Consider the following 57671-nt stretch of genomic DNA (forward strand, 5'->3'; position numbering starts at 1 on the left):
CCTCTGGGGTTATAAAGTCCAGCGTGCTTAGCGAACAGCCTAATGCCTCAGCGACAATACGTGCCGTTTGTTGCGCACGGGCGTAGGGGCTTGCATAGAGAACCGGTACGAAAAGCTCCCCTTTTGCCAAGCGTGCAGCCAGCCATTGCACCATCATGGCGGCTTCGCGCTCCCCCTGCGGGGTGAGCAGCCGTTTGCTATCCGGAAAGCCGGGCGCGGCTTCTCCGTGGCGCATAATGAATAAGCTACTCATGCCAGCCTCGATTATCCAAATGAGCCTGCTGAACTGCCTCGCGGGGCAGAATAAATTCTACATCACTGCTCTGCTCGCCCATCATCAGCGTACGCGCCATCTCCTGGGCAGGCACACCGCCGAAGAGAACATGGGAGAGGCCTTCGGCAAGCGGCATATATACGCCCATTTCCTGCGCCTTGGCACACACCAGCTTAACCGTATTGACACCTTCAGCCACTTGGCCAAGCGCGGAAACAGCCTCTTCAAGGCTGCGCCCCTCGCCCATGGCATACCCCACGCGATAATTACGCGACAGGTTCGACGAGCAGGTCACAATCAAGTCGCCCACCCCGGCAAGGCCAAGGAATGTCATGGGGTTAGCCCCCTGGGCCACGGCAAAGCGGCTCATTTCAGCCAGCGCCCGAGTCATTAGCATGCTGCGGGTATTTTCCCCCATACCCAACGCAGCGGCCATGCCCGCCGCAATGGCGTAAATATTCTTAAGTGCACCGCCCAACTCCACCCCGTGGCGATCATTGCTGGCATAAACACGAAAGTAGCGACAGCCCAATGCTTGCTGTACACGGGTGCGCGTTAGCGCATCGGCACTGGCAATCACTGTCGCCGTTAGCTGCTTATCGGCTATTTCTGAGGCAAGGTTGGGGCCTGCGATGACGCCAATATGGGAAAAGCCGGTTTCATCCGCTAACACCTGACTCATCAGCAGAAAGCTATCCGACTCAATACCTTTGGTGGTACTGACCAGAATTTGGCTGGCCTTTAGCCAAGGTTTCGCGGCCTGCACCACGCTTCGAAACGCCTTTGAGGGAATGGCGATAAGCACAAGCTCGGCATCGTCCAGCACCGTGTGCAGGTCCGTTGAGGCTTGAACGGCAGGATTCATCGCATAGTGAGGCAAGTAGCGACCGTTACGGTGCTCTTGATTAATTTGTGCGACCAGCGCTTCGTCTCGCATCCATTGACGCACATGGGCACCGTTATCCGCCGCGATGCTGGCAAGCGCCGTACCGAAACTGCCACCTCCCAGCACCGCGACCTTGATTTGCTGCTCAGCCATAAGGATGTCCTGAAAAAATCACGCGAAAAGTAACAGCTACTTTATCAAAACAAACGGCCCGCTTGGGAATCCAAACGGGCCGTGAAAGGTAGCAACGACGATTAAGCGGTCAGTACGCTGTTTAGACGCTTCACATAAGCGGCTGGGTCGTCCAGATGACCGCCCTCGGCGATAATCGCCTGGTCAAGCAGGATATGCGCTAGCTGTGTGAAGATCTCGCCTTCTGCTCCTTCCAGGCGTGTTACCAGTGGGTGCTCCGGATTGAGCTCTAAAATGGGCTTAACGTCCGGCATTTTTTGCCCGGCGGCTTCCATAATGCGGCGCATTTGAAAGCCCATCTCATGCTCAGGCAGCACGACGCAAGCCGGAGAGTCGGTCAAACGATGGGTAACCTTGACGTCCTGAACGCCATCGCTAAGCGCTTCTTTAACACGCTTCAACAGATCTTCTTTCGCCTTGGCTGTCTCTTCCTGAGCCTTTTTCTCGGCTTCGTCTTCGACATCACCAAGGTCCAGCTCGCCTTTGGCAACATCCGCAAAGGATTTACCGTCAAACTCGGTCAAATGGCTCATCAGCCACTCATCAATACGGTCAGACAGCAGCAGAACTTCGATACCTTTCTTGCGGAAGATCTCCAGGTGCGGGCTGTTTTTCGCCGCATTGAAGCTATCTGCTACCACGTAGTAGATCTTCTGCTGGCCTTCTTTCATGCGCTCGACGTAGTCGGCAAGCGATTGATCCTGGGTAGCTGTGTCGCTGTGCGTCGACGCAAAGCGTAAAAGACCGGCGACTTTCTCGCGGTTGGCGAAATCTTCGCCTGGACCTTCCTTCAGCACGCTGCCGAAGGTATTCCAGAAGGTTTGGTACTCTTCGCTGTCCTTGGAAAGCTTTTTAAGCATATCCAGCGCACGCTTGGTCAGCGCCCCTTTGATCTTGTCGACCTGCGGGTCCTGCTGCAAAAGCTCGCGGGAAACGTTGAGCGACAGATCGCGCGTATCCAATACGCCTTTGATAAAGCGCAGGTAGAGCGGCAGGAACTGTTCAGCGTCATCCATGATAAATACGCGCTGCACATAAAGCTTAACGCCGCGAGCGCCATCACGCTCATACATATCAAAAGGCGCCCGGCCCGGCACGTAGAGTAAACTAGTGTACTCAAGTTTGCCCTCTACCTTGTTGTGGCTCCAGGCAAGCGGGTCGCTAAAGTCATGGGCAACGTGCTTATAAAACGCCTTGTACTCGTCATCAGAAACATCGCTCTTGGGGCGCGCCCAGAGTGCAGTGGCTTCGTTAACGGTTTCCCACGTGGTGACTTCGCTGCCTTCGATGTCGTTGCCTTCATCATCCTTGGCCGTTTCGGTCTTGGGCATGCGCACGGGCACTTCAATATGATCAGAGTACTTGCGCACCAGGTTTTGAAGGCGGTAATCGTCAGCAAACTCTTTCGCGTCTTCTTTCAGATAAAGCGTAATTTCGGTGCCGTGAAGCTCGCGCTCAATATCAGCGACGGTAAACTCACCTTCGCCTTTAGAGCGCCACTCAACGCCTTCAGAGGCGGCCGTCCCGGCTTTGCGGGTACGCACTGCCACTTCATCAGCCACAATAAAGCCTGAGTAGAAACCTACACCGAACTGGCCGATCAACTTGGCATCTTTTTGCTGCTCGCCTGACATCTGCTTTAAAAACTCAGCGGTGCCTGAGCGGGCGATGGTGCCCAGATTAGCGATAACGTCTTCGCGGTTCATACCAATACCGTTGTCGCGCAACGTAATGGTATTGGCTTCTTTATCGTGCTCAATTTCTACCCGAAGCTCGCTGTCGCCTTCGTACAGCGCATCGTTATCTAGCGCCGCGTAGCGCAGTTTGTCACAGGCATCCGCGGCGTTAGAGATAAGCTCACGCAGGAAAATCTCCCGGTTGGAATACAGGGAGTGAATCATCAGGTTGAGAAGCTGCTTAACTTCTGTTTGAAAGCCTAACGTTTCTTCGTGGGTCGCTGTTGACATTCGCCTAGCCCTCATCAATCACGTTTGTTTAGAGTTCCTGCCTCCCAATGAGACAGGAACGAAAAAATGTGTGAGTTGGATATGGGGATAAGCAGAGCGATTTCAAGAAGGTGAGTGTTGAGAAGTAGCGATATCAATATCGCCGTACTTCCAGACGCGGTAATCTGCCAAGCGCTGGTCGATACGGTTGAGAAGCCAGCCAACGATAATGACATCGTCAATCAGACCTATGAAAACGAGAAAGTCCGGAATTAAATCGAACGGCATTGCAAGGTAGGCAAGCGCCAGTGCCATCATGCCAAAGGCAGCCCAGGGCACAGGTCGAAAGCGACCGCTCAGGACATCAGACGTCATGGGCACAAACAGTTTCAGTGCGCGTCCGATACGTTTTACAGCCCAGAGGCGGGATTTAAGTCGACGAAATAGCCACAACGTGGATAATCGAGCCATCGTAATTGAATCCTCCAAGTGTCACGATTGTCTGAACACTATTTGCCCATTTCGTTCACTATTAGCGGTTGCCAATCCGTTAGCGAGAAAGAGAGAAAATTATGCAGGCATCGCCATTCAGATCCCCTTTTCGCACTTTATGCGCGGCAATCCTGGTGGGCTTACCCACTGCCTCATGGGCCGCTTCTGATACCGCTATGCGCGATGCGTTAGAAGCCGCTCGTCAACAACAGTGGAACCACATCGACGAGCGCGCTATTGAAGGTCATGTGCTGAGCGGCTATGTCGATTACCACCGATTACGCAATCAACTACCCAACGTCTCGACGGCCCAAGTACAACGCTTTATTGACCAGCATAACGACTCTCCGCTTTCTGAGTGGCTACGCGGTCAGGCCATTGCCCAGTATGGCCACGCGGGGCGTTATAGCGATTTGCTGGCCGTTGCCGATGGCGAACCTGCAGGCACCGCTCGCCAGTGTTATTACTATACGGCCATACTGGATTCACAGCCCCAGCAGGCCGCCGAGGCAGGCCTTGCACTTTGGCTTGAAGGCAGCTCTCAGCCCGATGCGTGTGACCCCCTGTTTGACCGCCTGCGGGCTAACGGCACGATTGATGCAACGGCTATCTGGGAGCGAAGAATGCTCGCTTGGCAAGCCGGTGAGGATCGTCTCTCAGCCTATTTAGACGGGCTGCTCAGCGGCCAGTGGCACACCGCGATTGAAACCGCCGACCAAGTGAATACCAATACCCGCGCGGTCACCTCAGCGCCCGCTTGTCTTGGTCCTGAATGCGCGGCAACCGCCAGTTTCTACAAAGCTGCGATGCAACGGTTCACCCGTGAAGATACCCCGGCCGCATTGAGTAGCTGGCAAACCATCGCGCCCAACTTGAACCTTCTACCCAGTGATCAGCAAACCATTGAAGAAGAGCTGGCTTTCTATGCACTGGTACGCAATGTACCCGGCGCCTTAGGCTGGGTAGATGACGTTCTGCCCTCGCTGGATAGCGAGCGCGTGCTTGAGCTACGCGTACGCCGTGCATTGGCAGACCGGCAGTGGCAGGAGGTGATTCACTGGATTGCGGAAATGCCCACCAGCCAACAAGAAAACAGCCGCTGGCAGTACTGGCTGGGGCGTGCCAACGAACAGCTGGGCAGCCAGGAGGCAGCCACCGCTCGCTACCGTCAGGCGGCGACCGACCGCAGCTTTTATGGGTTTGCGGCCGCTGAACAACTTGGCCAGCCTTACCAACTCAATCTTGAGCGCAATCATTTTGATGAGGCTTCACGCGAACGCACTGCACGCCTCCCCGTTGTCCAGCGTACCGAAGCGCTGCTACGCATTGGCGAAGACGGCCTTGCCAATAGCGAATGGCTGTATGCGGTGAAAAATGGCACGCCCCAGCAGGCGCGCGCCCTGGCCGATTATGCAGCCCATCAACAGTGGCATGCACGCCTGGTACAGACCACGATTGCTGGCAGCATGTGGGATGCGCTTGATTGGCGTTTCCCCGAGGCTTACCGGGAGAGCTTTATGCACTGGGGCCACCAAACCGGTGTAGACCCGTATATGCTAATGGCGATTACCCGTCGTGAAAGTGCCTATAACCCAGTAGCACTCTCTCCAGCAGGCGCCCGCGGTTTGATGCAGTTAATGCCCGGCACGGCAAGCCTGGTAAGTCGCCAACTGGGTATTAGTGACCCAGGGCCTTACGGCATTCTTGACCCTGAACTTAATATTCGCCTGGGCAGCACTTATCTGCGCGACAAGCTTAACCGCTATCAGGGTAACCGACTTGCCGCCGCTGCGGCCTATAATGCTGGTCCTGGGCGTGTTGATCAGTGGCTGGGAAGCGGTATGGAGTCATTTGATCTGTTTGTGGAAAGCATTCCCTTTAAAGAAACACGCGATTATGTGCAGGCGGTGCTTAGCTATCGGGTAATTTTTGAAAGTTTGGCCAACGGTGGTAACAGCGAAGGTGTTTCACTGTTGAGTGATAGTGAACAACAGGTACGTTACGACCGCGCTTTGCTGGCTCGTCAATAAGCGTACAAAGGTAATCACGCTTACTGCCTGGTCAGTTTACTTACCAAGCGCCCAGTTATACTGGGCGCTGCTCCATCGCCAAACGAAGCCCAAACGCGACCAGCACCGCGCCTGTCGCGGCATTTAACACCTGCGCAAAGCGCACGCTGGCGAGCCACTTGCTGGCGCCTCCCACCATGAATACCACGCTGATTTGCCAGATATTGGCAATGATAAAGTGGACACCTGCTAGCCACAGGGACTTGACCAACGCCGGATCACCCGGCGCAATAAACTGAGGCAAAAAAGCCATATAAAAAATAATCGTTTTTGGATTCAATACATTGGACAGCAAGCCTTCCTTAATGGGCTGCCAAAGCGGAACAGGAGAAGCAGCACCGATCACCCCTTTGACCGGTAATGGCTGGCCACGCCTTGCGGCTAACAAACTGGTGCCCCCTAGCCATACCAGATACCCCGCCCCGACCAACTTTAATAGATGAAATGCCCAGGCCGACTGAAGCAGAATCAGTGAAATACCTAATGCCGAGATGGTCGCGTGTACAAACAGACCGCAGCAGATCGCTAAGCTGGTGGCAATGCCGTCCCGAGTCCCGCCTCGGGCAGTGTTACGGATAACCAGCAAGGTATCCACGCCAGGCGTAATCGACAACAGCGTAATAGCGACCAAAAAGGCCACAAACTGAGAATCTACAAGCTGTATTGACAACATATACGTGGCTCAACAAAAGTTAAGAAACATTAGATTGTTACTGGACGACCCATTTTTTTGCATCTACATTGATTTTGGCGGGCGAATCCTATGCAGGTTCGCTTGATCATTATAGGCACGTTAAGGAAACGACTAATGGCAACTGGCACCGTCAAGTGGTTCAACGATACGAAAGGTTACGGCTTCATCTCACCCGATGATGGCAGTGACGACCTGTTTGCGCACTTCTCCGAAATTCAAGCGGAAGGCTTCAAGACCCTGCAAGATGGTCAAAAAGTCAGCTTTGAGGTAACGCAGGGTAAAAAGGGCCTTCAGGCTTCTACCATTCGCCTTGCTTAATCATGGCCGAATGTAGCGAGGCCCGCCAAGGCGGGCCTTTTTATTGCCTGCTCAACGCGCCTTATTGATGAGTAGCGTTAGTATTATCGCTGCCTGCGTCTTCATTCAGAATAACCCCACGGCTACTACTGCCATTATGTTCACGCTCGATTTCCTGAAACTGCTCTTCAAGGCGCTTTTGGGCTTCCTCAAAGCGGCGTTCGGTATCCTCAATCAATGCATCAACATCGGTAGCTTCCCGGTTATCTTCCAAGCGAGGGCTTTCGGGTAGGCTGCTCTGTGTTTCCCACTCATTGGACAATGCTTCTTGCTCAATAGCATCGTACTCTTCGGCTTGTTGCTCTGCTTCTTCAAACTGCTCATTTAAGCGCCGTTGGGCTTCCTGAAAGCGCTGCTCAGTCTCTTCAATCATTTGATCGACGTCGGAGCGCGTTGCCTCTCCTGGCAATGCGCCACCCTCTTGCAGTATCTCATCAGGGTCCGCCGCCAGAGTGTCTTCGCCTGCCGTTACCTCTTGGGCCTCTTGGGCCTCGGACTCGTCAGCGTTGACCGCATCATCTTGCATGTCATCACGCAGCGCCTCGGCCTGCTCTAGCTCTTCAGCGGCCTGGCGCGCCTCAACGTCATCCTCTACCTCCGCAGGACTTGGCATATCCGCGGCATTTTCAGCGGCGGCCGGCGCTTCTTCCTCTTGCACAACGTCTTCATCAGAAACCGATGAAGGCTCATCCGGTGTCGCATCAGTCTCTTCTTGAGAGTCACCACATGCGCTTAGCAATAGTGCCAAGGTGGCAACAACCGGTATCCATAAACGGTTTACCATTAGATTCCCCTTCTTAAATAACGCTTTTAAAGACAGACTACGATCAGTGTCGGTCATTTGCTGACAGTAACGAGCAACCCTCAGGCAATAAAACGTGCAGCGCCAACGGCACCACTTCAACGCAAAAACGATCATACTGACACATTTCGCCGTCCAGCGTTAAGGGCCAAGCGGGATCATCTTTCTGAGTTGTGACCGTCAGCTCAGTCGCTGTGAAATAGCGTACATACTGCCCATCAGAGGGAAAGCTCTGAAGCTCGCTAATCAGCGTCGGCAGTTCCGTTACGGAGCTAAAATCCTTCACCAGAAGAACATCCAAGCGGCCATCATCAAGCTTGGCACGTGGGGCGAGCACCTGTCCGCCGCCTGATTGCCGGCCATTACCTAACGCCAATAACAGCAGCGAGACATCCTGCTCTTTATCGCCCCAGTGAAGCGTGCCACGATAGCTGCGATGCCGCCAGGCTTTAAGCGCTCCCATTAAGGAGTACGCACCTCCGCCTAACAAGCGTTTCAGCGTCTTCGGTGTTGAAGAGGTAATTTCCGCCCCAAATCCGCCCGTGGTCATGTTGACGTAGTACTGAACGACGGTTTTATTATTAGCCTCAGCCGTTACTCGTACGACATCAACAGGGTATGCGCTTAGTGTCCTTGCCTCTGCCAGCGCAGGGCTTGGCTCCAACGGTAACCCCGTGGAGGTAGCAAAGTCGTTGGCACTGCCCAGCGGCACAACGCCCAAAGCGGGACGCTTATCATGAGCGACACGCATTAGCCCGTTAACCACTTCGTTAACAGTGCCATCGCCGCCGCAGGCGATGACATGGGTGATGCCCATATCACATGCCTGCTCGGCAAAGAGAGCGGCGTCACCGCCCTCCCATGTTGAGCGCACGGTAATCGGCATCCCTGCCTCACGCTGCTCTTCAACGGCTTCACGCAGTGCCGGGTTCCCGGCTGATTTACCATTTATAATCAGTAAAAAATGCGGTTGTGAATCGTTCACCAATGGCTTCCCTTTCATGGTTGGAACGCTAGGAGTGCTTACGCCAGCGCTTTTTCAACTACTTCATATACGTTCGAAGATAGCGGCTCTTTTTTGATACGTTGCAACTGCGCATGCATTAAGGCCTGGCGCGCTTCGTCAAAACGCTGCCAGCGTGTTAGCGGGGTAACCAATCGCGCGGCAATTTCCGGGTTTAGCCGATTAAGCTCAATCACCACATCGGCAAGCAGCGCGTAACCCTTACCATCCAGGCGATGGAAATTAACCCGATTTTGCGTAAAAGCACCCACTAGCGCACGTACTTTGTTTGGGTTCTTGATTGAAAATGCCGGATGCTGCATCAAGAACTCGACACGCTCCAGCACATCAGACTGCGGCCGCGTCACTTGAATCGTAAACCACTGGTCCATAACCAGCGAATCATGCGCCCATTTTTCACCAAACGCTTTTAAAGCGGGTGACGACACGTCATCACGTTCGCTATGCACCAGCAGCGTTAGCGCATGGCGCACATCGGTCATATTGTGGTCAGCGGCAAACTGGGCCTGACAAAATGCAATCGCCTGCTCATCCTCAATCGACATCAAATAGCTAAGCGCTATGTTTTTGAGACTACGCTGGGCGATTTGCTCAGGCGTTGGCGCGTAAGCCTCCTCCGAGCGATTGGCTTCAAACGTGGCCACAAATTCAGCGCGAAGTGCTAACGCCAATGATTGGCGCACAAACTCACGCGCCGCGTGAATCGCATCGACATCGACAATAGGCTGCTGCTCGGCAATGTAGGCCTCAGAAGGTAGGGTTAGCATCTCGGCAAGCACCGCCTTGTCAGACGTCGAGCTTGTCAGCAGCGCTCTAAAGGCTTCCGTAACGCGGCCATCCATGACTTTTTCAACGCCATTACGATGCGCCGCGATCAGATCGTCCAACGCCAGCATGGCCAAGCGCTGACCGGCATCCCAGCGGTTAAAACCATCACTATCATGGGTGAGCAAAAATGCCAGTTCTTCACGTGAATAGGGGAAATGTAGCTTCACTGGCGCCGAGAAGTCACGCAGCAGTGACGGTACTGGCGCTTCGGCCACATCGGTAAAGACAAAGGTCTGCTCGTTATCGCGTAAATGGATCACCGCATCCTTGCCCAGTACTTCCCCGGCCATGGTCAGCGTTAAGTCCTGACCAGACTTGGTTCCCACCAGCCCCATCCGCACAGGGATATGCAGTGGCTGCTTCTCGGTTTGGCCGGGCGTGGCAGGCGTGCGTTGCCGAAGCGTTAGCCTGTATTCACTATGTACATAGTCGTATTCGCCGTGGACATCAATCTCTGGCGTACCTGCCTGCGCGTACCAGCGCATAAATTGATCAAGTGTTTGGCCCGACGCCTCTTCCATACAGCCAACAAAGTCTTCAATGGTGACCGCCTGACCATCAAAGCGCTCAAAGTAGGCATCGGCCCCTTGGCGGAAATTTTCCCACCCCACCAGGTTACACAGCATACGCACTACTTCTGCACCCTTTTCATAAATAGTCAGGGTATAGAAATTGGTGATTTCAATGTAGTGGTCGGGGCGCACAGGATGCGCAGTGGGCCCTGCATCTTCTGCAAACTGCGCCGTACGGAAAAAAGACACATCTTGAATACGCTTAACCGGCGCCGAGTTGGTATCAGCGGAAAAACACTGGTCCCTAAAAACGGTAAAGCCTTCTTTCAGCGATAGCTGGAACCAGTCACGACAGGTCACTCGATTGCCGGACCAGTTATGAAAATATTCGTGGGCCACAATGCCTTCCACGTTTTGAAACGTGGCATCGGTAGCGGTATTGGGATGCGTCAGTACAGCGGCAGAGTTGAAAATATTCAGCCCCTTGTTTTCCATCGCTCCCATATTGAAATCGTTAACGGCCACGATCATAAACAGATCAAGGTCATATTCGCGGCCATAGGTCTGTTCATCCCACGCCATGGAACGTTTGAGCGAAGCCATGGCGTGTTCGGTTTTATCCAGATTTTCCTCCTCTACCCAAATTTGCAGCGTGACATCACGGCCGCTCATGGTAGAAAAGTGGTCCTCAACCTTGTGTAAATCACCCGCTACCAACGCAAACAGGTAGCACGGTTTAGGATGCGGATCTTCCCATTTCACGAAATGGCGACCATTTTCCAATATACCGCTGTCCACGGGGTTGCCGTTGGCCAGCAAAACGGGTTCGTTGTTTTGATCACCAATGACCGTGACGGTAAAGGTGGCCATCACATCCGGGCGGTCTGGGTAGAACGTAATGCGCCGAAAACCTTCCGCTTCACACTGGGTACAGTACATACCACTCGACTGGTAAAGTCCCTCCAAAGCAGTGTTAGCACCAGGCGCAATTTCTACCTCACTTTCAAGGCTGAACGTTGCCGGCACCTGCATAATACGCAGGCTGCCCTCATCCAACTGGTAATCCGCTTCCGCTAGCGGTGTGCCATCAATGGCCAACGAGATTAGCGACAGCTGCTCGCCATTCAGCACCAGAGGCGTTTGGGCGTCTACGTTTTCGTTACGTTCAATCAACAATCGTGCTTTTACACGGGTGGCAGCAGGGTCAAGATCAAACGTCAGCTCGGTATGGGTGACCTGGTAGGCGGGCGGCTGATAGTCGCTTAAATAAACCGGCTGCGGATCAGACATAGTGCGTTAGCTCCTGTAATAAACGATGGTTGCGAGTAGACAAAAAGAGTGGCAAAAAATGGGGCAGCGCATAGACACCGCCCTACACGTGATAAGGCTTAATCGCGGAAATTATCAAACTGCAGAGGTAGTTCAGGCCCCTCTTCACCCCGTAAAAGCGCCATGACGCCTTGTAAGTCGTCACGTTTTTTCCCGGTCACGCGAACTTTTTCACCTTGAATTTGCGCTTGGACTTTAAGCTTACTCGCCTTGATACGCTTTACCACATCCTTGGCTTCTGCCGCATCAAGCCCCTGCTTCAAAACGACTTCCTGACGCGCCTTCACCCCGGAAAGCTCGGGGTCTTGAACATCCATGCAGCGCGCATCAATGCCTCTGGCAATTAACCGACCGCGCAGTACATCCAGCATCTGCTTGAGTTGAAAATCGACCTGGGCCTCTAACTGCACTTTTTCGCCTTCAAGGGCGAAGCTTGCGTCAACGCCTTTAAAATCAAAACGCGACTGCACTTCACGATTCGCCTGGTCAACGGCGTTAGACGCTTCGTGCTGATCAAATTCCGACACAATATCAAAAGAGGGCATGGCATTTTTCCTGACAAGTTATGAAGGGTTATTTTAGAGCAGTAAGCTGCCTATCGGCCAATTCTGATATTGATTAGCCACAAAAACCTCGATTCCTACGGAAAAGCTTAACAACTGTATAAATTTTATTCACATTTAAGCCATCATCACGGCATTGCAAGCTCTATATGGCGTAGGCTAGAAATCTTCATGCAGCCTTTTAAGAGGAAAGCGACGGTGAAAGACCGCGATACACGCCATAAAACGTCGATGGAAAAACTCAAAGCCCGCGTGGATGAAAAAGTAGCCAGCGCTACAGAACAGCGCGGACTGCTGCTGGTGAATACCGGGAATGGTAAAGGCAAGACCACGGCCGCCTGGGGCACCGTCACCCGTGCGTTGGGCTATGGCTATCACGTGGGGGTTATTCAGTTTATTAAAGGCTTATGGGAGTGTGGCGAACGCAACCGTTTGGAAGATGACCCTAATCTTGACGTCGCAATTATGGCAACGGGCTTTACCTGGGACACCCAAAACCGTGAAGCCGACACTCAAGCCTGCTTGGCCGTTTGGAAAGAGGCTGAGCGCATGCTGGCTGACCCAAACACTTACCTGGTCGTGCTGGATGAAATTACCTACATGCTCAAGTTTGGCTACCTGGATATCGCCACCGTTAAAGCGGCGCTTGAAAATCGCCCCAGCGAGCAGACGGTAATTATTACGGGGCGTAATGCGCACCGTGAACTGATAGCCATGGCGGATACCGTCACCGAAATGCAGGAAGTTCGCCACGCCTTTAATAATGGCCTACAGGCACGTCGCGGCATTGATTTTTAATCAATATTTACCAAAAAGGGGCGCCAAGGCACCCCTTCTCATACATCCGACGATATTCTCAGCGAGTGTTATTCGACGACAGCGGATTATTCGCCGTCAAACGGATTGCGCAGTACGATGGTTTCAACACGGTCTGGACCCGTTGAAATAATATCAATACTGGTGCCCACTTGCTCTTCCAGGAAACTGATGTAAGCGCGGGCATTGGCCGGCAAGTCGTCGACGTTTTTAGCACCCAGCGTCGACTCTTTCCAGCCTGGTAAATCCTGATAAAGCGGCTCTATGGCTTCGTAGCCTTCAGAATCAACCGGGTTGTCCAGCACGTCACCATCTTTACTGCGATAGCCCACGCACACCCGAATATTTTCCAGACCATCGAGCACGTCAAGCTTGGTCAGGCAGATGCCGGATATTGAGTTAATTTGTACCGCATGACGCAGGGCCACAGCATCAAACCAACCGCAACGGCGTGGACGACCCGTGGTGGCGCCAAATTCGTGGCCACGCTCAGCCAGGTGACGGCCATGGTCGTCGAACAGCTCAGTAGGGAACGGCCCCGAGCCCACGCGCGTGGTATACGCTTTGGTAATACCCAGCACGTAATCCAGGTAAAGCGGGCCGACACCAGACCCCGTGGCCGTGCCGCCAGCCGTGGTGTTGGAGCTGGTAACAAACGGGTACGTGCCGTGGTCGATATCCAGTAGCGAGCCTTGGGCGCCCTCAAACAGAATATTCTCACCCGCCTTGCGCAGGTCGTGAACCATGCTCACGGTATCGCATACCATCGGACGAAGCTCATCAGCCATTTGCATGGCGCTGTCCAGCACTTCCTGGAAGTCGACGGCGGGTTCACCGTGGTAGTTAACCAATACGAAGTTGTGGTAATCCAGCACTTCGCCCAGCTTGGAGGCAAACCGTTCCCGATGAAGCATATCGCCCAAGCGCAAGCCACGGCGTGCCACTTTATCTTCGTAAGCCGGACCAATGCCTCGACCCGTTGTGCCAATCTTGGCAACGCCACGGGCTTTTTCGCGGGCCTGATCAAGGCGCACGTGGTAAGGCAAAATCAGCGGGCAGGCGGGTGAAAGGCGCAGGCGCTCACGCACCGGTACACCTTTATCTTCAAGCTCGCGGATCTCTTTGATCAGCGCTTCAGGCGAAAGCACCACCCCGTTGCCGATTACGCAGGTTTTACCCGGACGCAGGACACCCGACGGAATGAGATGAAGCACCGTTTTTTCACCGTCGATTACCAGCGTGTGGCCCGCATTATGGCCACCCTGGAAACGCACTACCGCCGCCGCTGACTCGGTGAGCAGGTCAACAATCTTGCCTTTGCCTTCATCACCCCATTGGGTGCCCAGGACTACGACATTCTTACCCATTATGCACTCGTCTCTTGTGTCAGGGCCGTTGTCTGCCAACAGCCATCGATAAACTCAAGACGGCGGTCACACTTGTGCTCCGCCGGCCCAGTACGCTGCCCAGGCAGCGCTTGAATAACGCGTTCTCCCTGCTCTCGCAGTGCAACTATGGCAGCGTTGAGAGACTCTTCCTCTTGGGCAGGTGCCCAAATGGCGCCGTTGCCTGGCGATGCCAAGGCCAATGATGCCAGCTGCTTTAAATCCATCGAAAAGCCAGTAGCTGGACGTGCACGCCCAAAGGCGCGCCCCGTATCATCATAGCGACCACCCTTTGCAAGCGCATGGCCGTAACCTGGCACATAAGCGGCAAACATCATGCCTGTGTGGTATTGATACCCACGCAACTCGGCAAGATCAAAATAGAGCGACACGTCAAAGCGAGCCAACACGCCCTGATACAGCGCACTTAACTGATCAAGCGCGGCGGTTACAGAAGCCGGGGCACCTGCAAAGCGCTCGCGTGCTTGCTCAAGTATACTGGCGTCGCCGTGCAACTCACCTAGCGCCATAAACATATCGGCCAGTACCGGGTCGCTGACGCTTGCGTTAACTTGCTCCGCCAATTGTCCCGGCGACTTGAGTGCCAGTACCTCAAACAGCGTGCTCTCTTGCTCATTATTAAGCGCGGCAGCGTCTACCAAACTACGATAAATGCCGATGTGCCCAAGAGCCAGATGTATTTCACCTGCGCCTGCGGCTTTTAAACTGGCGAGCGCCAAATGAATGATTTCACTATCGGCCTCTAACCCAGCATGGCCAAACAGCTCGACGCCGACCTGAACAGGGCTGCGTCCGCCTTGATGCTGATCAGCTTTAGCGCGCAGTACGTTCGTGCAGTAGCACAACCGAACGGGCCCTTGGCGTTTGAGCGAGTGGGCATCCATACGCGCCACCTGCGGCGTAACATCTGCCGAGGCGCCCATCATACGGCCGGTTAATTGGTCTGTTAGCTTAAAGGTTTGCAGATCAAGGTCAGTACCGGTACCGGTCAACAAGGAGTCTAGAAACTCCACCGGTGGTGGCATGACCTGGTCATAGCCCCAGCAATGATAAAGATCAAGCAGCGCGCGGCGCAGCTCTTCCATGCGGCTTGCCTGAGGCGGTAGCACCTCATCCATGCCGTCGGGCAACAGCCAGCGGTCAGCGATGGTCATGTAAACAATCCTGCAAGACGATGAAGGCCCTGGAGTCGATGAATACGCGCTTGACGCATTAACGTTAAATGAGGGCCACAAAAAAACCGGGCGACGCCCGGTTCAATTAAGTCTACCACGTTTGCTCAAGGGATGAACCCCGCCATGCGTTCTGCTTCATGGCAAAATTCACCCCTATGCCAACTTACTCTTCTCCGCCTGCTTGCCCGTTAGGATTAGCACTGCGCAGGTAACGGAAAAAGTCGCTGCTGGGGTCTAATACCAGCATATCACCGTCGCCCGAGAAGCTGTCGCGGTAAGCATTCAAGCTACGCCAAAAGGAGAAAAACTCCTGATCCTGGCCATACGCTTCAGAAAAGATACTGGCCGCCTGTGCATCACCTTCACCGCGCAGCGTCTCTGCACGCTCATTTGCCTGAGCGATAAGTACGTGGCGACGACGGTCAGCATTAGCGCGAATACGCTCAGCTTCTTCCTGCCCCTGGGCACGCCATTCGCGGGCTTCGCGCTCACGCTCAGAGCGCATCCGCTCAAAGACTGCCGCTGATACGTCTTCAGGTAAATCAATACGCTTGATGCGAATATCGCGGATAGCGACACCCAGCTCATCACGCATCAGGCTATCCAGCTCTTCGGTAGGGCCAATCATCAGGTCATCACGGCGCTCGGCAATGATTTCCTGCAGATTAAGACGGCCAAACTCGTTACGTAAGCTCTCGTCAACACGTGGCTGAATAAGGCGGATCGCCATCATTTCATCGCCTGCCGTTGCCTCGTAGTAGCGGGTAGGATTAACCACCTGCCATTTAACGTAGGAGTCGACGATAACTGCTTTTTGCTCAAGCGTCAGATAACGACTGGTATCGGTATCCAGCGTCAGCAGGCGCGTATCAAACTTACGGATCGTTTGAGCAACCGGTATTTTGACATGCAGGCCAGGCTGAATATTCTCTTCAATAACCTCACCAAAGCGCAGTTTTACGGCACGCTGTGTCTCATCAACAACATACAGCGAATTACTTGCCAACCACGCGACAACAGCCAAGCCACCAACGATCAGCAGGGATCGATTATTAATCATTTACCGGCCCTCCCTGCGAATAGAGCTACTACTTGAAGATGAAGAATTCGTCGTTTGGCTTCCACGTAAACTTTCTACAACACGCGGATCCAACTCCTCACTGCCTGAGCCACTGTCATTAGCGCTTGATGCGCTATTGCTGCGCCCGCTATTGCCACGCATTTGATCAAGCGGCAGATACATTAGCGGTGCATTTTCGCTTACATCCATGAGCACCTTGGGCGTACCGCCGTAGACGCTTTCAAGCGTATCCAGGTACATCCGCTCACGCATTACCTCTGGCGCATTTTGGTACTCTGTTAACAAGGCATTGAAGCGATTCGCTTGACCCTGAGCTTCAGCCACGACCGACTCACGATACCCTTGGCCTTGCTCAACCACGCGTTGGGCTTGGCCCTGAGCGGCCGGGATAATGGCGTTAGCGTAAGCCATGCCTTCGTTAATGGTACGCTGGCGGTCTTCGCGAGCACGAATTACGTCATCGAATGCGTCGATAACCGGCGCAGGCGCGGAAGTCGACTCAATGTTAATGGTTTGTAAACGGATACCCGCTCCATACGCATCAAGATAGGACTGCAAGCGGCTAGCGACCGAGCTGCCCAGGATTTCACGCCCTGAGGTCAGGATATCGATCATGTCTGTGCCACCTACAACGTGACGCAAAGCAGAATCAAGCGCATTTTCCATGGACAGTGCAGGATCACGCACATTGAGAACAAAATCTTGCGGATTTGCGACCTGGTACTGCGCCGATATTTCCACTTCCACGATGTTCTCATCGCGCGTCAGCATCGCCTGGGTTTGTGACACAGAGCGAACACGCGTGACATTCACCATGCGGACATCGTCAATCAACGGCGGATTCCAGTGAAGGCCCGGCCCAACAACGCTCTGGTACTCACCAAAACGTAAAACAACGCCACGCTCAGACTGATCCACCAGATAGAAGCCGGAGGCTGCCCAAATCGCTAGCGCAACTACAACTAAAAGGCCCGGCAATGCAAGCGTATTACGTGGCTTACCACCACCGCTTCCACTGTTCCGCTTATTTCCGTTGCCTTTTTTACTGCCGCCGCCCAGCATGCCGTTCAGCTTGTCTTGAAACTTCTTGAGCGCTTCATCAAGGTCAGGAGGGCCTTGGTTATTACCCCCATTATTCCCGCCCCGATTACCGCCGTCGTTGCCACCACGGTTATCACCGTCGTTGCCACCCCGTCGACCACCACCACTCCATGGGTCGTGCTGGTTGCCACCACCAGGCTCATTCCAGGCCATACTTCGTCTCCACTAAGGTGCTCATCTGCGCATGGCATGCCTTCGGCAAGCTCCATGCGCTTTATTGAAATTATTGCTATATCAAACTGTTATTACCATCCCTTACACGAGTAGAAAAGCAAGGACCTACCACTCGTCAACTTCACGTAATGCTACAGGCAAATAGGTGTTAGCACGCTCACCCAGCTGCGCCATTAATTGGTTAAAGTCGCGACGCGGTAGTCGAACATCCAATACAGAGCGCCCCTGCTCATCAAATGCTTCCTGACGCACGGCGTTTAGCTCATGAAGTCCTGCCCGCAGCTTGCCCTGTTCTGGCGTCAGTGTCAGCGAAAATCCGATGACATCGCCAGCCAAGCGCTCAGTCAGCGCTTCATGAAGTAGCTCAAGACCTTGGCCTTGTTGAGCAGACAACCACACCACTTCAGGCACGCCATGCCCATCACGCTCAATACGCGGCGCGCTATCAAGCTTGTCGATTTTATTCATTACCTTGAGAACCGGCACACTATCGGCGCCAATCTCTTTCAATACGTGCTCTACCTGGTCAACGTTTAGCTCGCGATCAGGGTCGGCTGCATCAATCACATGCACAAGCAAGGTGGCTTCCGCTGCCTCCTGAAGCGTCGCCTGGAACGCCTCAACAAGCTTATGGGGCAAATGCCGGATAAACCCTACTGTATCCGCCATCACCACCGGGCCCACGTCTTCGATCTCAAGGCGCCTCAGTGTCGGGTCCAGTGTTGCAAACAATTGGTCAGCGGCATACACATCGGCATTGGTTAACGTATTAAACAACGTCGATTTGCCTGCGTTGGTATACCCGACCAGCGACACACTGTGGATTTCCGCACGTGCACGGGCGCGGCGGTTCTGCTCACGCTGGCTACGCACTTTATCCAATCGCTTATTGATTGACTTAATACGCCCTCTTAATAAACGGCGGTCGGTTTCCAGCTGCGTTTCGCCGGGCCCACGCAAGCCAATCCCGCCTTTTTGGCGCTCAAGGTGCGTCCACCCATGCACAAGGCGAGTAGACATATACTCTAGCTGAGCAAGCTCGACCTGCAGCTTACCCTCATGGGTTCGTGCCCGTTGCGCAAAAATATCGAGAATCAGACCCGTACGGTCAAGGACTCGGCACTTGAGTTCTTTCTCAAGGTTGCGCTGTTGGGAAGGACTTAAACTATGATTGAAGATCACCAGCTCCGCCTCATGAGCCGCGAGCATCGCTCGCAACTCTTCCAGCTTTCCCGAACCCACAAAGGTTCGTGAATCAGGGCGCTGACGACTAGCGGTGAGCAGCGTCGCGGGCTCTGCACCTGCAGAGCGCACGAGCTCTAAGAACTCACCCGGGTCTTCACGTGCTTGTTCGTCATGAAAATCAACGTGGACAAGAACTGCCGTTTCACCGGCTTCTGGGCGTTCAAAAAACAATCAATACCTCGAGGACTCTATTGCTCATCCAGCGGTGTTAAATATCCGCATCAGGCGCGGCCGGGTCTTGTGCCGGCAAACGCACATTACGCGAAGGCACCACCGTGGAAATAGCATGTTTATAAACCATCTGACTAACGGTGTTACGCAGCAGAATAACAAACTGGTCAAACGATTCGATCTGGCCTTGAAGCTTAATGCCATTTACCAAAAAGATGGAGACCGGAATGCGCTCTTTGCGCAAAATATTCAAGTAAGGATCTTGAAGGGACTGCCCTTTGGACATGTTGCTCTCCCTAAACTGTCGTTGGGGTTGGTTGTTAAATGGCGTGCCCTACTGGTGCTACGCCGCAATCTATTTGCCCGAAAGGCCCGTGTGGTTGAAAGCGCCCTTCGGCTACTCAAAAACACACGCTCACGAAACCACTATCTTACGCTAAGCACCGCTTTCACGCACGAATTTCAGCGTCTTATCCACCACGTCCAACTGCTGTGAATCAATCCAGGTAAGATTAGACCAGCTTCTTAACCAGGTTAGCTGACGCTTGGCGAGCTGGCGAGTAGCAATTACGCCGCGCTCCTTTAAGACAGCATAGTCGTACTCACCGTTCAGATACTCCCACACCTGACGATAACCCACGCTTTTCATGGCGGGCAGTTCCAGATGCAGGTCACTACGCTTTTTGAGGGCGGCTACCTCATCTATCAAGCCCTCTTCAAGCATAGCGGCAAAACGTTTTTCAATACGTGCGTGTAAAACACGTCTGTCGTCTGGCGCCAACGCAATGGATAGCACGCGCCAAGGGAAAGGCACTGGCTGCTGCTCACCCCACAGTTCACTCATTGAGCGCCCACTGGCGTAATAAACTTCGAGTGCGCGCATTAAGCGTTGAGGATCATTGGGATGGATGCGCTGCGCCGACACAGGATCCACATCCATCAGTTTTTTATGCAGCGACTCCAGGCCTTCACTTTCACGCTGTTTGGCTAGCTGCTCGCGAATAGCGGGGTCCGCCGCAGGCATATTTGCGACCCCTTCTACCAGGCGCTTGTAGTACAGCATGGTGCCGCCCACGAGCAGTGGCACCTTGCCCGCTGCGCTGATTTGCCGCATCTCACTAAGCGCATCTTCTCGAAAATCAGCGGCTGAATAGGGCTCTGCAGGATCACGCAGATCTATTAACCGATGGGGTGCACGGGCAAGCTCAGCAGCACTGGGCTTAGCACTACCAATATTCATACCGCGGTAGACCATTGCGGAATCAACACTGATTAGCTCATGCCCTAGCCGCTCGTGCAGCGCGATTGCCGTATCGGTTTTTCCGGCCGCTGTGGGACCCATTAAAAAAATCGCCCAAGGGCGTGTATCAGCCATACCGTGGCAAACTCCGCCAAAAAATAACAGGGATTAATTCAGCCAGCCGCCACTTGGCAACATCTGGCAGCACAGCTACTGTCCGCGCAAAAACAACCGATCAAGCGCTTTTAGGTTCATTTGTGTCCAGGTAGGCCGACCATGGTTGCACTGATCGCTACGCTCGGTGCGCTCCATGTCGCGCAGCAGTCCATTCATCTCTTCAATGGTTAGCCGTCGATTCGCGCGCACGCTACCGTGGCATGCCATAGTGGAAAGCAGCTCATGAATACGCGTTTCTACCTGATGGGAGCGCCCAAAACGGGCAAGCTCTTCAAGCATTTCACGCACCAGTGCTTCCGGGTCAGCCTGGGCCAAAAGCGCAGGCAACTGGCGCACCAGCAGCGTTTCCGGCCCTGCAACATCCAGCTCAATCCCCAATTGAGAAATGGCTTTCTGTTCGCTTTCTGCCGTTGCCACTTCCGTGCGGCTGGCAGCAAGCGACACGGGCACCAACAGCGGCTGTGTATCAATGCCACTAGCGGCTGCCAGCTGATTTTTCATCCGCTCGTAGACAATGCGCTCATGGGCGGCGTGCATATCCACCAGCACGAGCCCTTGGGCATTTTGCGCAAGAATATAAATCCCATGCAGTTGCCCCAAGGCAAAGCCTAGCGGCGGCGCACTGGTCGGGTCACTTTCAGGCATTACCGCAGGTGCTTCGCGCACCTCGCTAACAGACTCGTGACCGCCAGCCCATGCACCCGGCGGCTGCGGCGTAAGCAGCGTATCCTCATGATTAGGGTGCAAGGCTTGGTAGCCCTGCATAAAGCGGCGTACTTTTTCAGCCCCCGGGTGACGGTCAGGCGCTTGAGAAAGCGCCATGCCCTGCTGCTGCCACCGGGTAGAATCGGCCTGTTCAGGTTCGGCAGCGGCACCATTCACGCCTTCTGCTGAATGCTCCGAGACATCACTGGCATCGCCATCACTTTCTTGCGCTGGCTTAGACGTCGCCAGGCAGTGGTGTAGACTTGAGTAGAGAAAATCATGCACCATGCGCCCATCACGAAAGCGCACTTCATGCTTGGTGGGATGAACATTCACGTCGACCACATCAGGGTCCAGTGTCAGGTAGAGTACAAACACAGGATGGCGGCCGTTATAGAGCACGTCCCGGTAGGCTTGGCGCACGGCATGGGCCACCAGGCGGTCACGCACCACACGCCCGTTAACAAAAAAGTACTGCTGATCGGCCTGAGAGCGTGAATGTGTGGGCAAGCCCACCCAACCGCTTAGGCGCAGACCACCAGCTTCGCGCTCAATATAGCGTGCATGCTCAATAAAATTCTTACCCAGCAGCGAGGCGATACGCCGCTCCTGAGCCACCGCCGTATGCCCAGCAGGTAGCTGGTGGACTACCTTCTGGTTATGACGGAGCACCCACGTGATGTCGTAACGCGACAGTGCCTGACGCCGAAAGGCCTCTTCCACGTGGGCAAACTCGGTCTTTTCAGTACGTAAGAACTTGCGCCGCGCAGGCGTATTGAAGAACAAATCACGCACCGCAACGCTGGTGCCTCGTGGGTGTGGTGCAGGCGTTACTCGCGCCTCCATCCCTCGCCCTTCGGCCACCACTCGCCAGCCGGTTCGCGGGTCTTCTTCCGCATTGGAAACAAGCTCCAACCGAGAGACAGAGCTTATTGAGGCCAGCGCCTCGCCACGAAACCCCAGAGAACCGACGCCCTCCAGGTCCTCAAGGCTTCCGATTTTACTGGTGGCATGACGTGCAAGCGCCAGCGGCAAGTCCTGCTCACTAATACCGATGCCGTCATCGCGTACTTTAATTAATCGCGCACCGCCCTGTTCGATCTCAACCTCAATGCGCTGACTTCCCGCATCAATGGCATTTTCCACCAGCTCCTTGGTTACCGACGATGGACGTTCGACAACCTCCCCCGCGGCGATTTGGTTGGCCAAGCGGGGGTCGAGTACATGAATACGTGATGGCAAAGAACTCGACTCGGACACCAGACACCTCAAGAGTTGGGAATACGTAACACTTGGCCCACGCGAATAACGTCGCCATTCAAATCATTAGCTTGGCGCAGCTGGCCCACTGGCACACCGTGGCGCAGCGCAATCGAAGAGAGCGTATCGCCTGACTGAATACGGTACTCATTCCCCGTAGGCTGGCGATGATTATCGCGCTGCCAGGCAAGCAGGCTCGCCGGTGGCGGGTTACGTTCAAAATGCGCGTTTAACCCGGAAAAAATAGCATCCGCAAGCCCCTGCTGATGAACAGGATCACGCAGTCGACGCTCTTCACTGGGGTTGGAAATAAAGCCAACCTCAACCAATAGCGAAGGAATATCAGGCGATTTAAGTACCATAAAGCCGGCCTGCTCAACGCGGGATTTGTGCAACCGATTAATCCGCCCCAACTGCTCAAGCACCTGCCCGCCAATAGACAGCGAATCGTTCAGCGTGGCGGTCATGGTTAAATCAAGCAAAACGCCGCGGAGCACTTGATCCTTATCACGCAGCGAAAGGTTGCCATCCACCCCGCCAATCAGGTCAGCGCGGTTTTCGCTGTCGGCAAGCCACTGGGCTGTTTCTGACGTAGCGCCACGCTGCGAAAGCGCGTATACCGAGCTGCCCTCGGGGCGCGGACTGTTAAATGCATCGGCGTGAACCGACACAAAGAAATCGGCCTTTTGCTCACGGGCAAGCTGGGTACGTTGCCGCAAGCCTATGTAATAATCGCCATCACGAATAAGCACCGCTTTATAGCCCGGCGTGGCATTGATTTTGGCAGCCAACCGCCGCCCGATATCCAGCACGACGTCTTTTTCTCGCGTACCGCCAGGGCCAATAGCACCCGGATCTTCACCACCGTGGCCAGCATCAATGGCAATAATAACATCACGTTGGGGGTGCGGCTGGGCGGGCTGAACTTCGGCCGGCTCAGGGCTTTGCGTTCCAGGCGACGCCTGGTTATCCGGCAATTGAGCCTGAACATCGCCTCGCTGCGCCAGCATTTCCTGATCACGAATCATCGCTTCTATCGGATCAATCGGGTTTTCAACGGCACTCTCGCCGGGATACTCAAGGTCTACCACCAAGCGGTGACCATATTGGTCATTAGGCGGCAACACAAAGTGGCGCGGTTCCACTAAGCGATTGAGTTCCAGCACCACGCGCAAACCGCCCCCATCTCGCGGCCCGGTCCGTACAACCTCAATCGCGCTGCCATCTAGCGGCAATGTGGAGGCATCCGTTTTTAGCTGGCTCTCCTCCAAATCAATCACCAAGCGCTCGGGGTCCGACAGGGAAAAAACATTCGCCTGAGTGACGCCGGAAAGATCAAATACCAGTCGTGCGTGGTCGGGGGCGGCCCATAACCGCATGCTTTCAACATCAGCGGCCTGTACAGAAGAAACGCTCGCCATTAGCGCCATCAGCCCAGGCATGAGATACCGGGCCAGGCCGGTGAATTCGTTGCTAGTTACCATGAAGTGGCACCGTCTTCTGACTGCTTAAACGATTGTCTTGACTGCAGCCCATTAAGGACGCACTCACCATACTCACTGAGTGCGTTCAACGTCGCCTCGCGCTCTGCACCCGCTACCGTAAGTGATAAGAAAATATCGGGAGCTGGCAGCCATCCCTCGCCGCGACTTGGCCACTCAATAATACATAGAGCGTCGTCCGTCAGCACATCACGACCGCCGATAAACTCAAGCTCCTCAGGGTCAGATAAACGGTAGAGATCTAAATGATAAATGCGCTGTGTGCCCAGCTCATAAGGCTCCACGAGGGTATAGGTAGGGCTTTTGACTGCCCCCAGATGCCCATAGGCCCTTAAAACTCCACGTGTTAATGTCGTTTTACCGGCGCCCAGGTCACCTTCCAGGTAAACACGCCCACGCCCCTGCAATGCACTTCCCAGCGCTTCACCAAAAGCGACCTGCGCTTCTTCATTTTCCAATTGCACCTGCATGTGGGCTGCCTTCACGGGTTGATCAATACTCGCGCATAGGATGCCAGATCACTTGCCAGCAAGCCACGTTCTCCTTGTGCCTCTGCGGCGCGGTCGGCGGCTAGCGCATGCACCATAACGCCTAACCAGGCGCTACTCTCTATCTCTGCTCGCTGGGCGACCAAGGCGCCGAGCATACCGCTGAGCACGTCACCCATTCCACCACTGGCCATACCGGGGTTTCCGTAAGGACATACGACCAAGCCACCGGGCCCGGCAATCAAGCTCCCCGAGCCTTTTAGAACAACAACGCCTCCTCGTCTACGCTGTAGCTCACGCGCAGCGGCAGGCCGGTCAGCCTGCACATCGGTGACGCTACACTCAAGCAGCCGGGCAGCTTCGCCAGGGTGCGGCGTTAATATCCAGTTATCACGGCGCTCGCTCGGCCAGTGGCTGGCGAGTAAATTAAGCCCATCGGCATCGACGACCAGCGGAGAGCCCGATGCCAGCGCGTGCTGCAACACAGCCTGCCCCCAAGCGGCTTGCCCCATCCCCGGCCCCACCACCAGAACATCGGCTTTTTGCGGAAGCTCGTTTAAATCAGCGCCGCCGCGTACACCGTGCGCCATTACTTCCGGGCAACGCATCAAACTGGCGATGGTATGCTCTGGCGCGGTTGCCAGGCTTACTTTGCCAGCGCCTAAGCGTACCGCCGCTTGGGAAGCCAACAGCGCTGCACCACCAAACCCCGGAGCACCGCCCAAGACCAGCACATGCCCCATATCGCCTTTATGGCTGGTACGGGAGCGCGGCGCAAAGGCGTCTGTTAACCAGCCTTCGTCCAGCCGCCATGCACAAGGAGGAATATCAAAAAAGGCCTGCGCTTTAACGCCCAGGGGGCGAAAATCAATCTCCCCCGTATAGGCAGGCGCTTCGCCGGTATGTAGCCCTATTTTATCGCCAATAAACGTGACGGTAGTATTAGCGTGAACAGCATCACCAAGAACCGCGCCCGTATCCGCGGCTAACCCAGAGGGTATATCGATCGCCAGCACGGGACGTTTAGCGGCGTTGATTGCCTTAATCGCCTGTTGCGTTGCCCCTGTCACCTTGCCGGTAAGACCGATACCAACCAGAGCATCAACAATCACCTCGCCCGAGAACACACAATCGGCATGCCACGCTTCGCAGGAAACACCGGCTGAGGTTGCAAGTTCGGCAGCCCTGGCGACATCACCTTTCAGAGCATCCAACGGCTTTAGCGTAATACGTTGCACTTTAAGCCCTGACTGAATGGCAAGCGCTGCCAGCACATGACCATCGCCAGCGTTATTTCCCCCACCACATAGCACCGTTACGCTACGCGCATGGGGCCAGCGCGCGCGAAAGCTATGCCAGGCACTGGACGCTGCCCGCTGCATTAGGGCAAACCCTTCGATACCACCGGCAATGGTACGGCGGTCCAGTTCACGTACCTGCTCCGCTTTGAATAGCGGGCGCAGCGAGGAAGTACTTAAGGTGGACACGATATCTCCTTTCGCATGTTGTGATGGCGACCAATTGCGTTAGCATAGCGCGACTAATGCTCGACCGTAGACTGATAATGCCCTGTTCCACAGCTTCTTCACTTTCAAGCCATGCCATGACCACTGAACAACTGGCCCATCTTGCTGACCTCATCAAAACCTGGGGCCGCGAGCTGGGCTTTCAGCAGGTAGGTATTACCGATACGCAGCTCGATACGCACGAGCAGCATCTCAACGCATGGCTTGAAAAAGGTTATCACGGTGAGATGAGCTTTATGGACAAGCACGGCACCAAACGTACACGCCCGGCCGAGCTTGAACCGGGCACGCTGCGAATCATCAGCGTGCGTATGGATTATTTACCTCCCGAAGTTGAAACGACTCGGCTGCTGGGTCAGCCGCAAAAAGCCTATGTATCACGCTATGCATTGGGCCGTGACTACCACAAGCTAATACGTAAGCGCCTGGCTCAGCTGGGTAAAAAAATCGAACAGGAAGTAGGCCCTTTTGGCTACCGTGCCTTTGTCGATTCTGCCCCGGTAATGGAGCGCGCCCTGGCGCAAAAGGCAGGCCTTGGCTGGTTCGGTAAAAACGCCATGCTGCTCAACCCAAAAGCAGGCTCACTGTTCTTTTTGGGTGAGCTTTATACCGACCTGCCCCTCCCCGTTGACCCGCCCTACGAGCGTGAGCATTGCGGCAGCTGCGATGCTTGTCAGACCGCCTGTCCAACAGGGGCGATTGTTGACGACAAAGTGGTGGATTCGCGCAAGTGCATCTCCTATTTAACGATTGAGCTACACGGAGCGATCCCGGTTGAGTTTCGCCGCGCCATGGGCAACCGCGTATATGGCTGCGACGACTGCCAACTGGTATGCCCGTTCACACGCTTCACCCGCGTGAGTAACGAGCAAGATTTTGCCCCCCGCCACGACCTGGACCGCGCCTCCCTGCTCAGCCTGTTTGGCTGGAGCGAAGAGGCATTTTTGGACAAAACCGCCGGCAGCCCCATTCGACGTATCGGCTACGAACGCTGGCTACGCAATATTGCCATTGGCCTGGGCAACGCGCCGTGGAGTGAGGCGGTTGAAGCCGCGCTGTGGGCACGGCGCGCTTACCCCAGCGCTCTGGTACGTGAACACATTGCCTGGGCGCTTGATGAACAGCGCCTCAAGCGCGATGCACGCATTGCGACAAGCTAACGTTCAACCGAGGCTTACTCTTCTTCGTCCTGCCCGCCTGCCACGCGCAAAAAGGTATTGCGGTAGTGGGCAAGTTCAGCAATCGACTCTTTGATATCATCCATTGCCAAGTGCACGTTGCGCTTGCTAAAGCCTGCCAGTGCGCCCGGGTTCCAGCGCTTGGCAAGCTCCTTAACGCTTGAGACATCCAGGTTACGGTAGTGGAAGAAACGCCACAGCGCTGGCATCTCACGCTCCAAAAAGCGTCGGTCCTGATGGATGCTATTACCGCACATGGGCGACGAGCCTGCCACCACGTACTGACGCAAAAATTCCAGTGTCTGCTGCTCAGCACTGGCCGTATCGTTCTGGCTGGCTTTTACGCGCGCGACCAAGCCGGACTCGCCGTGGGTCTTCTGGTTCCAGTCATCCATTTGTGCCAACAGACTATCAGGCTGCTTAACAGCAATTACCGGGCCTTCCGCCACGACGTTTAAATCCGCATCGGTAACGAGCGTTGCCACTTCGATAATGCGCTCTTTATCAGGATCAAGGCCGGTCATTTCCAGGTCGATCCAGACCAGCAGATCACTGCGCGGTTCATTACTATTGCTCATGCTTTTCTCCAGGATAGCCAACGGGTCGAGTTACCCGGCGTCAGTTAACAGGTACACTATCCCCTATTGTACCGAGCATCGAGTGGTCATGAGCAAACGTAAATTAAGCCGCCAGCAGCAGTGGCGAGTCGACAAAGTCCAGGCAGAGCGTGCTAGCCGCGCTGAAAAGCGTGATGTGCGCGACGCAGAAAAGTTGGCGGCAGGCGAATACGGCGCCGAACAGCCCGGCCGGGTGATGGCGCATTTCGGGCGAACGCTGGAAGTACGTAATGCCGAGGGCACACCGGTACGCTGCCATCTACGTGCTAATCTGGACGGCATGGTGACCGGTGACCGAGTAATCTGGCGGGCAGGCCAGGAGGGCTCCGGCGTTGTTGTGGCCCGCGAAGAGCGCGACAGCGTGCTCAAGCGCCCTGATGCGCGTGGCCAACTTAAGCCGGTCGCCGCCAATATCGACCAGATTTTAATCGTTTTTGCCGTTGAGCCGGCGCCGCACCCTAATTTGATTGACCGCTATCTGGTCGCCGCTGAAGCCACCGCTATCGCGCCTGTTCTGGTACTCAACAAAATCGACCTGCTGCCAGACGATGGCGGCGAGCTTGGCAAGCTACTAGAACGCTACCGTGCGCTAGGCTACCCGGTGGTGCGCACCACTACAGCCAATGAAGAAGGGCTTGCCCCTTTACGCCAGCAACTTGAGGGTCGCACCTCGGTGTTTGTAGGCCAAAGCGGCGTGGGTAAATCATCGCTAATTGACCTGCTGCTGCCCGATGAGTCACTGCGTATCGGCGCGCTTTCCGAAGATTCACGCAAGGGCACGCACACTACGACTACCGCGCGGCTTTATACCATGAACCGCGATGAAGTCACCGATGGCGAGCTGATCGACTCTCCCGGCATTCGGGAATTTGGCCTAATTCATTTGACCGAACAGGACGTGACCGACGGCTTTATCGAGTTCCGCCCTTTCCTTGGCTACTGCCGTTTTCGTGATTGTCGTCATCGGGAGGAGCCAGGCTGCGCTTTACTTGAAGCGGTTGAGGAAGGCAAGATTCACCCGGAACGTTTTGCCAGCTATCGCCGGATTCTCGATAGTTTAGACGCTTGATTTTAAAGGAGCTAACCATGAGCACCGAGCACCCATCGTCAGAGTCAAATCTTCTACCGCTGATCGTTGAGCCAGAACAGTTACAGAGCCACCTGGATCAACCAGCGCTTTTGATCATTGATGTGCCGGTGAATCCGGATAACTACCGCCAGGGGCATGTGCCGGGCGCAGTATATCTGGATTTTCGCTACCTGATGCGCGGCGAAGGCCCGGTGCCCAATGACGTTCCCGATGTAGGCTTCTTATCGCAACTATTCAGCGCATTGGGGCTTACTCGCGACACCCACGTTGTAGCCTATGATGACGAAGGCGGCGGCTGGGCAGCACGCCTTTTATGGACGCTGGAGCTGATTGGCCACACCCGCTACTCCTATTTAAATGGCGGCATTCATGCCTGGCGTGATGCCGCTATGCCCGAAAGCACGGAGCAAACCCGTCCCTCACCTAGCGAATACCATGCACAAATTTTAAACCCGCAGGCGCTCATCACCTGTGATGAGATTAAAGCCAAGCTGGGTGACAAGCAGTTTGCAGTCTGGGATGCGCGCTCCAAGGGCGAATATGACGGCGAGAAAGGCAATAATAAGCATCTTGGCCACATTCCAGGTGCGGTCAATATGGATTGGCTAAACGCCATGGACCGGACCCGCGCCCTGCGTATTCGCGACTACGCCGAGCTTATAACCGAGCTTGGGGCCATGGGCCTAACGCCCGATATGGAAGTAGCCACCCACTGCCAGAGCCACCACCGCAGCAGCTTTACCTGGCTGGTGGGTAAAGCGCTAGGGTTTAATATACGCGGCTATGCGGGCTCCTGGGGCGAATGGGGCAACCGCGACGATACGCCGATCGAAAAGTAACGTAACCGGCTTGGCTGGCACGACGTTTAACCACTGCTAAAAGTAATTAATGTGACGCTACCTCAAAAAGCTTTCTCGTTACTCCAGTACCCGCTTCCTCATCATGCTATCTCGCGTCTGACCGGCACGTTTGCGCAGAGCGAGGCGCCTTGGCTGAAAAACATGCTGATCAAGGCCTTTATCAAGCGGTTTAACGTCGACATGAGCCAGGCACTTGAGCCGGACCCAACGGCATACGCCAATTTTAATGCGTTCTTTACCCGCGCTCTAAAAGCGGATGCTCGCCCATTGGGGCAAGGCATTTTAAGCCCGGCCGATGGCTCGCTTTCGCGCCATGGCCGCTTGCAGGCGGGCCAGCTGGTTCAAGCCAAGGGCCACACCTATTCGGCGCAGTCGTTACTGGGCGGGGATGCCGCGCTTGCAGAAGAGTTTATGGGCGGCAGTTTCGCGACCGTTTACCTCTCGCCACGTGACTATCACCGTGTACATATGCCCATGACCGGCACGCTGCGAGAAATGATTTATGTGCCTGGGCGAATTTTCTCGGTGAATAAAGCCACCGCGAGCTACGTGCCTAACCTGTTTGCACGCAACGAACGCTTGGTATGCATTTTTGATTCAGAGCTCGGCCCATTTGCCATGGTATTGGTCGGCGCGATGGTGGTTGCCGCCATTGAAACCGTGTGGTCTGGGCAAGTTACACCGCTGGCGGGCATGCCTCAACGCACACGTTTTGACAACACCATCACCCTTGAGCGCGGCGAGGAAATGGGGCTATTCAAGCTCGGCTCTACCGTTGTGATGTGTTTTGCCAAGCCGGTTACGTTTAGCAATCCAGCAACGCGTGAGGATTATCGGCCAGAAGCCATGGTGCAAATGGGCCAAACCCTCGGTGATTTTCCGCCAGCCCCGCCTATCGCTTAGCGTTAGCAATTAGGCGTCGAAAAGGTAAGCACGTCTTCAAGGCGTGCTTTACCCAATGCCAATTGAATTAAACGGTCAATTCCCAGCGCTACGCCCGCACATTCGGGCATGCCATGCTCAAGCGCTGCCAGCAAACGCTCATCAACATCGACCTCGGGTAGCCCCAGACGTCGCCGTTCAGCGTTGTCGTCGCTAAAGCGAGTGCGCTGCTCCGTGGCATCGGTTAGCTCGTGATACCCATTGGCCAGCTCAATACCGCTCAGGTAAAGCTCAAAACGTGATGCGACCCACTCTCCATCCACATCCTGGTGTCGGCGGGCAAGCGCTGCCTGGCTGGCGGGATAGTCCGTTACCACGCTTAATTCGTTCTGGCCCAACGTGGGCTCAATCACCATGCTCATCAAAAGGTCGAGGCAGGTATCCCGGCCCTCGTTCACCAACGCCCCGGTAGGCATCCGGCCTCGCTCAGCGGCCAGCGCGCGTAGCTTATCAAGTGACGTTGTGAAGGGGTCGACAGCCAAGCAAGTATGAAACAGCTCGCGATAACGATAGTGCACTACCGGCCCGGCAAAAGCAGGTAACAGCGTGGCCACCAGCGTGGCGGTCTCGTCGATCAGTTCGCCAAGCGAAAACCCTGGCCGGTACCATTCAAGCATCGTGAATTCGATGTTGTGGCGCGAACCCACTTCACCATCACGAAAACTTCGCGCCAGCTGAAAAATGGGCCCACTGCCTGCGGCCACTAAACGCTTCATATGAAATTCAGGTGAGGTTTGCAGCCATAACCGTCGCTGACCTTTATCAGTGCGCGCTTGAGTCGCAAGTGACACCAGGTGCACATCGGTACTTCCACCCTGTCCAAGCACAGGCGTTTCAACTTCCAGCACGTCACGTTGGGAAAAAAATGCTCGTACTTTTGAAAGCAGACGTGCTCGCTCGCGCAGCGTTTCAATTTGCGCATTTGGTCGCCACTCAATGGCCATCACCGCTCCTTGAATAAAATAAAGCCACGCAAATGCGTGGCTCTAAGGTAGAACAAATGCCGCCAAGTGCGTAATAAAGCCTACCGCTTTATCCACTTGGCTAAGCACTTAACTACTCACTTAATACTTGGCTTAAAAACGTACTTATCAAGCGCGAGAAACGTACTCGCCGGAGCGCGTATCGATTTTGAGCACTTCGCCCTGGTTGATAAACAGAGGTACACGAACAACAGCACCTGAAGAGAGCGTTGCGGGTTTAGAGCCGCCCTGCGCCGTATCGCCCTTCAGGCCTGGGTCAGTCTCGACCACTTCAAGCTCAATGAAGTTGGGCGGCGTCACCGAAATTGCCTTGTCGTTCCACAGTGTCAGCGTATATGGCACCTGCTCTTTGAGCCATTTGACAGTATCGCCCAACGCTTTTTTCTCTACGGCGTACTGCTCAAAAGAGCCGTCCGTTTTCATAAAGTGCCACATGTCACCGTCGGTGTAGAGGTACTCCATCTCCAGGTCCATGACATCGGCACCTTCCAGTGAATCACCCGATTTAAAGGTACGCTCACCTACACGGCCGGTCATCAGGTTACGCAGCTTAACGCGGTTAAACGCCTGGCCCTTGCCGGGCTTGACCAATTCGTTCTCAACGATTGAGCAAGGATCACCGTCGAGCATTACTTTTAAACCGCCTTTGAATTCATTGGTAGAATAGTTAGCCATGTTGCCTCTCTGTGATCTATTTCAGTTAGCTATTACAGTGAGCGATGCAAGATAGCCTACGTCGCCGCAGCGTGGATAGCATCGTCAAATAAGTGCGCGCATGATAACCCGAAGGAGGGCTTTTTGCAGGAGAACATTATGATCGTTGCCTCGGATAATCACGAGCGATTCAACGAAGCCTCAAGCCCCACGTGGCAACAGCAGCTTTCCAGCGCCATTCGTGACCCACAAGAGCTTTGCAAGCGGCTTGGACTAAAGAGTGAATGGCTCTCTGGCGCACATACCGGGCATAGGCTGTTTGAAACCTGTGTGCCCGAGGCCTATTTGTCACGCATTACTTACGGCGATACGTCCGACCCGCTGCTGCGCCAAGTGCTGCCCGTCAGCGACGAGGCGCTCACGCCTAGTGGTTACGTGCTTGACCCTCTTGAAGAGGCTGATCATCGCCCTGCCAAAGGGTTGATTCACAAATACGCCGGTCGGGTGCTATTAATCGCAAGCCCAAACTGCGCAATTAACTGCCGCTACTGTTTTCGTCGCCACTTTCCCTACAGCGATAATTCACCTTCCCGCGCCCAGTGGCAAGATGCGCTTGATTACCTGCGTAGTAGCCCCACCATTCATGAAGCCATTCTTTCCGGCGGCGACCCGCTGGCCGCCAACGACCGTCAGCTAGCCTGGCTAGTCGGCGAGCTGGAAAAAATCCCTTATCTTAAGCGGCTGCGCATTCACACACGCTTACCCGTGGTGATTCCTGATCGTATCGATGACACGCTACTTGCCTGGCTGGGCAATACCCGGCTGCAAAAAGTCGTGGTACTGCATATCAATCATGCCAACGAGCTAGACCAAGCCGTCGTTGGGGCCTGCACCCGATTAAAAGAAGCCGGTGCCACACTGCTTAATCAAAGCGTACTGCTGCGCGGCGTTAACGACGAGGTAGGCACACTCACCGTCCTTTCAGAGCGGCTTTTTGAGGCAGGCATCCTGCCCTACTACCTGCATGTATTAGACCCGGTGCAGGGCGCCGCTCATTTTGATGTACCGGATGATGAAGCACGTGCGCTCATCACCCAACTACGTGAGCACCTACCCGGTTTTCTGATGCCCCGACTAGTGCGCGAAGTACCCGGGGAGGCGAGTAAAACGCCGCTGTGAGGGGTATGCTTAAAGCGAGGCGCCCGCACAGACCGTCAGCGTCTGTCCAGTGATGGAGCATGCCGACTCACTGAGTAAAAACGCAACGCTTGCGGCGATTTCCTCGGGCTCGATAAAGCGGCCCATAGGAGGGAGCTTGGGCGCCACACCTACCCGACTGGGGTCTTCAAGCATGGGAGTACGCGTTGCTCCTGGGGCAACCAAGTTGACGGTGGTATTTTTGGCTACCAACTCCATTGCCCAAGAACGTATCAGCCCCTGCTGAGCTGCTTTCGATGCGGCATAAGCACTTTTGCCCAGAGCGCCCTGCTGGGTTCGGCTTCCAATCAGGATAATGCGTTTTAAAGGGGCATGTTCAGCAAGGAGCTTTTTAACCAATAACGCTGGCGCATCGACGTGAAGTCGCCACATTTCTTGTGCCTGCGTCTGCTCATACGCCTGAATATCTCCGATATGCATGACCCCAGCAGCGTGCACAAAAGCATCAAATACGGATAAATCAAGCTCAAGTGCACTGGTTGCAAGCGCGCCCAAGTCGGCGCTGACCCACCGAAACCGTCCACTTTCGATTGGCGGTGGACGCCTTGAAAGCCCTGTCACGTCCAACCCTTGATCAATCAAGCGCTGACAGATCGCCAGACCAATGCCCGAGCTGCACCCTGTCACTAATATATGCATTGAGTAACTTCCTGAATTTTGACTGTACGGCTAGACGTTGACCACTTCGAGAGTGACGGCACGACTACGCTTAAACACTTCAAGCTTGTCACTTCCGGCCTGATCATCGGTAATAAGCGTCCAGTGGCTTAGCATAGGCGTCCAGTGTTGTTGTCGTGCGTTACCCAACTTACTGGAGTCAGCGAGCACTACCACTTTCAGAGCGCGTCGGATCATCATCTCTTTTAAATAAGCCTGCTCAGCGCTGGCTTCACACAGCCCCAAGTCGGCCACTACACCATCAGCACTTACAAAAAGTTTATCTACCGATAAGCGTTCAAGAGCGGCCTGAGCCGTCACGCCGTAGGTCGTCATACTAGCCGCCCGCAGGTCTCCACCTAAAAGCGTCACTTTGCAGTCTTTGATAGCCGCCAGAGCGGGCAGAGCAGCAACATTATTGGTAAACACATGAAGCCTGCGCCGCTGCCCTAACACCTTAGCCAGCGCCGTAGTGGTGGACCCACCGTCAAGCAGCAGCGTATCACCGTCCTCAATATGACCAAGTGCTGCGAGCGCAAGATGCGCTTTGACATCGCCCCGCTCGTGCTGGCGCTGAACCAGCGAAAGCTCTGGCTCACGCTTGCCAACCACTGCGGCGGCACCACCATAGGTGCGCACGATGTACCCCTCGTCGGCCAGCGATGACAAGTCTCGCCGAACGGTGGCCTCGGAGATATTAAAACGCTCACAAAGCGTCTCCACATCGGTCATTCCATTGTGGACTGCTTCCAGCATGGCGCTGCGGCGCTTGGCGACTTTCATTGAGACTCCTTAAGGCAGAGCGCTTTTACGATGAGAAGGACACACCGTGTCGCTTAGCGACGATATCGGAAAGCTCAGGTACAAAGCTTTCTCCAGCACCTTCTTCCAGTGCGCTTGCGTATAAATCCTTAATGGCATGAGCGACTCCCGCTTGAACGTTCAAGGCATCCGCCAGGTTGGCTACGTAGCGGATATCCTTGCCAGCATTGGCCAGCGAAAAACGGTGGGCGTCGCGGTCGCGCTCCAGCACGTACTGGAAGAACGTCTGATAAAAACCACTATCCATTCGACTGCCGCGTATAACGCTGTCAAATACCGCAGGAGTTACGCCCGCTTTGGCGCCGATGGTAAGCGCCTCAGAATAAATCGCACCGTAGCCCATGGCCAAAAATTGATTGAGCAGTTTCATGGTATGGCCTGCGCCTGCTGGGCCTACGTGCAGGATTTTACCCGCCCAGCACTCCAGCACCGGGCGTATGGCTTCAAGCGTGGCATCATCAGTACCGACGATAGCCTGTAGCTCGCCTGATTCCGCTTGGGTCGGCGTACCGCCCAAGGCAGCATCCATGAAAGTGACGCCCTTAGCGGCGAGCGTTTCGTTTAAGCGGCGCGTCAGGGTCGGGTCGGACGTTGAACAGTCCACAATGACAAGCCCTTCGTGAGCACCCAACGCCAACCCCTGCTCACCTTCAACAATCGATTCGACCTGCGGAGCGCCGGGTACACAAATAAACACAATATCCGAGCACTCTGCCAGCGCCTTGGGAGAGTCCACCGACTGAGCCCCCTGTTTCAGTAGCGGCGCGATGCTGTCCTCTCGCGGATCAAAAACGGACATTGAGTAGCCACCTTGCATGATATTACGAGCAATGTTGGCACCCATCAGGCCCAAGCCGATAAAGCCGATACGTTTCATTATGCGTTCTCCTTTACGGTGGTTGATGTAGCGGGTTTTTCACGACGATTGGCGAGATCAACGGCTTGCTTAAGCGCCTCAAGCAGGCTGCGCTCGTCAGCCACGCCCTTCCCAGCGATATCAAATGCCGTGCCATGATCCACTGAGGTACGAATAACGGGCAATCCCACGGTCACATTAACGCCGGCCTCAAGCCCCATCACCTTAACGGGGCCATGCCCTTGGTCGTGATACATCGCTACCACTACGTCAAAGTCACCTCTGCCAGCGCGGAAGAACAGCGTATCGGCAGGAAGCGGGCCTTGAACATCCCACCCACGCGCGGTGAGCTCTTCAATCGCAGGGACAATTTTCTCTTCTTCTTCGCCATAACCAAACAAACCATTCTCACCAGCGTGAGGGTTAATACCACAAACACCGATGCGTGGGTTATCGATACCCGCGCGGGTAAGCGTTTCATGGGCACGCTCGATAGTACGTTTGACGAGTCCCGGCTCAATACGGTGAATAGCGTCTAGCAGGCCGATATGGGTGGTGACATGAATGACGCGAAGATTAGGCGCCACCAGCATCATCGAAACTTCGTCGATGCCGGTCAGGTGCGCCAGCATCTCCGTATGTCCTGGAAAGAGGTGCCCGCCAGCGTGTAGCGCCTCTTTATTTAGCGGTGCTGTACAAATGGCATCAAGATCGCCCCTATGCGTCAGCTCAACGGTATGCGCGATGAACTGATAAGCTGCATCACCGGCAACCGGGGATACCTGTCCGTACGGTAAATCTTCAGGAATCAGCCCAAGATCAATGCAGTCCAGCGTGCCTGGCACAAATTTCGCCGCACTGACGTCATCGATCACATTCAGGGTCAGCTGGCTGCCAACAATCTGTCCTGCTTTTTTCAAACGACCCGCGTCGCCGATAACGAGTGGTCGGCAGGTGGTGTATACGCTCTCATGGGCAAGAGCCTTCATGATGACTTCAGGGCCGACGCCTGCGGCATCCCCCATGGTGATACCTACAACAGGAAGGTAGCTCATTGGTAGTATTACTCCGAAGTAACTAGGTGCAGAACCTGGCAAGGCTCAACAACGACATGAACTGGAAGGACGTTTATCGACCAGCGTGCGCCAAGCCTCATAAAGCGTCGTCTCGCTACCAAAGGCGCCCGCCTTGGTCACTACCGGCATGCCTTGGCCGTTAACCGAGAGCGCAACACCCGGCTCAAGCTCATCAACGAGATGCAGATGATTGATACCGGCTGCGCTAAGCAAGGCTTTAGCTGTTTCGCCACCCGTCGCGACGAGCGCTCCAAGCAGGCTTATATGGTTGCCCAAGTGGCTAGCTAGACGCTGCGTCAGCGCATAACCGTCAATGGAAGGGTCCGGGGCTTGCTGAGTCAGACTTACAAGTACATCGTGCCCTGCTTCAAGCGCTTGTTGCGCTCTTTTTAGCGCAAAAGGCGCATCCTGGAGGGTCAGTAGATCGGCGATATCCACTTGGAAGTGTTCAAGCGCTTTGCCACGTTTCGTTAACAGGTAGTCAACCTGACGATGTGAAACGGACGACATGCTCCCCACCACCATCAAAACCGGCCCTTCTATCGTGATGGGCGGCATTAAAGCCGTACCTGCGTCACGACCAAGATAGGGGCAAAGCGCTGTTGAAAGCCCTGCCGAGCCTACCCAGAAGATGCGGTCAAGGGTATGCGTTGCTTCAGCGAGATGCTCAAGGTCTGCGTCACTTTCAGCGTCGCACACCACGGCCTCTATCTGATTTTGCTGATGTTTTAAAAGCCACTGACGTAGCACGTTCGTAGAGGACTCACGCAGCGTGGCAAGCGACAAGTGAGCGACGTTAATCTCCGCCTCGACCAGCATATCGCTCAATGAAGCCTTGCCGCTCCGCTCCTCATTGCCCCACACCGGTGTCTCTTCGACAGGCGTATGGTCAATGAACTGTCGTGCGTCTCGAGTAAAGCGCTTCATCGCAGGCATGGCCGGAGCTACCACCGCCATTCCCACCTCAGGAATCAGCGCGGCAACTTCCTGAGCCCAGTTGCCACGAAGTGTTGAATCGATTTTTTTATAAAGACGAAGACCTGGCTGGCGTACTGCGCGCCAGGCCTCAACATTCAGCTTAGCTGCCTCGGTTGCGTCCAAATGGCGAGAATCCGTATCGAAAACCAACACCTGCGCATCTACGTTGTTTTGTAGAGCAAGCTCAATAACCGTCGCTGAACCGCTCCTGGCGTAGCTCACCGCGCAGTCAGCAGCACCTGACAGATCATCCGCCAGAATAATAAGCCGCGCCGTGTCCGATAAAGACATTGATGGCCTCTCAAGCATTAGCGATAAACCTGCATCAACTCATCAAGCTGCTGGCGCTGTTGATCGCTTAGCGGGAGCGCGGGAGCGCGTGTAGGGCCTGCTGGCATGCCCATCAACTCGGCTGCTGCTTTCAATACCACCGGCATAGTCGCCATGCCGAAAGCCGTGCGCAGCACGCGAAGCTTTTCCTGTGCTTCACGGGCTGTTTCAATGTCGCCTGCCTGGAAGGCGTTATAGATGGTCATCACGACATCGGGTACTGCGTTGGTGGTAGCCGCTACCGCGCCATCGGCACCCGCCAGTAGGCCCCAAAGGATGAGTGAGTCGGTACCCGTGAAAACAGCAAAATCGTCGCGCTTCAAGCCAACCAGCTGCGTCAACCGGTCAAAATCGCCGCCGCTGTCTTTAATACCTTGCACCATGGGCAGGTGCGAAAGCTCGGCCACAGTATCAATGGTAATCGTGCCGCCAGTTTTAGCGGGAATGTTGTAAAGCATAAAGGGCAGCGGTGCTTGTTCGGCAATCGCCGAATAATGAACGACAAGCTCACGCTGGGAAACCGCGTTGAAGTAAGGAGTAATGATCGAACATGCATCAACCCCAATCTGCTCCATCCTGGCGTTCATGTCGATCACGCCTTGGGTGGTAAACGCACCAGTCCCCGCAATAACCGGCACTCGCCCTTGCGCTTGTTCAACGACTATCCTAGCGACGTTCAGTTTTTCGTCATCACTTAGCGCGAAGAACTCGCCGTTAGTGCCCAGCGCGAAAAGCCCATGGACGCCCTTATCAATCAAAGTATCCACCAATGTACGCAGTGCGGCTTCATCAACTGCCTGGCGATCGTTCATTGGAGTAATCAAGGCGGGGATAATGCCTTTAAATAGCGTCATGGCGTCAGTTTCCTCAGCTCGTTTGCGATCAAATCGATCATAAAAATGATTGATTCAAAAAAATATCGCAAGCAAACCAAGCAAATATAATTGACCAAAACGATCAAAAAACAATTAACCTATTGAATCTTAACAACTAATACACAACCTGACTTTGGTATATGCAACGAAAGTGTAAATGCATAAATTGATTGTTACGATCATTTTATAGCCATGGAAAGGTTCATAGCTGAAAAATAGCCAAGTTGGCCGCGTTGCTTATGACCCCTTAAACATAAATGCGCTGCACAATAAAAACACGGAGACTGATATGACGGTACGCAAAACACTCGGAGCACTTCTCGCCACTTCTTTTCTTTTTCCTATGGTGGCTCATGCCGAGTATCCCGAACGGTCGATCGAACTGATCATTCCGTTTGGGCAAGGAGGGGGTAACGACTTGGTTGGACGCGCCTTTTCTCAATCGCTGGCCGAATATTCAGGCGTAGATGTACTGCCGGTCAATCGTACAGGTGGTAGCGGTGCTGTAGGGTTCCACGCTGCCTCATCGGCACAGCCCAATGGCTACACCATTGCCATGATCAACAGTTCACTGGTTGGTAATCCACATATTATCAATGGCTTTCCAACCAGTGCGGAGGATTTTACGCCAATTTGCCTACTCTCAGCAGAGCCTGTCGGTATCGCCGTTAGCGCCAGCAGCGAGATTGAAACTCTTGAAGACTGGGTCTCTATTGCTCAGGAAGACCCTGACCGCCTTGCACTAGGGTATACCTCCATTGGTGAGCTGATTGCGCTTTCGGCTGGAAATGTCACCGACACTGACCCGACTCTCATCCCTTACTCAGGCTCAGGTGATTCTATTACTGCCGTTATTGGGGGACATGTGGACGGAGCTATCGTTTCAGATGCTGAGGCATATTCTCAAGTACAAGCCGACCAGCTCCGGATACTCGCCTTCTTCAGCGAAGAGCGCTCTAAAAGTCTACCTGATGTTCCCACTTCAGCCGAAGCAGGCTACCCACTGGATATCGGGTTATTCCGTGCTATTGGAGCACCCGCCGATATCCCAGAGGACGTAGAAAGTTATCTGATTAATGCATGTACCGAAATCGCCCAAGAGGAAGAGTTCATTGAGCGCATGAATCGTATTGGCTTTAACGTTCAACTGCGCACTGGCGCCGATTTCAAAGAGTGGTTAACACGCCAAAGCGAAGCTTTTGCAACCGCTGCCAGTCTGTTAAAGCAGTAAACCACTCCATATGAGCAAGAGCATTCAGGTGCTGTCATCTGGATGCTCCAACGTTTTTAGGGATAGCACCTTGATGACATATCAGACCCTTAAATACCGGCTAAAAACCATTGAGTTCTGGACACTACTCCTACTGCTGTTAGTGGGGGGCTATTTTTTTATCCAAGCATTCGATATGCCGTTCGAGATGCGTCGCACCATCGGCCCCGGTTTTATTCCCACCATTGTGCTGTTTGGCTTGATCAGTTGCACGCTCGTTGCACTTACCCAATTTTTAACTAATAAGAACTATAAAATTTTTACTAATTTTCCAGAGGGTTCCGAGGATGACACAACGTTCAAAGCCTTGACAGAGGCACTCAACACTCAAGCTGGCACCCATTTTGCGCTTTCGAGCCACACAGGGCTTGGCCGTTTTTCTGCATTAAGTGTCATCAAGCAAAGTCATCCAGACACCTCACTTCTCGCCGCTTCATCCCGGGCAACTCAGGTCAATGCTGAGTTGGCTGCGCAAGAACACTTAAGCGGCTTCACACCACTAAGCCTTCTCTATTTTGATGCTTTCATTTTGGCCGCACGCACGGGTACGAACACTTCGACCAATATGTTTGCCCAACTCAAAATTGGCTATGACAGCCTAATTGAAGACACCGTTTTTTTAGAAAAGCTACGTCAGCGTTCAGATATACAGGTACTGCCCAACGAACAATGGCAAGCAATGGATATCAAGGCGCTACGCGATGCGCTGTCTAAAGGAAAAATAGATATTATTCTCGCTGCCCGGTCCGAACTTTCAGAGTTATTGCAGAACGGTGAACTCACGATCCTGGAAGCCTTCGATGGCAAAACTCTTGGAAAAAGTGAGCTAATTTATGGCGAATGGGCTGCTCTCTTCGTACCTGACAACCAAGCAATTGACATCCGCCAACAAAATGCCGAGCGCTTAGAGGCTGCCATTTATGCACCACCTTTTACCGCCCAACTCCAACACGTTCAAGTACCTTGGCAATTCACAGCCGCAGACCAAGCGAAAGCTCTTCTGGGCGCACTGGCAACACAAGGTACTCAGGGTGTAGCAGTAAAGGCGCAACCAGCCCGTGGGCGCGCATATGCTATTCCCATCACCTTGTTAGCGATTGCCCTCTTTCCATTTCTTATGAACATTGTCGGCTTTATTGCTACCTCCATTCTGATCACTTCCCTGATCATGGCCTTGCTGCGCGCCGAGCTAAGCCTTGTAGGACTTGCCAAAATTGGTGTGATCAACGTTGGAATCGCCGTGAGCACCTACATGGTTTTTTACCACATATTTAGTATTCCTCTCCCATTAGGTTCAATCTGGTAAGGAGCCCGGTATGTTTGAGCTATTAATACAAGGGTTTGCATCCCTTTTGGACCCATTACTTTTACTGCTGCTAGTAGGTGCGGTGGCGATTGGTATTGTGGTCGGCGCCATGCCGGGAATATCTCCTTCGCTTGGAGTGGCGATTGCCAGCCCGCTGACGTTTGTATTCGACCCCTTCACCGGAATCAGCTGCCTGTTAGGTATCTATATCGGTGCCGTTTTTGGTGGCTCGATTCCTGCCACGGTGATCGGTATTCCCGGTTCAGCGATGGCAGTCACCACAGTATTTGACGGCTACCCGATGGGGCGCAAGGGGCAAGCGGGACTGGCGTTGGGGCTCAGTACCATATCGTCATTCATCGGCGGCGTGCTTGCTTCGCTGATACTGATCGTCCTCGCCTATCCGATCTCGCAGTTCGCACTTTCGTTGGGCCCGCGCGAGTATTGCGCCATTGCCGTGCTGGCATTGATGGCCGTCGCCTCACTCTCTGGCGGGTCGTTCCTGAAGGGAGCTATTGCCTGTCTGCTCGGGCTTTTTCTGGCCACTGTCGGGCTTGATGAAATCAACGGACAGCCCCGCTTTACGATGGGCATGCCCTACCTGATGGGTGGCATCCCGTTCATTGCGGTGATTATCGGTTTATTCGCGATCCCGGAAATCATGCAGCGCTTCGAGCGTATTTCTCATCGCACTCAGCCTATCGTACAGGTATCCAAAGTCTTGCCCTCTTGGCCGTTACTGAGACGGCTGATTCCCGCTCAGCTTCGTTCAACCGGCATCGGCACTATTGTAGGGGCAATACCCGGCGCTGGCGCTGATGTGGCCTCACTTATCTCCTATAGTCAGGGGCGTAACCTTTCCAAATACCGAGAACGTTTCGGCTCGGGTGAACCCGAGGGTATTGCCTGCTCTGAAACCGCCAACAGCGCTTCGGGCGTGGGTGCCCTGATCCCTCTCTTGACCCTTGGCCTGCCCGGAGGTGCCGTCACCGCAGTGATCATCGGCAGCTTCATGATTCACGGTCTACAACCTGGCCCGCTATTAATGCGAGACCATGCGCCACTGGTTTATCAGTTTTTTGCCACCACCGTCATCGTCAATTTTATCGTGCTGCTGATTGGCCTGCCCGGCGCCAAGCTTTTCTCGCGAGCGCTCCAGGTAAAAGAAAGCATTCTTCTGCCGATCATTTTATTGATATGCATCATCGGCTCCTATGCCTTACGTAATAACCCTTGGGATATTCTGGTCATGCTCGGCGTTGGAGTCTTTGGCTACTACATGGCAAAAGCAGGTATTCCTCGTGCCCCTATCGTGATTGGCATGACGCTTGGTCCAATCATCGAAAGCGAGATTGCGCGCGGGCTTTTGATCACCCGTGGTAACTACCTGGATTTCATTACACCAATCAGTGCCATTATCTGGGCTATTGCATTACTGCCCCTTTATTGGCCTTTGCTGCGCTTCACATTTCGCCGCATTAAGACCCACCCAACCTATCGCAACAAGCACTCCTGATACCGTAAAAAAGGACGACGTATGAGCGCGCTCACACAAGACACATTCACGGGTAGCTTGCATACCGCCACTATCGACGGTGGCCGCCTGGAGGCCTACCTTCCCACTCCCTGCCTACAAAACCATGCCTCGTTTCTCCACGAGCTGCCCAACGGCGATCTGCTCTGCGCTTGGTTTGGCGGTACCCAGGAGGGCGTTCCCGATATTTCTATTTACGTTTCGCGGCTTGCAAAAAGCAAAGATCAGTGGTTAGACCCGGTGAAGCTCTCCGACGATGAAACCCGTTCCGAGCAAAACCCAGTGCTGTTTACAGCACCTGGCGGCGCGCTATGGTTACTTTACACAGCGCAGCTCTCCGGGCACCAAAACACCGCCATCGTTCGCTACCGGATATCCCACGATAACGGCAATCAGTGGAGTGAACCCCGAGCCCTCTTCGAGACACCGGGTGTCTTCATTCGCCAACCGCCGGTTTTTACGCCCCAAGGCAGTTGGGTGCTGCCGGTCTTCTTGTGCCGTGTGGCCGAGGGCGAGCGCTGGACGGGCAACGACGACATCAGCGCCGTTATGGTTTCTGAAGACAGCGGCAAAACGTGGCATCAACATGACGTACCCGATAGCGTGGGCTGTGTGCATATGAACATTCAGCCTCTCAAAGATGGCACTTATCTGGCGCTCTATCGTAGCCGCTGGGCCGACGCTATCTATTCAAGCCGCTCCGACGACGCTATTACGTGGAGCGCCCCAAAGACGGTCGAGCTACCCAACAATAACTCTTCTATTCAGTTTACCTGCTTAGATAACGGCCACCTCGCGTTGGTTTACAACCACCGTCGAGCGGACCCCGAAGGAGAGCGCCGAACCTCGCTTTATGACGATATTGAAGATGCCGAAGACCATGGGGAGCTCGTCGAACAGACAAGCAACAATGGAAAAGCTGCATTCTGGGGCGCCCCGCGTGCGCCTATGACGCTTGCCATCTCCACCGATGGTGGACGCAGCTGGCCGATCAAACGCGATCTGGAAATCGGCGATGGCTACTGCATGACCAATAATTCAGCCGAAAAGAAAAACCGTGAATACTCCTACCCGACAATCATTCAAGGTCAGGATGGTGTGCTACATATTGCATTTACCTATTTCCGACAACGCATCAAGTATGTGCAGATAAGCGAAGCGTGGGCATCCGCCTAACCGCTTGGCATGCCAAGCTATTCACATTCAGCAATAAAAAGCCCACGACTCAGTTGTGGGCTTCAGGCTACTCTAAGCACACCGTCCTGGCTCCCCTGAGCTTGATACCAGTACGCTGTTCGGGATATGCCTACAAGGCGGCAGGAAGCTCACTGATCTGTTGGTAACCAACCAGATGCCTAGCAGTCGCTTTACGTGTTGTCGCCATTATCACTTTTTTGACAGTACATCCTTCATGGCCTCTTCCAAGAGCTTGTCAGCTAGAAGCTTTTCAGTTTACTGGTTTCCATTTCAAGCTCCCGCAAGCGCTTCGCTTCATCCACTTCCAAGCTCGTATACTTGCTGCGCCAGTTGTAGAAGGTACCACTGGAAATGCCCAACTTGCGGCACAGGTCGCCTATCTTGGCGCTTGCCTCATGTTCTTTAATAGCGCCGATGATCTGCTCTTAGGTATAGCGTGTCTTTTTCATAGCGAGATTTCCGTTAACCACAATTAGCTGGAAACCTTATCGAGTTCATAGTGTTAGTTTTGAGGGAAGGTGAAACCGCCTAGTTTTGCCTATATTTTTTGGTAATATGGTTATCAACCTAAAAACTCGCGATTGGCAGATTCTCTGAAAAATAGATTTCCATCGAGACAGCGCCGCTATCGGTTTTGTCACTACTTACCATGTCTATTGCCCGGGCATAGATAGCGCTGGGATTCTGGGTAATGACCATATCCATAATGCCCTCGATCAGCATGCTGCGCGTATCCGGGGTCAGACCATGTCCTATAAAACATATCTCTTTATCACGTTTTGATTCATGCAACGCTCGACCAATCCCATCAGACGAGCCGCCGACATTATAGATCCCTACAATATCGGGGTGCTGCTCCAGCAAGCGGCACGTATTATGGTAGTTTTCATCCCGGTTATCGTGCCCTTCCTGAGGCCCAATCACCGTTAAATGGGGAAAGCTTTCCTCAATCAGCGCCAAAAACCCCATCTCCCTTTCCATATGCGCGCGATAAGCGCGGCTCGCCGCCACAAGTGCAAGCTTACCTTGAAGTGCACGGCAAAAGCGTCCCATTACTTTGGCGGCAGTACGCCCTGCGGCAAAGTTATCAATTCCGATATAGGCATGCCGGTTCGAGGTGGGCAAGTCAGAGATGATGGTAACGACTCGTTTTCCGGCATTAACCAGTTCATCAATTACCTGGCGCACCTTTGGGTGTTCGATGGCCATGAAAATGATTACATCGGAGGTTTTGCCGTAACGCCGCAATGCCTGAACCAATGCCTCTGGATTGAAGCTTTCGATAAAGTGGCTGCGCACTTTAAGAGGCTCCATCGACTGTTCTGCCAGAGCTCTTACATAGGTATTTAGCCCAGTGAGATAGGGGTTGGTACCCTGGGGCAATAAAAACACCACCTTGGAAAAGGCGGGCCCAAGACGAGCTTTAACCTCCTCTTCGCCTAAATAGCCCACCTCAACCGCCGCTTGCAGCACGCGATGTAGCGTAACTCTGCGCACGCCGGGCCGTCTGTTCAGAACGCGATCTACGGTTGCCGTTGAGACCCCCGCAGCCATTGCAATGTCGGGTATCAAGGGGCGTTTTACATCAAAAACCATCATGAATTCCTCATTGCTTAGAAGAGCAGCCCTGCCCTAGCCTATTGGTTAGTAGCAGGTGGAAAACACTTGGCTACAAAACAATAAAAAACAATCATCGTCTGGAGAATAACAATGCTAGTTAAACTAGTTCGCAATAGCCATCTCGCTTTAATAGCCGGCGCCTTGGCGCTAAGTGCAACAAGTGTGGCCGCGCAGGAAGTCACCCTTCGCTACGGACATATGCATACGCCCAATTCGATTGCGGGCATGCAGGCCGAATGGCTGGCGGAAGCCATTGAGGAAAAAACGGCCGGCGATGTGGCCGTTGAGATCTACCCCAACTCCCAACTAGGCCGCCTACAGGAACTCGCCGAAGCCGTTTCTACCGGCTCCATTGCGCTTTCTCACAATACCGCGGGCGCTATTGGCTCTCTCTACGCCCCTTTCGCGGCCTTTGATACGCCCTACCTTTATCGCGACGTTGATCATCTTATGAAGGTGATGGATGTCGACTCCCCGGTTATGAGCACTCTGAACGAAGAACTAGCCGCCGCTTCAGGCGTACGTTTGCTGTATGCCTTCTACTTCGGCACCCGGCATCTTACGGCCAATCAGGAGATCCATACGCCTGACGATTTAGCCGGTGTAAAAATTCGCTCGATCCCCTTCCCCATATATATGGCGACCGTAGAAGGAATGGGTGCCATTCCTGTGCCGGTTGATTGGTCAGAAGTACCGACAGCACTCGCCACCGGCGTGGTTGAAGGCCAGGAAAACCCGGTCAACGTCGTGGTCAGCGCCAAACTGAATGAAGTGCAAAGCCACATGATGCTGACGGGGCATATTAGTGCCGCGCAGGTCATCGTCATTAACGACGATACCTGGCAGTCCTTGTCACCCGAGAATCAAGCGGCTATTGCTGAAGCGGCTCTGGAAGTACGCGAACGCGCTACGACCGCCATGTTGGAAGCAGAAGCCAGCGATCTTGCTCAACTTGCCGAGGCAGGCATGCAGATTATTAGCCCGGAAGAAGGCCTGGATGTAGATGCCTTCCGCACCCGTGTGCAAGCGCGAATTACAGAAGAGTTCGATAGCCAATACGGCGATTTCTATCAACTCATCAGCGAAACGCGTTAAGCCATGAACGGTCAAGCACCCCTATTAGAGCGAAGTCTTAGCCGGCTGTCCGAAATTCTTGTCGGTATTGCGATGCTACTGCTGGTGATCATCACCATGCTAGTCGTCGCTCAAGTACTCGCCAGAAATCTCTTCAATACTGGGCTGCCATGGGCGGATGAAGCCTCCCGGTTTGCGGGTATTTCCATGGTGTACCTGGCGACCCCTTATTTACTGTTCCATGGCCAGCATGTGGCAGTGACCATGCTGGCGGATGCGCTATCAGGCGTTAAGCGCACCCTGTGTTTAGCGATAGCAGAACTGGCAACGTTAGGCTTTTGCGCCCTGACTCTCTACGGTTTTTATCGCTTTCTGATGCGCGCAGGGCGCTTTTCCTCACCCGCTATGGGCATCCCCAATCTGTGGCTATACATGCCAGCGTTTATCAGCATCGGGTTGCTGGCGGTGATATCACTCTATCGTCTAGGGCGGATGATGCAGCGGAGGGTTTTAGTATGTCCCTAACGTTACTGCTCATTTTCGCGGGGAGCTTGCTGATTGGCGCGCCGGTCGCGGTCAGTTTGGGTTTGTCAGCGGGGCTGGTGATTTTTCTCTACGACCTGCCGTTCACGGTTATGGCGCAGCGCGCCATTAATACGCTGGACAGTACGCCACTATTGGCGGTACCACTTTTCATACTCGCAGCGTCATTATTGGGCGCCACCGGTGTCACCACGCATTTGTTTGAATTGATGCGCATGGTGGTTGGGCGTATTCGTGGCGGCATGGCGCATGTTAACGTGCTCACCAGCCTGATTTTTTCCGGCATGTCCGGCGCAGCATTAGCGGATATCGGGGCATTGGGTGGCATTCAAATTCGTCAGATGGAGCAACAGGGCTACACCAAGCGCTTTGCATCCGGCCTTACCATTGCCGCAGCGACTATTGGGCCTATTTTCCCTCCGTCTATTCCTCTTATCATCTTTGCCACGGCGGCTGAAGTTTCCACTATCCGTGCGCTGCTGGCAGGTGTCATTCCCGCACTCGTGGTGGCAGTGGCGCTAATGATACAAGTCGCGGTTATGGCAAGGCGCTCTCAACTGCCGCGTGATGATGTACAGCCAAGCTTTGCAGCCTTTCGTAAAAAAACCCTGATCTCGTTGCCCGCCCTGCTCGCCCCAGTGCTGTTAGTGGGCGGCATGATCAGCGGCTTTTTTGGGCCCACGGAGGCAGCGGGCATGACCGCTGCCTATGCCATTCTTATTGGCGTGATCATTTATCGCACCTTAACGGTACGCTCTTTCCTGACCTGCACCCGGGAAACCGTGTTATCGACCGCCAACGTGCTGTTTGTTGTCGCCTCTGCGGCCTTGTTTGCCTGGGTACTCACGATGGATCGTGTTCCAGCCCACGCAGGTGAGTGGTTGCTAAGCGTATCGGATAATCCGCTCGTTCTTCTGCTTCTGCTGAACCTGCTCTTATTGGTCGTGGGCATGTTTCTGGAAGCTATCGTCGCAATCCTCATTATTGCCCCGATTGTGGCACCTGCCTTGCTGCAAGCCGGCGTTCCCCCAGAACAGCTAGGTGTGGTTTTCGTGCTCAACCTGATGCTTGGGCTGCTGACCCCGCCTGTGGGCATGAGCCTTTACATGGTATCGATCATTACCAAGATGCCGCTTTCCTCGATTATTCGTGGTGTGGCCCCCTTCTATCTTTCCCTTTTTGCAGCCTTGGCGTTGGTCACATTGGTGCCCTCTTTGTCCACCTGGTTGCCTAACCTTGTTATGTAGGAAGTGTCATGAGCCAATATCTTGGAGCTATTCGTCAGTTAGGTTATGTGGTCAATGATATCGAAGCAGCCATGGAGTACTGGAACAAAGTGATGGGCGTGGGGCCTTTTTTCTACAACCCGCGCGTACCTATCGAGAACTATACGTATGACGGCAAGCAATATGACGTGCATAACTCGGTGGCCCTGGCCAACTCCGGCTTCATTCAGGTTGAGCTGATTCAAACGCGTAACGATGCCCCCTCCATGTACCGTGATTTCCTACAAGCGGGCAATACCGGGTTACAGCATGTCGCGTTTTGGACGGAAGACTATGACACCGACCTTGCCGCCATGCAGGCCCGCGGTTATCACGTCAAAATGAGTGGCGAAGTGGGTGCCAATGGGCGTTTCGCGTATTTTGATCGTGAGTACCACCCCGGTACCGTTATTGAGCTTTCCGAGGTGCTGGGTCCCAAAGGCAAAATGTTCCGCATGATCCGTGAAGCGTCGGAAAACTGGGACGGAAATGATCCCGTGCGGCCCTTCCCGAACCTGAAAGAGGCAGAAGCATGATCCGCGCTGCCTATCAGATCGAGACACCGCTTGATCCATCGCTCGTCGCAGAGATGATGGCCGGTGAGCAAAGCTCAGGCACCTTTGTAAAAGTAAAGGGCGAGACCGACGCCATCAGGGCACGCTTTGGTGCCAGGGTCACTCACTTAAACGTTCTGGAAGAACTGGGCTCCCCCAGTCTTCACAGCGCCTATCTTGAGCGCAAGGGTGTTAAAGGCCCATGGAAAAAAGTGGCGGTGGAGATTGACTATCCCGAAGACAACGTCGGGGTTAACTTACCAAACCTTGCCGCGACCGTTGCCGGTAATCTTTTCGACTTAGGCGAACTCACCGGTTTACGCTTAATGGCGCTGCAGCTGCGCCCGGAGTATCGCGACCGCTACTCGCTGCCGGCTCACGGCATTGCAGGTACGCGCAGCGCAACAGGCGTGGCAAATCGCCCTCTGTTTGGCACTATTTTAAAACCTAATATCGGCATGAGCCCTACCGAGACCGCCGACCTTGTCGAGCAGCTTTGTAAGGCGGGTGTCGATTTCATCAAAGATGACGAAATTGCAGGTAATCATCCGTATGCGCCGGTCGAAGAACGCGTCAGCGCGGTAATGCAGCGTGTCAGACAGTTTAGAGAGCGTACCGGCCGCGATGTCATGATCGCATTCAATATCACCGACGAACTGGATGCCATGCGTCGGCACGCCGATCATGTTCAGGCCGAAGGCGGCAGCTGCGTGATGGCGAGCCTTAACTGGTGTGGGCTTTCCGCGCTGCAAAGCCTGCGCGCCTCAACTCCACTGGCCATTCATGGCCACCGTAACGGGTTTGGCGCCTTCGCACGCCATCCTGCTTTAGGCATTGATTTTTCCGCCTATCAAACGCTCTACCGCCTGGCAGGAATTGACCATATGCACATCCATGGCATGGGCGGAAAGTTCGCCGACCAAACCGACGAAGTAGCCCACGCCGCCAAGCTTTCGCTCACCGCGCTAGGCGATACGGATGATCGCGTGATGCCGGTGTTTTCCTCTGGTCAGTGGGCAGGTACCCTGCCACTCACCTGCACTAAAATCCAAAGCGCTGACTTTATGTTTTTAGCCGGCGGCGGCATCCTGGCGCATCCTGACGGCGTGGCGGCCGGTATGGCAAGCCTTCAGGAGGCTTGGCAAAGTATTGAGTCGGGCACGCCGTTAGACTGCGCCGACCGCCCCGCGCTTGCTAGGGCGCTCGACTTCTTCGGCGGGCGCTAGACATGCGCTATATATTCGTCGCGGATGACTTTACTGGCGCCTCCGATACCCTGGCGACCCTGCGGCACGCCGGATTAAAGGCTCGGCTCTATCTGGCGGTGCCTTCTTGTGAAGAAGTGGCCGACCTTGATGCCTTTGGTATCGCAACGGCTTCGCGAAGTATGGGCCAACAGGCGTTAACTACGGAAATGCAGCGTATCGGCCATCAGCTTTTGCCACATCAGCCAGATACTCTGCACCTGAAGGTATGCTCCACCTTTGATAGCAGCCCAAGCACTGGCAATATCGCGACCGCCGTTACCGCGCTTTCTGAACAGCTAAAACCGGCCACCACCTTGATGGTGGGCGGCCAGCCAAGCCTTGGGCGTTACTGCGTGTTTGGCAATTTGTTTGCTAAAAGCACTGATGGACAGATATACCGCATCGACCGCCATCCGGTCATGCAGCAGCATCCGGTTACACCTATGCAGGAAGCTGACCTGCGCCGACACTTTAGCACCATGGGTCTTTCCAACATTACCCTTTTGGATAAGATCGCACTGCATACTAATGACGCCAGCCCCAGCTCCCCAGTGTTGTGTGATGTGTTTGATAACAACGATCTCAAGCGTATTGGCGAACGTTTTAGCCATACTTTGAAGCCCCAGCTGTGGATCGGCTCCAGCAGTGTGGTAGAAGCACTTTATCCCAGCCCTCAGGATATCGAACCACCCAGCAGCCTGCCCGGTCCGCTTCTCGTCTTTGCGGGCAGCCGTTCTTCCGTCACAGCCGCTCAAGTGGCGGCCACTAGCAACATGACAAAAGTGACGATTTCGGCTCGCCAGCTGGCAACCCACTCACACACCGAGTATGAGCAGATTTTGCGCCACCTGCGTGAAGAAACGGCAACCCTTGCCGTGTTAGATGAAGATACAACACATGGTCTTACAGCATTGGAAATTGCCCAGCATTCCGCGAAGCTAATCGCCTCACTTATTCACTCAAATAGTATTGGCACGTTGCTTATTGCGGGAGGCGACACCTCTAGTCTAGCCATCCATCACTTGCAGCCTCAAAGCATCGACTATATCGGCCCGCTCGAGGCGGGTGTGCCGGTTTGTGCGGCAAACTTTGCCGATAACCATCAGCTACCGGTGATTATGAAGGGAGGCCAAATGGGTTCAGTTACGCTTTTTGATAGAGTTTGCGCGCTAACCTGTCAAAAAGAAGAATAAGTACTCTGCTCAAAATGCCCAGAGATAAGAGATAGTAAAGGATGGGCATAGCGGCATCAATGCCAAACCAGACCCGCAACTTTTTAAGTAACATTAACAGGACACACTCAACCAACACTTCACAGGCACTATTATCATAGTGCATGTATGCCTATTTTAAGCGTCTGCTTGCAGGGCATTCAAAGAAGGTAAAACTTGCTGCCCTGCAAGGCGTACTAGCTCTGGACTCAAAGGATTCGTTAAAGGCCACACCTACTCGTCAACGCACCAGCCCTTACCAGCACCGTTAATCAGGCGCGCATTCCCTCTCTCGTCTCCTCGCAACCGCCTCGTACATAAACCTTCTGTCAGCGCCACCTCAATTACCGGCGTCTGCTACGCTTAAACGAACAATTAGGTAAACATTGGGGCCATCTATTCATCACAGGAGTGATAATGCAATGTCGCGATTACAAAGACGCCGTACGGGCGCAGGGGTACTGCTTTTAGCCGCTCTAGCGGGTGTTGTGATTTCTACTTACGCTTATATAACACCGTTGACCGGCGTAACCGGCACGCTTGGCGCATTGGTGGCTATTCTGGCCTGCGTTGTGCTCATTGCCGCGGCACTGGTGCTCTTCAAACTTAACGCCAGTGGCGGGCTCATCGCGCTTCGTACGCTTATTATTATTGGGCTGGCTGGGACATTTTTCGCCGCTATGCTTTTACACCAGTGGTGGCTGGGCGTCGCCATGGTCATAGGCCTGATCTGGCTGATGGTTGATATAGCAAGCTCCCCCTCTAAACCCACTCGGACCTGAGGCGCTCTATGCCTGCTCATTATGTAAATACCCAACGCCAATGTGGGCGTTCATCCTCTCGTTTCACTGGCAACCTGCTTTTAGCGCTACTGTTCACACCGTTACCGCTATTGGCGCAAGCGCTGCCTTCCGAGCAAAGCGAACCTTTAAACGAGACAAATAGCCGCCAGGCAATTCCGCTAGTCCCCGAAGGCGCCATTTGGGATAGCTTTCACGGGCAGCTTAATGCGCAAAAATATAGCCCACTGGATCAGATCAACGTAGACAACGTAAGTCATTTAGAAAAAGCGTGGGAGTTTCATACCGGCGATGTCTCCGATGGCTCTGGCGATCTTCCTCCCACGGTTTGGTCAGCAACCCCCGTATTTGCCAACGATACGCTCTATATAGGCACGCCGTTTTACCGGGTATTTGCCTTGGACCCCGCCACTGGCGAACAGCGCTGGATGTTTGACACCGATTCCTCTCTTGAAGCCTTGACCCAGCCAGCGCTTAAAAGCCGCGGGGTAGCCTACTGGGAAGCGGACGAGCCTTCTGGCAATGCCTGCGATAAAATCATCTACTTCGGCACCATGGATGCTCAGCTTTTCGCACTCGATGCCGATAGCGGTGAACCCTGTGAAGACTTTGCTGATAATGGTGTTTTGAACGTTAACCAGTGGAATAATATTCCCGAAGATTGGCCGTTATCGCTCTTGCAACCCCCTACTGTCGTGGGTGACCGGCTTATCCTGGGCTGGGCGGGTAAAGACTGGGCAACCAGTGAAGCCCCTTCGGGTACCGTTTTCTCGGTCAATGCGCGCACAGGCGAGCTTGAGTGGGCCTTTGAAGCGCTATCCGAAGAGATGCGTGAACGCAGCGGTACCGCCAATGTTTGGACTCACATGGCAGCCGATGAAGAACTTGGGCTTGTATACTTACCCATCTCTTCGCCCTCGCCCAACTTTTGGGGCGGTAATCGTACCGAGGAAGTGCCGCTGGCCACGTCCACGACCGCACTGGATATTGAAACCGGAGAGGTCGTATGGTCACGCCAGTGGGTACATCACGACCTATGGGACTACGACATTAACGCCGCACCTACCCTGATGGATATTACGGTCGATGGTGAAGAGATACCGGCGTTAATGCAGGCCACCAAAATGGGTTTTCTCTTCGTGGTTAACCGTGAAACCGGCGAAGACGTGTGGCCGATTGAAGAGCGCGAGGTACCTAGCGGCGATGGCACAGTAGAGGGCGAAGTCTACTCACCCACACAGCCATTTCCCACCAAACCCGCCCCGCTGCTTGATCAGTCTGAGAAACCCAGCATCTGGGCGCTGGCCGATGCGGTGAGCTTTGGCCAGTGCTCCGCCCTTTGGGATGATCTTTGGTACGAAGGCATGTACACCCCACCTACCACCCAAGGCGAAGGAACACTTGCCTACCCGGACAGTGCCGGTGGCGTGCAGTGGGGCGGCGTGGCCTTTGACCCGGTTAATCAAACGGCCGTCGTCAATACGTCACATATTGTGCAATACGTGAAGCTATTTAATCGCGACGACTTTGAAGAAGCCGACAGAGGTTCAGGTAATGAAAGCGGATACTCTCCTCAAGAGGGCGCGCCCTACGGCATGCGTTTGGAAGTAGCGCTTAACTGGCTTGGCATGCCCTGTTGGGAGCCGCCCTTTGGCGAGTTGGTGGCGCTGGATATGACCACCGGCGATGTGAAGTGGCGCCGCCCGGTAGGTGCTTCACAGCAGTACGGCTTTTTCATGCCTGAGCGTTGGGGCTCACCGACCATTGGCGGCCCGGCTATCACGGCTGGGGGGCTTATATTTATCGGCGCATCCATAGACGCCAAGCTTCGCGCTTACTCGCTTGAAACCGGCGAACAGCTTTGGTCTGACCAAGCGGAAGCGCCCGCAGTCGCCAATCCTGCCGTTTACGAGTACGAGGGCCGACAATATGTGGCGTTCGTAGCCGGGGGCAATACGATTGTCAAAGATCAGGTAGGCGACCAACTGGTGGTCTATGCCCTGCCGGAGTAACCGTACCTTATAAACACTATAACCCAAAGGGGCGGCCCGTGTTTTGCAACACGGGCCGCCCCTTTCTCTATTCCTACCATGTTCGAAGAAGCCGTATCCGCTACCGCATGGTGCGTGCCTGCCTTCTATTGAGGCGAGTTCGTATCACGCTTTGTCAGTGCCGATTCCATACGGTCCAATTGAGCACGCAGTTCTCGAACATCGCTACGTAATCCCTGTATTTCTGCTTCCTCTCCTTCGCCACTGTCCAGCGCCATCTGGGCGCTCTCTTTTTGCATGACGTCCAGCACAATGCCGATCATCATATTGAGAAAGATAAAGGCGTTGAGGAATATGAACGTTAAGAAGTAGATCCAGGCATAGGGAAAGTGCTCCATCGTCGGGTACAGGACGGCAGTGGCCCAGCTTTCGAATGTTGCCACTTGGAAAAGTGTGAGCATGGCCAGCGCAATGTTACCCCATAGCTGCTCATCGACGGTGTGGAACAAAAAGCTGCCGATTGCGGCATAAATGTAGAAAATAATAAACATCAAAAGCGCCACGTATCCCATACGTGGAATGGATTTGATCAACGCCGACAGCAGCATTTGAAGCTCAGGTATCATTGATACCAGACGCAGCACGCGGAAGATGCGTAGCAAGCGCGCCAGCAGCACCATTTCTGACTCATCCATGGGGATTAGACTGGCGGTAACAATCAAGAAATCAAAGATGTTCCAGCCTTTCTTGAAGAAATCCCGCAGTCTGGGCTCTGCCGCCATACGAATAAGGATCTCGACCAGAAAAAACACCGTCACCGCCATATCCAGCACGCCGAGCCACTGCTCAAACCGGCTCACCTCATCGTAGGTGCGTGCGCCAATTACCAGCGCCGATATCACAATGATGGCAATCACAAACGTCTCAAAAAACTTATTACTGCGCAGCTTTTCAAAGCGTGCCTGCCAGGTACTAAAAGAAGTGCTCATTGCTGTAAAGTTCTCGCAAGCATAGAAAATTCAAAAAATAGTTTAAAAAATGAGAAGCATTATTCATCCTCCCCATGCGGCAACGCAAATGCTACCTGCAATAACCGCCATCCGTTTGGGGCGTGCATCAACGGCAAGCACCCAATCACTTTCTCTTGTTCATTGAATACGCGGACCGATTATACGAAAGCCGCACATCTTCAAAACAAGTGATATTCTACAGTTTCGCTTAATTTACCCTTGGCCCTAGGTGTATTCTCCTCACTTTGCGGCCTTTTTTGAGATTTTATTGCGCTGGATGAGCCCATGACACTGCTTTGGATAGCCTTATTACCGTTGCTTGGGGTACTAGTGCCACTGATCACCGCTCAACGCGACCGCTCTGTGTGTTCGCTTGCGACGAGCGTGGTACCGGCTGCCGCCCTGCTACTCACCTTACTTCAGGTCCCTGCCTTGCTGGATGGTGAAACGTTGCGCTTCCATGCTGAATGGATGCCTGAGCTTGGCTTGGAACTTGCCTTTCGTCTGGATGGCCTGTCCTTGCTTTTCAACCTCCTGATTCTGGGGATTGGCCTGCTCATATTACTGTATGCCCACTTCTATTTGGGCAAAGATGAACCTGTAGGGCGTTTCTACGCTTTTCTGATGCTGTTCATGGCCTCTATGGTCGGTATCTCAATGTCTGACAACCTGATTCTTTTATGGTTGTTCTGGGAGCTTACAAGTCTCTCCTCGTTTCTATTGATCGGTTTTTGGTCTTATCGTAACGATGCGCGCAAAGGCGCACGTATGGCGCTAACCGTAACAGGTGCAGGTGGTCTTGCCCTATTAGCGGGGCTATTACTGCTCGGCGATATGGCCGGCAGCTTCAATATGAGTGATGTGCTGGCCAGTGGTGCCACCATTGTGGCGGACCCGCGCTACCCCATCATGCTGGCACTAATTTTATTGGGTGCTTTCACCAAATCTGCGCAGTTTCCGTTTCATTTCTGGTTGCCGCATGCCATGGCGGCGCCGACCCCGGTTTCCGCTTATCTGCATTCGGCCACCATGGTTAAGGCGGGTATCTTTTTAATGGCCCGGCTGCATCCAGCGATTGCCGGTAGCGAGCTTTGGAGCGTGGTGGTACCGCTTATCGGTTCAATCACGCTGCTATATGGCGCCTGGTTTGCTCTGTTCAAGACGGACCTAAAAGGTATTTTGGCGTTTTCTACCATCAGTCACCTGGGCCTGATTACAGTGCTATTGGGCATCGGCACGCCTATGGCCGTTTTGGCGGCGCTGTTTCATATCGTTAACCACGCCACTTTCAAAGCAGCGCTTTTCATGAGCGCAGGCATCATCGACCATGAAACCGGCACGCGTGAGCTTAAGCAGCTGGGCGCGCTGCGCAAAACCATGCCCATTACTGCCCTGCTGACGACACTGGCCGCTGCGGCGATGGCAGGTGTGCCCTTCTTTAATGGGTTTCTCTCCAAGGAGATGTTCTTTACTGAAACATTAGCCACGCCCGTACTGGGCGGGTTAAGTTGGTTAATCCCTGCGCTGGCCGCTATAGGTGGCATTCTTTCCGTTGCCTACTCGGTACGTCTGGTGTATGCGGTGTTCTATGCGCCTGCGAAGGAAGCGTCGCCCAAGGCGCCTCATGAGCCACCACACCTGATGCGTTTTCCGGTCGAACTACTGGTAGTGCTCTGCATGCTGGTAGGTTTATTCCCCACGCTGATGGTTAATAACCTGCTTGAGCTGGCGACGCAAGCGGTGCTCGGCGAACCATTGGATTTCCACCTGGCTATTTGGCACGGTGTGAACCTGCCACTCATCATGAGTATGGTGGCGTTTGTGGTGGGTGTTGTCCTTTACTGGCGCCATGCTGATCTACGTCGTTTCGCCCAATCG

General features: G+C 54.1%; 52 protein-coding genes and 1 pseudogene (2 of these 53 cut by a window edge). 21 read left to right on the forward strand and 32 right to left on the reverse strand.

The window, feature by feature from the left end:
* From sixA to ACT3RQ_RS00835, 4 genes are all read right to left on the reverse strand, one after another.
* Positions 1-253: the 5' portion of a phosphohistidine phosphatase SixA gene (sixA, locus tag ACT3RQ_RS00820; RefSeq protein ID WP_444638842.1), read on the reverse strand. Its footprint begins 230 nt before the window's first position; the window shows 253 of its 483 coding nt (coding positions 1-253); it begins with the start codon at positions 251-253; its stop codon lies beyond the left edge, outside the window.
* Entirely contained in the window at positions 246-1313 is a 1068-nt protein-coding gene (locus tag ACT3RQ_RS00825; RefSeq protein WP_444679763.1) for an NAD(P)H-dependent glycerol-3-phosphate dehydrogenase, read from the reverse strand. The genes sixA and ACT3RQ_RS00825 overlap by 8 nt, the downstream gene beginning before the upstream one ends.
* 101 nt (positions 1314-1414) lie before the next feature.
* Positions 1415-3319 carry a molecular chaperone HtpG gene (htpG, locus tag ACT3RQ_RS00830; protein ID WP_444630076.1) on the reverse strand — a complete coding sequence of 635 codons (1905 nt, stop codon included), beginning with the start codon at positions 3317-3319 and terminating at the stop codon, positions 1415-1417.
* A 102-nt stretch (positions 3320-3421) separates the two neighbouring features.
* Positions 3422-3769 (reverse strand): YkvA family protein, encoded by a 348-nt coding sequence (locus tag ACT3RQ_RS00835; protein WP_444638838.1) that lies wholly within the window; start codon positions 3767-3769, stop codon positions 3422-3424.
* A gap of 101 nt (positions 3770-3870) precedes the next feature.
* Between ACT3RQ_RS00835 and ACT3RQ_RS00840 the strand changes: the two genes are divergently transcribed.
* Positions 3871-5820 carry a transglycosylase SLT domain-containing protein gene (locus ACT3RQ_RS00840; RefSeq protein WP_444679764.1) on the forward strand — a complete coding sequence of 650 codons (1950 nt, stop codon included), beginning with the start codon at positions 3871-3873 and terminating at the stop codon, positions 5818-5820.
* 55 nt (positions 5821-5875) lie between these two features.
* On the opposite strand, the gene ACT3RQ_RS00845 is transcribed toward ACT3RQ_RS00840, so the two are convergent.
* Positions 5876-6532 (reverse strand): LysE family translocator, encoded by a 657-nt coding sequence (locus ACT3RQ_RS00845; RefSeq protein WP_444638836.1) that lies wholly within the window; start codon positions 6530-6532, stop codon positions 5876-5878.
* A 135-nt stretch (positions 6533-6667) separates the two neighbouring features.
* Between ACT3RQ_RS00845 and ACT3RQ_RS00850 the strand changes: the two genes are divergently transcribed.
* Positions 6668-6871: a cold-shock protein gene (locus ACT3RQ_RS00850; RefSeq protein WP_441677018.1), complete on the forward strand. Its 204-nt coding sequence runs from the start codon at positions 6668-6670 to the stop codon at positions 6869-6871.
* A gap of 61 nt (positions 6872-6932) precedes the next feature.
* On the opposite strand, the gene ACT3RQ_RS00855 is transcribed toward ACT3RQ_RS00850, so the two are convergent.
* The 4 genes from ACT3RQ_RS00855 to ACT3RQ_RS00870 all read right to left on the reverse strand — a co-directional run bounded on the left by ACT3RQ_RS00855 (position 6933) and on the right by ACT3RQ_RS00870 (position 11950).
* Positions 6933-7694, reverse strand: a complete 762-nt coding sequence (locus tag ACT3RQ_RS00855; protein WP_444638835.1) for a hypothetical protein — start codon at positions 7692-7694, stop codon at positions 6933-6935.
* Positions 7695-7737: 43 nt separating this feature from the next.
* Positions 7738-8697 carry a lipid kinase YegS gene (gene yegS / locus ACT3RQ_RS00860; protein WP_444638834.1) on the reverse strand — a complete coding sequence of 320 codons (960 nt, stop codon included), beginning with the start codon at positions 8695-8697 and terminating at the stop codon, positions 7738-7740.
* Positions 8698-8735: 38 nt separating this feature from the next.
* A complete protein-coding gene (gene pepN, locus ACT3RQ_RS00865; protein ID WP_444638832.1) occupies positions 8736-11366 on the reverse strand; it encodes an aminopeptidase N in 2631 nt (876 codons plus the stop codon).
* 98 nt (positions 11367-11464) lie between these two features.
* Positions 11465-11950 (reverse strand): YajQ family cyclic di-GMP-binding protein, encoded by a 486-nt coding sequence (locus tag ACT3RQ_RS00870; RefSeq protein ID WP_172116287.1) that lies wholly within the window; start codon positions 11948-11950, stop codon positions 11465-11467.
* Between the two features lie 216 nt (positions 11951-12166).
* On the opposite strand from ACT3RQ_RS00870, the gene cobO reads away from it, so the two are divergent.
* A complete protein-coding gene (cobO, locus tag ACT3RQ_RS00875; protein WP_444638829.1) occupies positions 12167-12766 on the forward strand; it encodes a cob(I)yrinic acid a,c-diamide adenosyltransferase in 600 nt (199 codons plus the stop codon).
* 86 nt (positions 12767-12852) lie between these two features.
* Here the strand turns inward: cobO and ACT3RQ_RS00880 are convergent, their stop codons facing one another.
* The 11 genes from ACT3RQ_RS00880 to ACT3RQ_RS00930 form a co-directional block, all read right to left on the reverse strand.
* Positions 12853-14151 (reverse strand): adenylosuccinate synthase, encoded by a 1299-nt coding sequence (locus ACT3RQ_RS00880; protein ID WP_193053829.1) that lies wholly within the window; start codon positions 14149-14151, stop codon positions 12853-12855.
* Positions 14151-15344 carry an ATP phosphoribosyltransferase regulatory subunit gene (locus ACT3RQ_RS00885; protein ID WP_444679765.1) on the reverse strand — a complete coding sequence of 398 codons (1194 nt, stop codon included), beginning with the start codon at positions 15342-15344 and terminating at the stop codon, positions 14151-14153. The genes ACT3RQ_RS00880 and ACT3RQ_RS00885 overlap by 1 nt, the downstream gene beginning before the upstream one ends.
* Before the next feature lie 184 nt (positions 15345-15528).
* Positions 15529-16425: a protease modulator HflC gene (gene hflC, locus ACT3RQ_RS00890; protein WP_172116283.1), complete on the reverse strand. Its 897-nt coding sequence runs from the start codon at positions 16423-16425 to the stop codon at positions 15529-15531.
* Positions 16426-17700, reverse strand: a complete 1275-nt coding sequence (gene hflK, locus ACT3RQ_RS00895) for an FtsH protease activity modulator HflK (protein WP_192526309.1) — start codon at positions 17698-17700, stop codon at positions 16426-16428. It lies immediately after the preceding gene.
* 126 nt (positions 17701-17826) lie between these two features.
* Positions 17827-19137, reverse strand: coding sequence for a ribosome rescue GTPase HflX (gene hflX / locus ACT3RQ_RS00900; protein ID WP_444679766.1), 1311 nt, complete (start codon positions 19135-19137; stop codon positions 17827-17829).
* Positions 19138-19174: 37 nt separating this feature from the next.
* Positions 19175-19423: an RNA chaperone Hfq gene (gene hfq / locus ACT3RQ_RS00905; RefSeq protein WP_009099947.1), complete on the reverse strand. Its 249-nt coding sequence runs from the start codon at positions 19421-19423 to the stop codon at positions 19175-19177.
* A 150-nt stretch (positions 19424-19573) separates the two neighbouring features.
* Entirely contained in the window at positions 19574-20512 is a 939-nt protein-coding gene (gene miaA / locus ACT3RQ_RS00910) for a tRNA (adenosine(37)-N6)-dimethylallyltransferase MiaA (protein WP_444679767.1), read from the reverse strand.
* Positions 20513-20587: 75 nt separating this feature from the next.
* The gene (gene mutL / locus ACT3RQ_RS00915) at positions 20588-22519 is read right to left on the reverse strand and encodes a DNA mismatch repair endonuclease MutL (protein WP_444679768.1); all 1932 of its coding nucleotides are present in this window, start codon (positions 22517-22519) and stop codon (positions 20588-20590) included.
* A gap of 8 nt (positions 22520-22527) precedes the next feature.
* On the reverse strand, positions 22528-24003 hold the full coding sequence (locus tag ACT3RQ_RS00920) for an N-acetylmuramoyl-L-alanine amidase (protein WP_444679769.1): 1476 nt from the start codon (positions 24001-24003) through the stop codon (positions 22528-22530).
* A complete protein-coding gene (gene tsaE / locus ACT3RQ_RS00925; RefSeq protein WP_444679770.1) occupies positions 23997-24491 on the reverse strand; it encodes a tRNA (adenosine(37)-N6)-threonylcarbamoyltransferase complex ATPase subunit type 1 TsaE in 495 nt (164 codons plus the stop codon). The genes ACT3RQ_RS00920 and tsaE overlap by 7 nt, the downstream gene beginning before the upstream one ends.
* Before the next feature lie 11 nt (positions 24492-24502).
* Entirely contained in the window at positions 24503-25996 is a 1494-nt protein-coding gene (locus ACT3RQ_RS00930) for an NAD(P)H-hydrate dehydratase (protein WP_444679771.1), read from the reverse strand.
* A gap of 116 nt (positions 25997-26112) precedes the next feature.
* On the opposite strand from ACT3RQ_RS00930, the gene queG reads away from it, so the two are divergent.
* On the forward strand, positions 26113-27195 hold the full coding sequence (queG, locus tag ACT3RQ_RS00935) for a tRNA epoxyqueuosine(34) reductase QueG (RefSeq protein WP_444679772.1): 1083 nt from the start codon (positions 26113-26115) through the stop codon (positions 27193-27195).
* Between the two features lie 14 nt (positions 27196-27209).
* Here the strand turns inward: queG and orn are convergent, their stop codons facing one another.
* On the reverse strand, positions 27210-27791 hold the full coding sequence (orn, locus tag ACT3RQ_RS00940) for an oligoribonuclease (RefSeq protein WP_172116274.1): 582 nt from the start codon (positions 27789-27791) through the stop codon (positions 27210-27212).
* An 88-nt stretch (positions 27792-27879) separates the two neighbouring features.
* On the opposite strand from orn, the gene rsgA reads away from it, so the two are divergent.
* From rsgA to asd, 3 genes are read left to right on the forward strand one after another with little or no spacing between them, the layout of a single operon-like run.
* Positions 27880-28899, forward strand: coding sequence for a small ribosomal subunit biogenesis GTPase RsgA (gene rsgA, locus ACT3RQ_RS00945; RefSeq protein WP_172116273.1), 1020 nt, complete (start codon positions 27880-27882; stop codon positions 28897-28899).
* A gap of 17 nt (positions 28900-28916) precedes the next feature.
* Positions 28917-29759 (forward strand): sulfurtransferase, encoded by an 843-nt coding sequence (locus ACT3RQ_RS00950; protein ID WP_444679773.1) that lies wholly within the window; start codon positions 28917-28919, stop codon positions 29757-29759.
* 51 nt (positions 29760-29810) lie between these two features.
* Positions 29811-30683: an archaetidylserine decarboxylase gene (gene asd / locus ACT3RQ_RS00955; RefSeq protein ID WP_444679774.1), complete on the forward strand. Its 873-nt coding sequence runs from the start codon at positions 29811-29813 to the stop codon at positions 30681-30683.
* Positions 30684-30685: 2 nt separating this feature from the next.
* On the opposite strand, the gene epmA is transcribed toward asd, so the two are convergent.
* Both epmA and efp read right to left on the reverse strand, forming a co-directional pair.
* Positions 30686-31666, reverse strand: coding sequence for an EF-P lysine aminoacylase EpmA (gene epmA / locus ACT3RQ_RS00960; RefSeq protein WP_444679775.1), 981 nt, complete (start codon positions 31664-31666; stop codon positions 30686-30688).
* A 147-nt stretch (positions 31667-31813) separates the two neighbouring features.
* Complete coding sequence (gene efp, locus ACT3RQ_RS00965) at positions 31814-32380, reverse strand: elongation factor P (RefSeq protein WP_172116269.1); 567 nt, start codon at positions 32378-32380, stop codon at positions 31814-31816.
* A gap of 138 nt (positions 32381-32518) precedes the next feature.
* Here efp and epmB point away from each other — a divergent pair, with 138 nt between their 5' ends.
* Complete coding sequence (epmB, locus tag ACT3RQ_RS00970) at positions 32519-33538, forward strand: EF-P beta-lysylation protein EpmB (protein ID WP_444679776.1); 1020 nt, start codon at positions 32519-32521, stop codon at positions 33536-33538.
* 9 nt (positions 33539-33547) lie between these two features.
* Here epmB and ACT3RQ_RS00975 read toward each other — a convergent pair whose 3' ends face one another.
* Genes ACT3RQ_RS00975 through dapA form a run of 6 tightly spaced genes read right to left on the reverse strand, consistent with a single transcriptional unit; the run spans position 33548 to position 39150 of the window.
* Complete coding sequence (locus ACT3RQ_RS00975) at positions 33548-34216, reverse strand: SDR family NAD(P)-dependent oxidoreductase (RefSeq protein WP_444679777.1); 669 nt, start codon at positions 34214-34216, stop codon at positions 33548-33550.
* A 30-nt stretch (positions 34217-34246) separates the two neighbouring features.
* Positions 34247-35017 carry a DeoR/GlpR family DNA-binding transcription regulator gene (locus ACT3RQ_RS00980; RefSeq protein ID WP_444638817.1) on the reverse strand — a complete coding sequence of 257 codons (771 nt, stop codon included), beginning with the start codon at positions 35015-35017 and terminating at the stop codon, positions 34247-34249.
* 25 nt (positions 35018-35042) lie between these two features.
* The gene (locus tag ACT3RQ_RS00985) at positions 35043-35933 is read right to left on the reverse strand and encodes an NAD(P)-dependent oxidoreductase (RefSeq protein ID WP_444638816.1); all 891 of its coding nucleotides are present in this window, start codon (positions 35931-35933) and stop codon (positions 35043-35045) included.
* On the reverse strand, positions 35933-36967 hold the full coding sequence (gene pdxA / locus ACT3RQ_RS00990) for a 4-hydroxythreonine-4-phosphate dehydrogenase PdxA (protein ID WP_444638815.1): 1035 nt from the start codon (positions 36965-36967) through the stop codon (positions 35933-35935). Before pdxA ends, ACT3RQ_RS00985 begins: the two co-directional genes overlap by 1 nt.
* 45 nt (positions 36968-37012) lie before the next feature.
* Complete coding sequence (locus tag ACT3RQ_RS00995) at positions 37013-38257, reverse strand: four-carbon acid sugar kinase family protein (RefSeq protein WP_444638814.1); 1245 nt, start codon at positions 38255-38257, stop codon at positions 37013-37015.
* A gap of 17 nt (positions 38258-38274) precedes the next feature.
* Positions 38275-39150 (reverse strand): 4-hydroxy-tetrahydrodipicolinate synthase, encoded by an 876-nt coding sequence (gene dapA, locus ACT3RQ_RS01000; protein ID WP_444638813.1) that lies wholly within the window; start codon positions 39148-39150, stop codon positions 38275-38277.
* Between the two features lie 310 nt (positions 39151-39460).
* On the opposite strand from dapA, the gene ACT3RQ_RS01005 reads away from it, so the two are divergent.
* The 4 genes from ACT3RQ_RS01005 (at position 39461) to ACT3RQ_RS01020 (ending at position 44457) form a co-directional block, all read left to right on the forward strand.
* Complete coding sequence (locus tag ACT3RQ_RS01005) at positions 39461-40402, forward strand: Bug family tripartite tricarboxylate transporter substrate binding protein (protein ID WP_444638812.1); 942 nt, start codon at positions 39461-39463, stop codon at positions 40400-40402.
* 73 nt (positions 40403-40475) lie between these two features.
* Entirely contained in the window at positions 40476-41747 is a 1272-nt protein-coding gene (locus tag ACT3RQ_RS01010) for a tripartite tricarboxylate transporter TctB family protein (protein ID WP_444638811.1), read from the forward strand.
* Positions 41748-41757: 10 nt separating this feature from the next.
* Complete coding sequence (locus tag ACT3RQ_RS01015) at positions 41758-43263, forward strand: tripartite tricarboxylate transporter permease (RefSeq protein ID WP_444638810.1); 1506 nt, start codon at positions 41758-41760, stop codon at positions 43261-43263.
* 21 nt (positions 43264-43284) lie between these two features.
* Positions 43285-44457: a sialidase family protein gene (locus ACT3RQ_RS01020; RefSeq protein WP_444638809.1), complete on the forward strand. Its 1173-nt coding sequence runs from the start codon at positions 43285-43287 to the stop codon at positions 44455-44457.
* Between the two features lie 83 nt (positions 44458-44540).
* On the opposite strand, the pseudogene ACT3RQ_RS01025 reads toward ACT3RQ_RS01020, so the two are convergent.
* Positions 44541-44897 (reverse strand): annotated as a pseudogene (locus tag ACT3RQ_RS01025) (transposase); the annotation flags it as partial.
* 148 nt (positions 44898-45045) lie between these two features.
* Positions 45046-46077 (reverse strand): LacI family DNA-binding transcriptional regulator, encoded by a 1032-nt coding sequence (locus ACT3RQ_RS01030; protein WP_444638808.1) that lies wholly within the window; start codon positions 46075-46077, stop codon positions 45046-45048.
* 111 nt (positions 46078-46188) lie between these two features.
* On the opposite strand from ACT3RQ_RS01030, the gene ACT3RQ_RS01035 reads away from it, so the two are divergent.
* From ACT3RQ_RS01035 to ACT3RQ_RS01070, 8 genes are all read left to right on the forward strand, one after another.
* A complete protein-coding gene (locus ACT3RQ_RS01035; RefSeq protein WP_444638806.1) occupies positions 46189-47193 on the forward strand; it encodes a TRAP transporter substrate-binding protein in 1005 nt (334 codons plus the stop codon).
* Positions 47194-47196: 3 nt separating this feature from the next.
* The gene (locus tag ACT3RQ_RS01040) at positions 47197-47697 is read left to right on the forward strand and encodes a TRAP transporter small permease (RefSeq protein WP_444638805.1); all 501 of its coding nucleotides are present in this window, start codon (positions 47197-47199) and stop codon (positions 47695-47697) included.
* Entirely contained in the window at positions 47688-48962 is a 1275-nt protein-coding gene (locus ACT3RQ_RS01045; protein ID WP_444638804.1) for a TRAP transporter large permease, read from the forward strand. Before ACT3RQ_RS01040 ends, ACT3RQ_RS01045 begins: the two co-directional genes overlap by 10 nt.
* Positions 48963-48970: 8 nt before the next feature.
* Positions 48971-49516, forward strand: a complete 546-nt coding sequence (locus ACT3RQ_RS01050; RefSeq protein WP_444638803.1) for a VOC family protein — start codon at positions 48971-48973, stop codon at positions 49514-49516.
* On the forward strand, positions 49513-50760 hold the full coding sequence (locus ACT3RQ_RS01055; protein ID WP_444638802.1) for a RuBisCO large subunit C-terminal-like domain-containing protein: 1248 nt from the start codon (positions 49513-49515) through the stop codon (positions 50758-50760). Before ACT3RQ_RS01050 ends, ACT3RQ_RS01055 begins: the two co-directional genes overlap by 4 nt.
* 2 nt (positions 50761-50762) lie before the next feature.
* Positions 50763-51974 carry a four-carbon acid sugar kinase family protein gene (locus ACT3RQ_RS01060; RefSeq protein ID WP_444679778.1) on the forward strand — a complete coding sequence of 404 codons (1212 nt, stop codon included), beginning with the start codon at positions 50763-50765 and terminating at the stop codon, positions 51972-51974.
* 440 nt (positions 51975-52414) lie between these two features.
* Positions 52415-52774: a hypothetical protein gene (locus tag ACT3RQ_RS01065; protein WP_444638800.1), complete on the forward strand. Its 360-nt coding sequence runs from the start codon at positions 52415-52417 to the stop codon at positions 52772-52774.
* A gap of 8 nt (positions 52775-52782) precedes the next feature.
* Positions 52783-54804 (forward strand): pyrroloquinoline quinone-dependent dehydrogenase, encoded by a 2022-nt coding sequence (locus tag ACT3RQ_RS01070; RefSeq protein WP_444679779.1) that lies wholly within the window; start codon positions 52783-52785, stop codon positions 54802-54804.
* Between the two features lie 125 nt (positions 54805-54929).
* On the opposite strand, the gene ACT3RQ_RS01075 is transcribed toward ACT3RQ_RS01070, so the two are convergent.
* Positions 54930-55772 (reverse strand): ion transporter, encoded by an 843-nt coding sequence (locus ACT3RQ_RS01075; protein WP_192526298.1) that lies wholly within the window; start codon positions 55770-55772, stop codon positions 54930-54932.
* 306 nt (positions 55773-56078) lie between these two features.
* On the opposite strand from ACT3RQ_RS01075, the gene ACT3RQ_RS01080 reads away from it, so the two are divergent.
* A protein-coding gene (locus tag ACT3RQ_RS01080; protein WP_444638798.1) for a monovalent cation/H+ antiporter subunit A crosses the window boundary here: on the forward strand, positions 56079-57671 show its 5' portion. The gene runs 1239 nt beyond the window's last position; the window shows 1593 of its 2832 coding nt (coding positions 1-1593); the start codon lies at positions 56079-56081; its stop codon lies beyond the right edge, outside the window.

Source organism: Halomonas sp. AOP43-D1-4 (genome assembly GCF_052446175.1).
Classification (GTDB): Bacteria; Pseudomonadota; Gammaproteobacteria; order Pseudomonadales; family Halomonadaceae; genus Vreelandella; species Vreelandella citrativorans.

Coding starts and splice junctions, on each gene's coding strand:
- ACT3RQ_RS00825 (WP_444679763.1), bottom strand. CDS start 1,313: ATGGCTGAGCAGCAAATCAAGGTCGCGGTGCTGGGAGGTGGCAGTTTC.
- htpG (WP_444630076.1), bottom strand. CDS start 3,319: ATGTCAACAGCGACCCACGAAGAAACGTTAGGCTTTCAAACAGAAGTT.
- ACT3RQ_RS00835 (WP_444638838.1), bottom strand. CDS start 3,769: ATGGCTCGATTATCCACGTTGTGGCTATTTCGTCGACTTAAATCCCGC.
- ACT3RQ_RS00840 (WP_444679764.1), top strand. CDS start 3,871: ATGCAGGCATCGCCATTCAGATCCCCTTTTCGCACTTTATGCGCGGCA.
- ACT3RQ_RS00845 (WP_444638836.1), bottom strand. CDS start 6,532: ATGTTGTCAATACAGCTTGTAGATTCTCAGTTTGTGGCCTTTTTGGTC.
- ACT3RQ_RS00850 (WP_441677018.1), top strand. CDS start 6,668: ATGGCAACTGGCACCGTCAAGTGGTTCAACGATACGAAAGGTTACGGC.
- ACT3RQ_RS00855 (WP_444638835.1), bottom strand. CDS start 7,694: ATGGTAAACCGTTTATGGATACCGGTTGTTGCCACCTTGGCACTATTG.
- pepN (WP_444638832.1), bottom strand. CDS start 11,366: ATGTCTGATCCGCAGCCGGTTTATTTAAGCGACTATCAGCCGCCCGCC.
- ACT3RQ_RS00870 (WP_172116287.1), bottom strand. CDS start 11,950: ATGCCCTCTTTTGATATTGTGTCGGAATTTGATCAGCACGAAGCGTCT.
- ACT3RQ_RS00880 (WP_193053829.1), bottom strand. CDS start 14,151: ATGGGTAAGAATGTCGTAGTCCTGGGCACCCAATGGGGTGATGAAGGC.
- ACT3RQ_RS00885 (WP_444679765.1), bottom strand. CDS start 15,344: ATGACCATCGCTGACCGCTGGCTGTTGCCCGACGGCATGGATGAGGTG.
- hflC (WP_172116283.1), bottom strand. CDS start 16,425: ATGATTAATAATCGATCCCTGCTGATCGTTGGTGGCTTGGCTGTTGTC.
- hflK (WP_192526309.1), bottom strand. CDS start 17,700: ATGGCCTGGAATGAGCCTGGTGGTGGCAACCAGCACGACCCATGGAGT.
- hfq (WP_009099947.1), bottom strand. CDS start 19,423: ATGTCCAAAGGGCAGTCCCTTCAAGATCCTTACTTGAATATTTTGCGC.
- miaA (WP_444679767.1), bottom strand. CDS start 20,512: ATGGCTGATACACGCCCTTGGGCGATTTTTTTAATGGGTCCCACAGCG.
- ACT3RQ_RS00920 (WP_444679769.1), bottom strand. CDS start 24,003: ATGGTAACTAGCAACGAATTCACCGGCCTGGCCCGGTATCTCATGCCT.
- tsaE (WP_444679770.1), bottom strand. CDS start 24,491: ATGCAGGTGCAATTGGAAAATGAAGAAGCGCAGGTCGCTTTTGGTGAA.
- queG (WP_444679772.1), top strand. CDS start 26,113: ATGACCACTGAACAACTGGCCCATCTTGCTGACCTCATCAAAACCTGG.
- orn (WP_172116274.1), bottom strand. CDS start 27,791: ATGAGCAATAGTAATGAACCGCGCAGTGATCTGCTGGTCTGGATCGAC.
- rsgA (WP_172116273.1), top strand. CDS start 27,880: ATGAGCAAACGTAAATTAAGCCGCCAGCAGCAGTGGCGAGTCGACAAA.
- ACT3RQ_RS00950 (WP_444679773.1), top strand. CDS start 28,917: ATGAGCACCGAGCACCCATCGTCAGAGTCAAATCTTCTACCGCTGATC.
- epmA (WP_444679775.1), bottom strand. CDS start 31,666: ATGGCCATTGAGTGGCGACCAAATGCGCAAATTGAAACGCTGCGCGAG.
- efp (WP_172116269.1), bottom strand. CDS start 32,380: ATGGCTAACTATTCTACCAATGAATTCAAAGGCGGTTTAAAAGTAATG.
- epmB (WP_444679776.1), top strand. CDS start 32,519: ATGATCGTTGCCTCGGATAATCACGAGCGATTCAACGAAGCCTCAAGC.
- ACT3RQ_RS00975 (WP_444679777.1), bottom strand. CDS start 34,216: ATGCATATATTAGTGACAGGGTGCAGCTCGGGCATTGGTCTGGCGATC.
- ACT3RQ_RS00980 (WP_444638817.1), bottom strand. CDS start 35,017: ATGAAAGTCGCCAAGCGCCGCAGCGCCATGCTGGAAGCAGTCCACAAT.
- ACT3RQ_RS00985 (WP_444638816.1), bottom strand. CDS start 35,933: ATGAAACGTATCGGCTTTATCGGCTTGGGCCTGATGGGTGCCAACATT.
- pdxA (WP_444638815.1), bottom strand. CDS start 36,967: ATGAGCTACCTTCCTGTTGTAGGTATCACCATGGGGGATGCCGCAGGC.
- ACT3RQ_RS00995 (WP_444638814.1), bottom strand. CDS start 38,257: ATGTCTTTATCGGACACGGCGCGGCTTATTATTCTGGCGGATGATCTG.
- dapA (WP_444638813.1), bottom strand. CDS start 39,150: ATGACGCTATTTAAAGGCATTATCCCCGCCTTGATTACTCCAATGAAC.
- ACT3RQ_RS01005 (WP_444638812.1), top strand. CDS start 39,461: ATGACGGTACGCAAAACACTCGGAGCACTTCTCGCCACTTCTTTTCTT.
- ACT3RQ_RS01010 (WP_444638811.1), top strand. CDS start 40,476: ATGACATATCAGACCCTTAAATACCGGCTAAAAACCATTGAGTTCTGG.
- ACT3RQ_RS01015 (WP_444638810.1), top strand. CDS start 41,758: ATGTTTGAGCTATTAATACAAGGGTTTGCATCCCTTTTGGACCCATTA.
- ACT3RQ_RS01020 (WP_444638809.1), top strand. CDS start 43,285: ATGAGCGCGCTCACACAAGACACATTCACGGGTAGCTTGCATACCGCC.
- ACT3RQ_RS01030 (WP_444638808.1), bottom strand. CDS start 46,077: ATGATGGTTTTTGATGTAAAACGCCCCTTGATACCCGACATTGCAATG.
- ACT3RQ_RS01035 (WP_444638806.1), top strand. CDS start 46,189: ATGCTAGTTAAACTAGTTCGCAATAGCCATCTCGCTTTAATAGCCGGC.
- ACT3RQ_RS01040 (WP_444638805.1), top strand. CDS start 47,197: ATGAACGGTCAAGCACCCCTATTAGAGCGAAGTCTTAGCCGGCTGTCC.
- ACT3RQ_RS01045 (WP_444638804.1), top strand. CDS start 47,688: ATGTCCCTAACGTTACTGCTCATTTTCGCGGGGAGCTTGCTGATTGGC.
- ACT3RQ_RS01050 (WP_444638803.1), top strand. CDS start 48,971: ATGAGCCAATATCTTGGAGCTATTCGTCAGTTAGGTTATGTGGTCAAT.
- ACT3RQ_RS01055 (WP_444638802.1), top strand. CDS start 49,513: ATGATCCGCGCTGCCTATCAGATCGAGACACCGCTTGATCCATCGCTC.
- ACT3RQ_RS01060 (WP_444679778.1), top strand. CDS start 50,763: ATGCGCTATATATTCGTCGCGGATGACTTTACTGGCGCCTCCGATACC.
- ACT3RQ_RS01065 (WP_444638800.1), top strand. CDS start 52,415: ATGTCGCGATTACAAAGACGCCGTACGGGCGCAGGGGTACTGCTTTTA.
- ACT3RQ_RS01070 (WP_444679779.1), top strand. CDS start 52,783: ATGCCTGCTCATTATGTAAATACCCAACGCCAATGTGGGCGTTCATCC.
- ACT3RQ_RS01075 (WP_192526298.1), bottom strand. CDS start 55,772: ATGAGCACTTCTTTTAGTACCTGGCAGGCACGCTTTGAAAAGCTGCGC.